This is a genomic window from Humibacter ginsengisoli (assembly GCF_054780095.1).
Genome location: NZ_BAAGWZ010000007.1, coordinates 115,344 through 173,014, shown reverse-complemented (window position 1 = coordinate 173,014; position 57,671 = coordinate 115,344). Strand labels below are relative to the sequence as shown.

General features: G+C 67.2%; 45 protein-coding genes (2 of these 45 cut by a window edge). 25 read left to right on the top strand and 20 right to left on the bottom strand.

The window, feature by feature from the left end; genetic code table 11:
• The 3 genes from ACYVI5_RS13845 to ACYVI5_RS13835 form a co-directional block, all read right to left on the bottom strand.
• Positions 1-67, bottom strand: partial view of a carbohydrate ABC transporter permease gene (locus ACYVI5_RS13845; protein ID WP_460534303.1) — the 5' end (the start) only. It extends 767 nt beyond the left edge of the window; the window shows 67 of its 834 coding nt (coding positions 1-67); its start codon is at positions 65-67; the stop codon falls past the left edge of the window.
• A gap of 1 nt (position 68) precedes the next feature.
• Positions 69-1,025, bottom strand: coding sequence for a carbohydrate ABC transporter permease (locus tag ACYVI5_RS13840; protein WP_460580715.1), 957 nt, complete (start codon positions 1,023-1,025; stop codon positions 69-71).
• A gap of 96 nt (positions 1,026-1,121) precedes the next feature.
• On the bottom strand, positions 1,122-2,471 hold the full coding sequence (locus ACYVI5_RS13835; protein WP_460580714.1) for an ABC transporter substrate-binding protein: 1,350 nt from the start codon (positions 2,469-2,471) through the stop codon (positions 1,122-1,124).
• Positions 2,472-2,893: 422 nt separating this feature from the next.
• Between ACYVI5_RS13835 and ACYVI5_RS13830 the strand changes: the two genes are divergently transcribed.
• Complete coding sequence (locus tag ACYVI5_RS13830) at positions 2,894-3,676, top strand: SDR family NAD(P)-dependent oxidoreductase (protein WP_460580713.1); 783 nt, start codon at positions 2,894-2,896, stop codon at positions 3,674-3,676.
• Between the two features lie 125 nt (positions 3,677-3,801).
• Here the strand turns inward: ACYVI5_RS13830 and ACYVI5_RS13825 are convergent, their stop codons facing one another.
• From ACYVI5_RS13825 to ACYVI5_RS13805, 5 genes are read right to left on the bottom strand one after another with little or no spacing between them, the layout of a single operon-like run.
• Positions 3,802-4,821, bottom strand: coding sequence for a LacI family DNA-binding transcriptional regulator (locus ACYVI5_RS13825; RefSeq protein ID WP_460580712.1), 1,020 nt, complete (start codon positions 4,819-4,821; stop codon positions 3,802-3,804).
• An 8-nt stretch (positions 4,822-4,829) separates the two neighbouring features.
• On the bottom strand, positions 4,830-5,102 hold the full coding sequence (locus ACYVI5_RS13820; RefSeq protein ID WP_460580711.1) for a hypothetical protein: 273 nt from the start codon (positions 5,100-5,102) through the stop codon (positions 4,830-4,832).
• Positions 5,103-5,106: 4 nt separating this feature from the next.
• Positions 5,107-6,030 carry a carbohydrate ABC transporter permease gene (locus ACYVI5_RS13815; protein ID WP_460580710.1) on the bottom strand — a complete coding sequence of 308 codons (924 nt, stop codon included), beginning with the start codon at positions 6,028-6,030 and terminating at the stop codon, positions 5,107-5,109.
• On the bottom strand, positions 6,027-7,037 hold the full coding sequence (locus ACYVI5_RS13810) for a carbohydrate ABC transporter permease (protein ID WP_460580709.1): 1,011 nt from the start codon (positions 7,035-7,037) through the stop codon (positions 6,027-6,029). The genes ACYVI5_RS13815 and ACYVI5_RS13810 overlap by 4 nt, the downstream gene beginning before the upstream one ends.
• A 2-nt stretch (positions 7,038-7,039) precedes the next feature.
• The gene (locus tag ACYVI5_RS13805) at positions 7,040-8,338 is read right to left on the bottom strand and encodes an ABC transporter substrate-binding protein (RefSeq protein ID WP_460580708.1); all 1,299 of its coding nucleotides are present in this window, start codon (positions 8,336-8,338) and stop codon (positions 7,040-7,042) included.
• A 243-nt stretch (positions 8,339-8,581) separates the two neighbouring features.
• Here ACYVI5_RS13805 and ACYVI5_RS13800 point away from each other — a divergent pair, with 243 nt between their 5' ends.
• Entirely contained in the window at positions 8,582-9,556 is a 975-nt protein-coding gene (locus tag ACYVI5_RS13800; protein ID WP_460580707.1) for an aldo/keto reductase, read from the top strand.
• 34 nt (positions 9,557-9,590) lie between these two features.
• On the opposite strand, the gene ACYVI5_RS13795 is transcribed toward ACYVI5_RS13800, so the two are convergent.
• Positions 9,591-10,472, bottom strand: coding sequence for a LysR family transcriptional regulator (locus ACYVI5_RS13795; RefSeq protein WP_460580706.1), 882 nt, complete (start codon positions 10,470-10,472; stop codon positions 9,591-9,593).
• Positions 10,473-10,497: 25 nt separating this feature from the next.
• Entirely contained in the window at positions 10,498-11,175 is a 678-nt protein-coding gene (locus ACYVI5_RS13790; protein WP_460580705.1) for a GntR family transcriptional regulator, read from the bottom strand.
• 172 nt (positions 11,176-11,347) lie between these two features.
• Between ACYVI5_RS13790 and ACYVI5_RS13785 the strand changes: the two genes are divergently transcribed.
• Complete coding sequence (locus ACYVI5_RS13785) at positions 11,348-12,586, top strand: MFS transporter (RefSeq protein WP_460580704.1); 1,239 nt, start codon at positions 11,348-11,350, stop codon at positions 12,584-12,586.
• 103 nt (positions 12,587-12,689) lie between these two features.
• On the opposite strand, the gene ACYVI5_RS13780 is transcribed toward ACYVI5_RS13785, so the two are convergent.
• Positions 12,690-13,361 (bottom strand): metal-dependent transcriptional regulator, encoded by a 672-nt coding sequence (locus tag ACYVI5_RS13780; protein ID WP_460580703.1) that lies wholly within the window; start codon positions 13,359-13,361, stop codon positions 12,690-12,692.
• Positions 13,362-13,554: 193 nt separating this feature from the next.
• Between ACYVI5_RS13780 and ACYVI5_RS13775 the strand changes: the two genes are divergently transcribed.
• The 3 genes from ACYVI5_RS13775 (at position 13,555) to ACYVI5_RS13765 (ending at position 16,890) form a co-directional block, all read left to right on the top strand.
• Entirely contained in the window at positions 13,555-14,919 is a 1,365-nt protein-coding gene (locus ACYVI5_RS13775) for a cystathionine beta-synthase (protein ID WP_460580752.1), read from the top strand.
• Between the two features lie 180 nt (positions 14,920-15,099).
• Entirely contained in the window at positions 15,100-16,272 is a 1,173-nt protein-coding gene (locus ACYVI5_RS13770) for a cystathionine gamma-synthase (protein ID WP_460580702.1), read from the top strand.
• 108 nt (positions 16,273-16,380) lie between these two features.
• Complete coding sequence (locus tag ACYVI5_RS13765; protein ID WP_460580701.1) at positions 16,381-16,890, top strand: DinB family protein; 510 nt, start codon at positions 16,381-16,383, stop codon at positions 16,888-16,890.
• A 3-nt stretch (positions 16,891-16,893) separates the two neighbouring features.
• On the opposite strand, the gene ACYVI5_RS13760 is transcribed toward ACYVI5_RS13765, so the two are convergent.
• From ACYVI5_RS13760 to ACYVI5_RS13745, 4 genes are all read right to left on the bottom strand, one after another.
• Positions 16,894-18,000 (bottom strand): dienelactone hydrolase family protein, encoded by a 1,107-nt coding sequence (locus tag ACYVI5_RS13760; protein ID WP_460580700.1) that lies wholly within the window; start codon positions 17,998-18,000, stop codon positions 16,894-16,896.
• A 94-nt stretch (positions 18,001-18,094) separates the two neighbouring features.
• Positions 18,095-19,438: an ABC transporter substrate-binding protein gene (locus ACYVI5_RS13755; protein ID WP_460580699.1), complete on the bottom strand. Its 1,344-nt coding sequence runs from the start codon at positions 19,436-19,438 to the stop codon at positions 18,095-18,097.
• A 253-nt stretch (positions 19,439-19,691) separates the two neighbouring features.
• Positions 19,692-23,075, bottom strand: coding sequence for a carboxypeptidase regulatory-like domain-containing protein (locus ACYVI5_RS13750; RefSeq protein WP_460580698.1), 3,384 nt, complete (start codon positions 23,073-23,075; stop codon positions 19,692-19,694).
• Positions 23,076-23,134: 59 nt separating this feature from the next.
• On the bottom strand, positions 23,135-24,163 hold the full coding sequence (locus tag ACYVI5_RS13745; protein WP_460580697.1) for a LacI family DNA-binding transcriptional regulator: 1,029 nt from the start codon (positions 24,161-24,163) through the stop codon (positions 23,135-23,137).
• 142 nt (positions 24,164-24,305) lie between these two features.
• On the opposite strand from ACYVI5_RS13745, the gene ACYVI5_RS13740 reads away from it, so the two are divergent.
• The 8 genes from ACYVI5_RS13740 (at position 24,306) to ACYVI5_RS13705 (ending at position 33,094) form a co-directional block, all read left to right on the top strand.
• Positions 24,306-25,646: an ABC transporter substrate-binding protein gene (locus ACYVI5_RS13740; RefSeq protein ID WP_460580696.1), complete on the top strand. Its 1,341-nt coding sequence runs from the start codon at positions 24,306-24,308 to the stop codon at positions 25,644-25,646.
• 11 nt (positions 25,647-25,657) lie between these two features.
• On the top strand, positions 25,658-26,980 hold the full coding sequence (locus ACYVI5_RS13735) for a BNR-4 repeat-containing protein (protein ID WP_460580695.1): 1,323 nt from the start codon (positions 25,658-25,660) through the stop codon (positions 26,978-26,980).
• Positions 26,977-27,981 carry a DUF6807 domain-containing protein gene (locus ACYVI5_RS13730; RefSeq protein ID WP_460580694.1) on the top strand — a complete coding sequence of 335 codons (1,005 nt, stop codon included), beginning with the start codon at positions 26,977-26,979 and terminating at the stop codon, positions 27,979-27,981. The genes ACYVI5_RS13735 and ACYVI5_RS13730 overlap by 4 nt, the downstream gene beginning before the upstream one ends.
• Entirely contained in the window at positions 27,978-29,159 is a 1,182-nt protein-coding gene (locus ACYVI5_RS13725; protein ID WP_460580693.1) for a Gfo/Idh/MocA family protein, read from the top strand. Before ACYVI5_RS13730 ends, ACYVI5_RS13725 begins: the two co-directional genes overlap by 4 nt.
• Positions 29,156-29,917 (top strand): cupin domain-containing protein, encoded by a 762-nt coding sequence (locus ACYVI5_RS13720; protein ID WP_460580692.1) that lies wholly within the window; start codon positions 29,156-29,158, stop codon positions 29,915-29,917. Before ACYVI5_RS13725 ends, ACYVI5_RS13720 begins: the two co-directional genes overlap by 4 nt.
• Before the next feature lie 247 nt (positions 29,918-30,164).
• Positions 30,165-31,088 carry a carbohydrate ABC transporter permease gene (locus ACYVI5_RS13715; protein ID WP_460580691.1) on the top strand — a complete coding sequence of 308 codons (924 nt, stop codon included), beginning with the start codon at positions 30,165-30,167 and terminating at the stop codon, positions 31,086-31,088.
• The gene (locus ACYVI5_RS13710; RefSeq protein WP_460534252.1) at positions 31,078-31,980 is read left to right on the top strand and encodes a carbohydrate ABC transporter permease; all 903 of its coding nucleotides are present in this window, start codon (positions 31,078-31,080) and stop codon (positions 31,978-31,980) included. Before ACYVI5_RS13715 ends, ACYVI5_RS13710 begins: the two co-directional genes overlap by 11 nt.
• A 58-nt stretch (positions 31,981-32,038) precedes the next feature.
• Positions 32,039-33,094 carry a LacI family DNA-binding transcriptional regulator gene (locus tag ACYVI5_RS13705; protein ID WP_460580690.1) on the top strand — a complete coding sequence of 352 codons (1,056 nt, stop codon included), beginning with the start codon at positions 32,039-32,041 and terminating at the stop codon, positions 33,092-33,094.
• A gap of 210 nt (positions 33,095-33,304) precedes the next feature.
• Here the strand turns inward: ACYVI5_RS13705 and ACYVI5_RS13700 are convergent, their stop codons facing one another.
• From ACYVI5_RS13700 to ACYVI5_RS13690, 3 genes are read right to left on the bottom strand one after another with little or no spacing between them, the layout of a single operon-like run.
• Positions 33,305-35,395 carry a DUF2264 domain-containing protein gene (locus tag ACYVI5_RS13700; RefSeq protein WP_460580689.1) on the bottom strand — a complete coding sequence of 697 codons (2,091 nt, stop codon included), beginning with the start codon at positions 35,393-35,395 and terminating at the stop codon, positions 33,305-33,307.
• Positions 35,392-36,582 (bottom strand): LacI family DNA-binding transcriptional regulator, encoded by a 1,191-nt coding sequence (locus ACYVI5_RS13695; RefSeq protein WP_460580688.1) that lies wholly within the window; start codon positions 36,580-36,582, stop codon positions 35,392-35,394. The genes ACYVI5_RS13700 and ACYVI5_RS13695 overlap by 4 nt, the downstream gene beginning before the upstream one ends.
• Complete coding sequence (locus ACYVI5_RS13690; RefSeq protein ID WP_460580687.1) at positions 36,579-38,603, bottom strand: heparinase II/III family protein; 2,025 nt, start codon at positions 38,601-38,603, stop codon at positions 36,579-36,581. Before ACYVI5_RS13690 ends, ACYVI5_RS13695 begins: the two co-directional genes overlap by 4 nt.
• Before the next feature lie 178 nt (positions 38,604-38,781).
• Between ACYVI5_RS13690 and ACYVI5_RS13685 the strand changes: the two genes are divergently transcribed.
• The 5 genes from ACYVI5_RS13685 to ACYVI5_RS13665 all read left to right on the top strand — a co-directional run bounded on the left by ACYVI5_RS13685 (position 38,782) and on the right by ACYVI5_RS13665 (position 43,846).
• Positions 38,782-39,801: a hydroxyacid dehydrogenase gene (locus ACYVI5_RS13685; RefSeq protein WP_460580686.1), complete on the top strand. Its 1,020-nt coding sequence runs from the start codon at positions 38,782-38,784 to the stop codon at positions 39,799-39,801.
• A gap of 61 nt (positions 39,802-39,862) precedes the next feature.
• The gene (locus tag ACYVI5_RS13680; protein WP_460580685.1) at positions 39,863-41,149 is read left to right on the top strand and encodes an ABC transporter substrate-binding protein; all 1,287 of its coding nucleotides are present in this window, start codon (positions 39,863-39,865) and stop codon (positions 41,147-41,149) included.
• 110 nt (positions 41,150-41,259) lie between these two features.
• The gene (locus ACYVI5_RS13675; protein WP_460534238.1) at positions 41,260-42,210 is read left to right on the top strand and encodes a carbohydrate ABC transporter permease; all 951 of its coding nucleotides are present in this window, start codon (positions 41,260-41,262) and stop codon (positions 42,208-42,210) included.
• On the top strand, positions 42,210-43,121 hold the full coding sequence (locus ACYVI5_RS13670) for a carbohydrate ABC transporter permease (RefSeq protein ID WP_460580684.1): 912 nt from the start codon (positions 42,210-42,212) through the stop codon (positions 43,119-43,121). Before ACYVI5_RS13675 ends, ACYVI5_RS13670 begins: the two co-directional genes overlap by 1 nt.
• Positions 43,118-43,846: a YesL family protein gene (locus ACYVI5_RS13665; protein ID WP_460580683.1), complete on the top strand. Its 729-nt coding sequence runs from the start codon at positions 43,118-43,120 to the stop codon at positions 43,844-43,846. Before ACYVI5_RS13670 ends, ACYVI5_RS13665 begins: the two co-directional genes overlap by 4 nt.
• Positions 43,847-44,014: 168 nt before the next feature.
• On the opposite strand, the gene ACYVI5_RS13660 is transcribed toward ACYVI5_RS13665, so the two are convergent.
• On the bottom strand, positions 44,015-44,743 hold the full coding sequence (locus ACYVI5_RS13660) for a TetR/AcrR family transcriptional regulator (RefSeq protein ID WP_460580682.1): 729 nt from the start codon (positions 44,741-44,743) through the stop codon (positions 44,015-44,017).
• Positions 44,744-44,826: 83 nt separating this feature from the next.
• Between ACYVI5_RS13660 and ACYVI5_RS13655 the strand changes: the two genes are divergently transcribed.
• Together ACYVI5_RS13655 and ACYVI5_RS13650 are read left to right on the top strand one after the other, a co-directional pair.
• On the top strand, positions 44,827-45,693 hold the full coding sequence (locus ACYVI5_RS13655) for an SDR family oxidoreductase (protein ID WP_460580681.1): 867 nt from the start codon (positions 44,827-44,829) through the stop codon (positions 45,691-45,693).
• A 193-nt stretch (positions 45,694-45,886) separates the two neighbouring features.
• A complete protein-coding gene (locus tag ACYVI5_RS13650) occupies positions 45,887-50,959 on the top strand; it encodes an Ig-like domain-containing protein (protein WP_460580680.1) in 5,073 nt (1,690 codons plus the stop codon).
• Positions 50,960-51,132: 173 nt separating this feature from the next.
• Here the strand turns inward: ACYVI5_RS13650 and ACYVI5_RS13645 are convergent, their stop codons facing one another.
• Positions 51,133-51,846: a ThuA domain-containing protein gene (locus ACYVI5_RS13645; RefSeq protein ID WP_460580679.1), complete on the bottom strand. Its 714-nt coding sequence runs from the start codon at positions 51,844-51,846 to the stop codon at positions 51,133-51,135.
• 333 nt (positions 51,847-52,179) lie between these two features.
• Here ACYVI5_RS13645 and ACYVI5_RS13640 point away from each other — a divergent pair, with 333 nt between their 5' ends.
• From ACYVI5_RS13640 to ACYVI5_RS13625, 4 genes are all read left to right on the top strand, one after another.
• Positions 52,180-53,475, top strand: a complete 1,296-nt coding sequence (locus ACYVI5_RS13640; RefSeq protein ID WP_460580678.1) for an MFS transporter — start codon at positions 52,180-52,182, stop codon at positions 53,473-53,475.
• Between the two features lie 84 nt (positions 53,476-53,559).
• Complete coding sequence (locus ACYVI5_RS13635) at positions 53,560-56,058, top strand: ATP-binding cassette domain-containing protein (RefSeq protein WP_460580677.1); 2,499 nt, start codon at positions 53,560-53,562, stop codon at positions 56,056-56,058.
• A gap of 302 nt (positions 56,059-56,360) precedes the next feature.
• Entirely contained in the window at positions 56,361-57,518 is a 1,158-nt protein-coding gene (locus tag ACYVI5_RS13630; RefSeq protein WP_460580751.1) for a Gfo/Idh/MocA family protein, read from the top strand.
• Positions 57,515-57,671: the 5' end (the start) of a dihydrodipicolinate synthase family protein gene (locus tag ACYVI5_RS13625; protein ID WP_460580676.1), read on the top strand. 1,175 nt of this gene lie beyond the right edge of the window; only the first 157 of its 1,332 coding nucleotides appear in the window; its start codon is at positions 57,515-57,517; its stop codon lies off the right edge, out of view. Before ACYVI5_RS13630 ends, ACYVI5_RS13625 begins: the two co-directional genes overlap by 4 nt.

The following is a 57,671-nucleotide window of genomic DNA, read 5'->3' as shown; positions in this document are numbered from 1 at the left end:
CGAAGAGGACGATGATGGCGGAGCTGATGGCCAGGCCCCAGCGGGCGCCGAGCGAACGTTTGCGCATGTCAGTCTCCCTCGTTCTCGCTGACCTGTGATCGGAACACCTTGAGGAAGACGAGACAGCCGATCACCACCAGTGCCGCCGTCGTCACGGCGACGGCGGCGCCAGGACCGAACTTCAGGTCGGTGAACATCACCTGGTAGCCGAGCATGGCCAGCGAGGTCGTCGAGTTCTGCGGGCCGCCTCCGGTGAGCACGAACGGAAGATCGAACACCCCGAACGCCTGAAGGATGCGGAACAGCACCGCCAGCGCGATCGTCGGTCGCAGAAGCGGCAGCGTCACGCGCCAGAACGTCTTCCACCCGTTCGAGCCATCCATCTCGGCGGCCTCGAACACGTCTTTCGGCAGCATCACGAGGCCGGCGAGCACGATGATCGCCACGAACGGGGTGGTCTTCCAGATATCGGCGATCATCATCGCGATGATCGCGGAGGCCGGCGAGCCGAGGATGACGGGCGAGCCGAGCCCGAGAGCGTGGAAGATGGCATCCGCCGCACCGTAGGTGGGGTCGTAGATGTAGTCCCACAACGTCGCGGAGATGACGGTGATCAGCGACCACGGCACCAGAAGCATGGCCATCATCCAGCCTCGCGCCGCGCCCAGCTTCTCGAGGACGAGCGCGATGAGCGTGCCGAGCACGAGCTCCACGATCACGGTGACGATGGTGTAACCGACCGTGAAGAGCAGTGCGTACTGCCACAACGGGCTGGTGAAGACGATGCCGTAGTTCGACAGCGTGAAGCCGTCGATCTGGAAGCCGCTGCCCAGAACATTGACATTGCCGAGGCTCATCACGACCGAGAACACGACAGGGAAGAGCGTGACAGCGGCGATGAGGATCAGCGCCGGAGCGGAGAAGCCCCAGCCGATGCGCGCCATGAGGCGCCGGTATGCGCCCTTGTGGCGCAACTCGGGCGGCAGCGCAGTGCGTAGCGGTGCGTCCGTACTCGTGGTTGACATGGTCGAGTCCTCCTTGGCTCGCCGGTGCCGCTCGTCAGGCTTCGTGCTCTGTGGCCGCCGCGCTCAGCACGGCGGCCACAGGTGCGCACGTCGCGCCTAGAGGCCGCCGCCCAGTGCGCTGTTGATAGACGTATTCGCCGTCTTGATCGCGTCCGCCGGTTGCGCCGAACCGGACAGCACGCCGTTGACCGCCGTGTAGATCGCCTTGCTGACCTGCGGGTAGTTCGGCGTCTGCGCCGGACGGGGCACCAGCTTGGTCTTCGACACGATCGCCAGCACCGGGTTGGCGTTCTTCACCGCGGAGGAGGAGCGCACCGCCGCGTTCGTCGGGATCTCGCTGAACTGCGTGGCGAGCGTGGTCTGCGCATCCTTGCCGGTCATCCACTTGATGAACGTCAGGTCGGCCGCCACGTTCTTGCTGTGCGGGTTCACGTACAGGTTCCAGCCGCCGATGTTGGAGTACCCCGGGGTCGGCTGGCCCTGGAAGGTCGGCATCGGGGCGACGCCGACCTTGCCGACGACCGCGGAACCGGATGCCTGCGAGTTCGAGTACGCGTAGTCCCAGTTGCGCAGGAAGAGCGAGTCGCCGGCAGCGAACGAGTTCATCGACTGGGTCTCCTGGAACGTCGACTCGGCCTGCGGGCTGATGCCGTCTTTCACCAGGCTCTGCATGAACGTCAGCGCCTTCGTCGCGGCCGGGCTGTCGAGCGTGGACTTCGTCTGGTTCTTGTTCAGCACCGTGCCGCCGGCATCCGACAGGAACTCCATGAAGTTGCAGGTCGCGCCTTCGTAGTTGTCGCCCTGGAAGACGTAGCCGTACTTCACCTCACCCTTGCTCTGCACGGTCTTCGAGTCCTGCACCAGCTCCTCCCAGGTGGTCGGAACCTTCAGGTTGTTCTCCTGCAGAAGGTCTTTGCGGTAGTAGAGGAATCCCTGATCCTCGAAGAACGGTGCGCCGTACACCTGTCCCTTGTAGGTAGCACCGTCGACCAGTCCGCTGGCGAAGGAGTTCCAGTAGCTCTTGGGCAGGTACTTGGACAGTGGAAGGGCGAGCTGGTGAGCGCCGAACTGTGCGGGCCAGATGACGTCGCCCATGTAGACGTCGGGTCCTCCGCCGCCCGAGATCTGGGTGGTCAGGGTGGCGCGGTTCGTGTCGGTGTTGTTGGGCGCCGATTGAAGCTTGACCGAGATGTTCGGATACGCCTTCTCGAAGGCGCTGATCAGCACGGTGCGCGGATCGGTGCCGCTCGTGGTGATGGGACTCGCCCACCAGGTGATGGAGCCCTTCGTCGCGTTGCCCGAAGCGGAGCTCGTCGACGTTGACGTCGACCCGCCTCCTCCCGAGCTGCACGCGCTGAGCACGCCCACCGTGGCGATCGCGGTGGCTATCGCCGCGACCTTCATGATGCGCCTGTGCCCGAAGGCTCGCGTGATGTTCTTCGACATGATCTCCTCGTCTTCGTACCGACGTAGTCGCGCGGCTCGGGCACTCCGGTGTGCGGGCACGCCGAAGTGCGCGTTCACCAACGCGACTTGGATGGCACACCGATCAACCGCGGGGCGAAGAGCCTGGGCCGCTGCGGGGCGTCGGCCGGCTGCTGGCGCTGCATTGCGTAGGGTTCAGCGGGTCGCCCCCGGTTGAACGGTGTCGGCCGGGACGAGCCGCCCGGCACATTTGCGAAACTATGCCCGCTGCCGAACCACTGCAAGCGCTTGCGGGGAGCGCTTCAGTAACGAATCCCGGAGTGTTCTCTCAGGTTCACGTGAAGTGTCGTTTCCCCGTCCAGCTCAAGGGCGTCACTGACACTGCGGACGCGGGGGACCGCCTGTTGCGGAGCTCGGGTCGCCAGCGCCGTATCGTGCTGACCATGGCTACTGCTCTCATCACAGGCGGCACATCCGGCATAGGTGCGGCCTTCGCGCGCACTCTCGCGGATCGCGGAAACGACATCGTGCTCGTCGCCCGTTCGAGGGATCGGCTCGAGGCCATGGCCACCGAACTAGGAATGGCCGGACGCACCGTGGAGATCATTCAAGCGGACCTCGGTTCGCGGGACGACGTCGCCCGAGTGCTGGCTCGCCTGGCGGATGACTCGCGACCGATCGAGATCCTCATCAACAACGCCGGATTCGGCATATCCACGGATCTCACCGATCAGGACTCGACGCTCCACGACCAGGCGCTGGAGGTCATGTGCCGTAGCGTGCTGGTGCTCTCCGCTGCGGCGGCACGTTCGATGCGCCGCCGTGGTGCGGGAACCATCGTCAACGTTTCGAGCACCGCGGGCTTCCTCGCCATGGGGAGCTATTCCGCGATCAAAGCGTGGGTGACCACCTTCACCGAGAGCCTCGCAGTCGAACTGAAGGGCACCGGCGTACGAGTGACGGCACTGTGCCCCGGATGGGTGCGTACCGAGCTTCACGAGCGCGCTGGCATACCGTCGAGTTCGATTCCCAATGGAATGTGGCTGAACTCGGAAGACCTTGTCGAAGCGTGTTTACGCGACGTGGACAAAGGCAAGGTGATCTCCATACCTACCCTGCGGTATCGGCTGATCATCTGGATGATTCGTCACTCGCCGCGCAGCGCCGTGCGCGCCCTCTCCGGCGCGATCTCGGAACAACGCCGGCGGCATCCAGTGGCACCGTGACACCGCCGGTCGCTTCACGTCACGATCGCCGGTCCCACATTCGTGAAACCACGCCCGCCGAACGGGCCACTGCAAGCGCTCGCGCGGAGCGCTTCAGCAACGAATCCGGGAGTGTTGTCTCAGGTTCATGGCGCTGTCGAAGGAGGCGGCGCGGTGCTTCCCCGGTCGACGAATCGCACCGGATGCCGCAGCGAACGCGGTCGCGCGGGGTCTCCGGCAAGCTCGGCGAGCAGCATCCTTACTGCGGTGGCTCCCTGCTCGCCCGGGTCCTGTTCGAACGTGCTCAGCGAGAACACGCGGGAGAGCGGATGCCCGTCGATTCCGATCACCGAGACATCCTGCGGCACCCGCAGCCCCTGCGCCCACAGCGACAGCAGTGCGCCGAGCGCCATCTCGTCGCTGCCGGCGAAGATCGCTGTCGGATGCCGGCGCCCGGCATGCAGCATCGCGTCCACCACCCTGCGGCTGGTCGCCGTGTCGAACCCGCCGTGCAGCACGAGATCAGGCCGCACCGGCAGGCCCGCGGCGGCCATCGCCCGCTCCCAGCCCGCCCGCCTGGCCTGCGGCACCACGTGGTTCAGCCCCTCCTCGTCGTCACCGCCGAGGAACGCGATCTCGCGGTGCCCGAGCTCGATGAGGTGCTGGGTGGCGGCGCACGCGATACCGAGATCGTCGATGCCGATGTGCCGGATGCCCCGCACGGGCCCGCCCACCACGATCGCTGGATGCCCGGTGGAGGCGAGCTGCCTGCGCTCCTCCGCGCTGAAATCGAGGCACAGTGCAACCAGCGCATCCGTGCGCTTGCGCAGGATCGAGCGGTGGAACACCCGCGACCGGTCACCACCACGGCCGCCCAGGTTGAACAGGATGAGGTCGTAGCTCGCGCTCCGTAGCTCCCGGTCGATGCCCTCCAGCACGGCCGTGTAGAACCACCGGCTTACCGAGGGCACCACGGCGCCCATCGCCATGGTGCGCCCGGTGGCCAGGCCCGCGGCGCTCGACGACGGCACGTATCCGAGCGCGTCCGCGGCTCGCCGCACCGTCTCCCGGGTCTCCGCGGCCACGTTCGGCAGGCCGCGCAACGCCCGCGACACCGTTGCCGTGGACACGCCACTCGCCCGCGCGACGTCGTCGATGCCCGTCATGACCTTCGTCAGCCGCGAACGGTGCTCTGGGAGGCGGGGCTCTGCCGGGCGGCGAGCATCCGTCTCGTCATGCGACGCCGCCCGAGAAGGAGCAGGGCGAGCAGCACGACGAACGCGAGCAGTGCGAGCGCCCAGCCCAGGGCATCCTGACCGGTGAGCTCGCACCCCAGCGTGATGACGAAGAACGCGGCCGTGAACAACCCGACTGCGCCGACGAACACGTCGAGCGTCTCGCGCGGGTCACGCCGCGAGCCGCTGTTCATCACCCGGATGCCGCGCATCGCGCTACCCCTTCACACCGCCGGCCGTGAGGCCGGCCACAATGCGACGCTGGAAGATCAGCACCAGGATCACGAGCGGGATCGTCACCACGACCCCCGCGGCCATCACCGCGGTGTACGGCTCCTGGTGCGGCTGGCTGCCCGTGAACCCCGCGATCGCGACCGTCACCGTCTGGGTCGCATCCGTCGTCAGCTGGCTGGCGATGAGGTACTCGTTCCAGCTGGCGATGAACGCCAGGATCGCGGTGGTGAACACGGCGGGAGCGGCCAGCGGCAGGATGATCTTGCGGAACGCCTGCGCCGACGTGCAACCGTCGATGCGTGCCGCCTCTTCGAGGTCCCACGGCATCTCGCGGAAGAACGACGTGAGCGTGTAGACGGTCAGCGGCAGCGCGAACGAGATGTCAGGCAGGATCAGCGCCTGGTAGGTGCCGATCCAGCCCCACGACGTGAACAGCTGGAACAGCGGTGTCAGGAGCGCGACACCGGGGAACATCGACGCGCCGAGGATGACGCCCATCACGATGCCCTTGAACCGGAAGTCCAGCCGCGCGAGGGCGTACGCCGCGAAGACTCCGAACAGCAGGCAGACGATGGTGGTGATGCCGCCGATGATGAGGCTGTTCAGCAGCGCGAGGCCGAGGTGGTTGCCGAGGTTCGTCGACAGCGCCGTGACGTAGTTGTCCCACGTGAAGTGCGTGATCCACGGCGTGTTGTCGAAGGTGTAGCCCACGTCGCGGAACGAGGTGACGATCATCCAGTAGAACGGGGCGATGCACCACACGACGATGACGATGGCGCTGAGTCCGGTGCGGATGCTCTGGGCTCGGCGCCTGCGCCGGGCGGCGGTGTTGACCGTGGTCGCGCCCGCTCGGCGGAGTTCGCGCCCCTCGGTGGAGGCGGCAGCAGGACCTGCGATGGCGCTCATAGCGTGCCCTTCTGCTGGGACTCCTGTGTGCGCACCACGTTCGCGCCGAGGAACCGCACGAAGATGAACGCGACCAGGAAGATGATGATGAACGTGATGGTCGACAGTGCAGAGGCGCTGTTCGGGCCCTGCCTGATCTGATCGACGACGAGGATCGAGAGCGTGGTCGTGGCGTTGCCGCTTCCGCCGCCTCCTCCGGTGAGGATGGCGGGCAGGTCGTAGATGCGCAGGGCATCCAGAATGCGGAACAGCACCGCCACCATCAGCGCGGGCTTCAGCAGCGGCATCGTCACTCGCCAGAACCGCTGAAGCGTCGTGGCGCCGTCCACCTTCGCCGCCTCGTACAGCTCTTCCGGGATCAGCTGCAGCCCGGCGAGGATGAGCAGCGCCATGAACGGCGTGGTCTTCCACGTGTCGGCGATGATGATGGCCCACCGTGCCGACCACTCGCCGCTCACCCAGAGCACGCGCTGTCCGATCAGGACGTTGGCGATGCCCGCGGCCGAGAAGATGAAGTACCAGAGCTTCGCCGTGACGGCGGTCGGGATGGCCCACGGCACCAGGATGGCGGCGCGCACGATTCCGCGGCCGTGGAAGGCGCGGTTCATGATGATGGCCATCCACAGCCCGAACAGGGTCTCGAGCACCACGGTGACGACCGTGAAGAAGAACGTGATGCCGACCGCGTTCCAGAACTGAGCACCCAGGCTGCCCGGAGGGCACGCGATCGCCCCAGTCGCCGACGAGCACTGCTGCAGGAGCCAGTGCGTGTAGTTCGCGAAGCCCGCGAAGCCGCCTTGAACGAACATGCCGGTGGCGGAGTCCAGGCCGGCATCCTTCTGGAACGACATCACGACGGCGCTGACGATCGGGTACCCGATCACCACCGCCAGCAGGACCATGGTGGGCAACAGGAGCCAGATCGCCCACCTGGTCTGCCCGCGTTTGTGCTCGCGCTGGGGGCGCGGCGCGCGCACGGCGCCCCCAGCGACCGTCTGGGTCGACATGGCTAGCTGCCGGAGCCGGCCGTCTTGATGGCGGCTGACATGTCGCTCACCGCCTGGTCGACCGACTTGTCACCCTTCAACGCCGCATAGGAGTTGTCCTGGATGGCCTTGGTCACGGCCGGATAGAACGGCGTCACCGGGCGCGGGACCGCGCTCTCGATCGACTTCTTCAACGTGCTGAGGTAGGGGAACTGCTGGTTCAGCTCGTCGCTGTCGTACAGCGAGGAGAGCACCGGTGCCAGCGAGCCCTGCGTCATGAAGAACTTCTGGGTCTCCTCGCTCTGCAGGAACTCGATGAAGTCGTGCGCCGTCTGCTTGTGCTTCGAATACACGCTGATCGCCGCGTTGTGACCGCCGAGGCTGGATGCGCCGGGCTTGCCGTCGCCGTTGCCCGGCAGCGGTGCGACGGCGAACTTGTCCTTCACAACGCTGGATCCGTCGGTCTTGGCCAGGTTGTAGACGTAGGGCCAGTTGCGCAGGAACAGGAGCTTGCCGGACTCGAATGCCTGCCGGCCCTGCTCCTCCTGGTACGTGATCGCCTCTGCCGGGATGTTCCCGTTCTTGAAGGCGTCGACCAGCTGCTGCAGGCCCTTCTTGGCTTCCGCTGAATCAACGGTCGGCGTCTTGCCGTCCTTGCCGACGATGGTGCCGCCTGCGGTGTTGATGGCCTCGGCCGAGTTCACGGTGAGGCCCTCGTACTGAGCGAACTGGCCGGCGTAGCATCCGATGCCGGCCTGCTTCGCGATGTCGCAGTCCTTCATCATGTCGTCCCACGAGGTGGGGGGAGTCTTCACCAGGTCGCTGCGGTAGTACAGCAGGCCGCCATCGCTGGTCTGCGGTGCCGCGTACAGGGTGTTGTTGTAGGTGCCCGTCGCGACCGTCGGCTTGAAGAGCTTCGACGTGTCGATGGCCATCTTGCCGGTCAGCGGCTGCAACCATCCCTTGGCGGCGAACTCGGCCGTCCAGACGACGTCGACGTCGACGACGTCGTAGTTCGCGTTCTTGGCCTGGAAGTTCTGCACGAGGTCGTCGTGCTGCTGGTCGGCCTTGTCGGACTGCTCCTTGAAGGTGACCTTCTCGTCGGGGTGCGCCTTGTTCCACTTGTCGAGCAGGGGGCGGATGACGTTGCTGTTGTCTTTGCCCTGCACGTACGTGATAGGACCCTTGCCGTCGAGGTTCTCCTGCGCGGGGCCCGAGCCGCTGCCGTCGCCTCCCCCCGAGCATCCGGCAAGGACCATGCCGAGTACTGCGACGCCGGCGACCCCCGCCAGACGCAGGGACGTTTTACGCGCTCTTGTCATGTCCACTCCTCTTCGAGCGAGCTGGTGTGCTGTGGTGTGTGCTGCGACGGCCGGCGCCGATGGCGATGTGACCGTGTCTTAGGAACCTTAGACCTGTGAGAACGCAAATGTAAGCGTTTGCGTCAAACGCTTACACGCTGTAAGAGGCGATCGCTCTGCAACGGGATTGAGAACGCGGAGCGAATGAATCGATCGAATTCTCCCGTTGGACGGCACAATGACCCGAGCGGAAGAGTGGATGCCATGGAATACACGCACCTCGGCCGCACAGGCCTCACGGTCTCCCGCATCGTGCTCGGCACGATGAACTTCGGGCCCCGCACCGACGAGCGGACGGCTCACGAGATCATGGACACCGCCCTCGACGAGGGCATCAACTTCTTCGACACCGCCAACGGTTACGGCGGTCCCGACCACCCCGGCCACACGGAGGAGATCATCGGCAACTGGTTCGCCAAGGGCGGTGAGCGGCGCGAGAAGACCGTGCTGGCCACCAAGCTCTACGGCGACATGGGAAACTCCTGGCCGAACAGCGGACGGCTGTCGGCGCTGAACATCCGCAACTCCATCGACGCGAGCCTGCGCCGCCTTCAGACCGACCATGTCGAACTGATCCAGTTCCACCACGTGGATCGCGACACCCCGTGGGACGAGATCTGGCAGGCCATCGAGGTCGCCGTGCAGCAGGGCAAGGTGATCTACGCCGGGAGCAGCAACTTCGCGGGCTGGCACATCGCGCAGGCGCAAGAAGCGGCGGCGTCCCGCCACTTCCTCGGGCTGGTCAGCGAGCAGTCGCTGTACAACCTGATCGTTCGTGACATCGAACGGGAGGTCATCCCCGCGGCCGAGCGTTACGGCCTCGGCGTCATCCCCTGGTCGCCGCTTCAGGGTGGCCTGCTCGGCGGCATCATCAAGAAGCAGGCGGATGCGTCACGCCGCAACGAGGGACGCTCGGCCGAGTCTTTGGAGACGCATAGAGCGCAGCTCGAGGCGTATGAATCCTTCGCCGACGAACTGGGCGTCGAGCCCGCGCAACTCGGCTTGGCCTGGCTGCTGCACCAGCCTGCGGTGACCGGCCCGATCACCGGACCGCGCACGCCCGGGCAGCTCACGAGCATCCTCGGTGCGGTCGATGTGAAGCTCGACGCAGCTGCGCTGGCGCGTCTCGACGAGATCTTCCCCGGCCACAAGCCGGCACCGGAGGACTACGCCTGGTAGAGGTCTCCCGGAGCCCTGGCCGCCGCAGCACGCACTAGGCGGCCAGGGCGGATCCCTCCAACTGCGCCAGGAACGCACGTGCGGCGGGGCCCGCGACCTCGGGGGTGGCCACGCCCACCGACCATTCCAGGCCGGGAGCATCCAACGGCACGGAGGTGAGGCTGTGTGGCCGCTTCATCGCGAAATGCGCGGGCACGACGGCCACCCCGAGATCGTGTTGCACGAGATCCAGCAGCGAGTGCACGTCGTTCGTCTCCAGGTCGGCCGAGCGCTGCGCACCGATGGACGCCAGCGCCCGCCCGACCAGGAGCTGAGCGCCCCAGTCGCTCTGAAAGCCGACGAGGGTCTCACGCGCGATGTCCTGCATCGTCACCGAGCTCCGATTCGCCCACCTGTGGCGTGTGCTGCAGAGTACGGTGAACGGCTCGCTGGAAACCCGGCGAACGTGCACGCCGAGGGGGTTCAGGCCGCACTCGGCGATCAACGCGACGTCGAGACGACCGGATGCCACGTCATCGAGAAGCCGCGCGGAACCGGCGAACCCTAGTCGCACGCCCACCGCGGGGTGATTCGACCGGAACTCCGCGAGTTCCGCAGCGAGATCGCCGAGCCCGAGGCACTGCTCCGAGCCCACTGAGAGGGTTCCGGTGAGCACTTCGCGCACGGCGACTACCGCCTCCTTCGCCGCCGCAGCGCTGGCCACGGTGCGCACCGACTCGACGAACAGCGCGTGTCCCGCCTGGGTGAGCTCGACCCTGCGAGTGCTGCGAAGGAAGAGCTCGGTGCCGAGCTCGGTCTCCAGCGACCGGATGGATGCCGACAGGCCGGACTGCGAGATGTTCAGCGAACGGGCAGCCCTGGTGAAGTGCTTCGCTTCGGCGACCGCGATGAAGTGTTCCAGCTGGCGTAGTTCCACGCCGCGACGCTACGCCACGTGCCTGTTACTCGCCGACGATGCGCAGGCCCCGGGCGCCGAAGGCACGGCGATCGGAGCGGATGGATGCCAGCAGGCGGTCGAGGTTCGCCTGCGTGTGGTGCGCGATCGCGGAGGCGGCAGCATCCGCGTCACGGTGTGCGATGGCATCCACGATGGCCGCGTGCTCCTCCCACGCGGCGGCGCGCCCTTCCTCGGTTCGCATCTCGAGCCACCGCGCGCGTGCCATGCGCGTGACGGTGTCCGCGACCGCTTGTGCGATGAACGCGTTCCCGCTGAGTGCGGCGAGCCCCTCGTGAAAGTCCGATCCGCGCCGCATGCCCGCGTGCTCGTCGTCTGGCTCCGTGCTCTGCGCCGTCACCGACTCGGCGAATCGTGCGAGTTCGGCGTCGGATGCCCGTTCGCACGCCAGGCGCGCACCGGCGCACTCGACGGCCTCCCGGTATTCGGAGAGCGCGGTCACCTCGTCGAGATCGATGGGCGTCGCATTCCACGCGCGGCCGTCGCGTGCGACGAGGCCCTCGTTCTGCAGTCGCATCAGGGCGGCGCGCACGGGGGTGCGGGATGCCCCGAACTCCGCCTCGAGGCCCCGCTCGCTCAGTCGCGCTCCCGGCACGATGTCGAGGGACAGGATCGCCTGCCGGACTTGGTCGTAGACCTGATCGGTCTGGGAGGCCCCTTGCATCCCTCCAGTATGGGCAACCCGAGACAGAGTCGGCACCGCTTGCGAGTGAATTGGTATACCACTATGGTATCCCGTAACGAGCACGAGTCACGGTCGAACGAGCCCGAGGCCGCGCCTTCCGGAGACCGGCATGGTGTCCGGGGGCGCGGCCGGACGGTAAGGAGAAAGCCTCATGGCGCCGAGACGACCAGCACACCCCGCTTCGACGCCCCGAACGGGATCGCTTCGGCCGTGGCTCATGCTCGCAACGGCTGTGCTCGCTCAGGCCGCAGGCACCGTGTTCCAGTCGGCGCCGGCCTTCCTCATCCCGTTGCTGCACACTCAGCGCGGTGTTCCGCTCGCGCAAGCCGGACTGCTGGCCTCCGCGCCGACGCTGGGCCTCGTGATCACGCTCGTCGCGTGGGGCGCACTCACCGATCGGGTCGGAGAGCGGTGGGTGATCGCAGGCGGCATGGCGCTGACGGCGCTGGCCGCGATCGGTGCTGTCACCGCCTCGGGATATCTCGGACTGGGCGGATTCCTGTTGCTCGGCGGGGCGGCATCCGGCAGCACGAACGCGGCGAGCGGCCGCGTCGTCGTCGGGTGGTTCCGCAAGGAGCGACGCGGGCTCGCAATGGGCATCCGCCAGATGTGCCAGCCGCTGGGCGTCGCGGTTGCCGCTATCGCGGTGCCGCCATTGGCGGCATCCGGCGGAGTTGCCGCGGCGATGATGCTGCCGCTCGTGCTGACGGCCGCGCTCGCCGTGCTCAGCGCCGCGGTGATCGTCGACCCGCCACGCCCCAAGCGATCGGGAGCGGATGCCGGTTCCCGTCCGGAGAACCCGTACCGGGGGACGGCGACGTTGGTGCGCATCCATCTCGCGTCGGCGCTGCTCGTGATTCCGCAGTTCACGGTGTCGATCTTCGGGCTCGTATGGCTCACCGCGGATCGGGGGATGAGTACGACTGCGGCCGGCATCGTCGTCGGTGTGTCGCAGTTCGTCGGGGCCTTGGGGCGCGTGGCGATCGGCGTGCTGTCCGACCGTGTGGGCAGCCGGTTGCGTCCATTGCGTTGGGTCGCGTGGACGGCGGCCGCGGTGATGATCGTGCTGGCACTGAGCGAACTGGCTCCGTGGTGGGCGGGCGTCGCGGCACTCATCGTGGCGGCCACCGTCACCGTCGCCGACAATGGTCTGGCCTACACGTCCGTGGCGGAACTCGCCGGGCCGTTCTGGTCGGGGCGTGCGCTCGGCACCCAGAACGCCGGGCAGTATCTCGCGGCCTCGATCGTGGGCCCGGCCGTGGGCGGCCTCATCACGCTGGTCGGCTACCCGCTCGCGTTCGCACTCGTGGCGCTGGCGCCTGTCGCCGCGGTGCCGCTCGTGCCGCGAGAGCCCGCGGAGGTGGAGACGGCTGAGGCAGTCGTCGGCTAGCTGATGCGGCATCCTCCGACTTCAGGTCGCACTTTTTGTCGCCTGCGGCGCGATGAGGCGACAGAAAGTGCGACCCGAATGTGGGAGATCGTGCTTCCCGCCGTCAGGCCGGCGTCACCCAGATGGCACGGGCGGCGACGTCGCCCACCGTGATCGGGCCGCCGCCTTCGACCGAGACGACCACGTCGCCGGCGAACGGGCGGGTCTCGAGCAGGGTGGCGCGGGCATCCAACCGGATGCCTCGCTCGGCCAGGTAGCGCAGCACCGCCGGATCGGAGTCCGAGATGCGCACCACGCACAGCGTCGCGTTCGGCTCCGCCTCCAGCAGCGGCAGCGCGTGCGGAGTGCGCGGGTCGCCGTCTGCCGTGGGGATCGGGTCCCCGTGCGGGTCGCGCACCGGATGCCCGAGTGCGGCGTCGATGCGCTCGATGAGCGTGTCCGAGACGGCGTGCTCGAGCACCTCGGCCTCGTCGTGCACCTCGTCCCAGGGGTAGCCGAGCGTCTCCACCAGGAACGTCTCGATCAGCCGGTGCCTGCGCACCATCGCGAGTGCGTGCATCCGTCCGGCCTCGGTCAGCGCGACCGCCCCGTACGGCTCGTGCACCACGAGCCCCTGCTCGGTGAGGCGCCGGATGCCGTCGCTCACTGTTGCGGCCCGCACCCCGATGCGCGCCGCAAGCGCGGTCACGGTCACGGGAGTCTGCTCCCACTCGTTCGCTGCCCAGATCACCTTGAGGTAGTCCTGCGCCGTGTTCGTGAGGGACGAGACCGACATGGCGTTCAGTCTAGGGATGCCCGGTTGCCGGTCGAATGCGACCGGGCGCGATCGTGTCGTAGGCTGGTGCGCGTGTTCCTGAACTGTTGTAGCCGCTGAGGCGCGCCGCCCCAGCCGTGCTTTCACAGCGGGCGTGCGCGAGGCATCCGCCGTCGACCACCCACTCAGCATGAAGAACAACGACAGGACCAGCATGAAGTTCGCCGCATCCGTCACCGACCTCATCGGCAACACGCCCCTCGTTCGCCTCAATCGGGTCACCGAAGGCATTCGCGCCACGGTGCTCGTCAAGGTGGAGTACCTCAACCCCGGCGGGTCCAGCAAGGACCGCATCGCCGAGCGGATCATCGACGCGGCCGAGCGCGACGGTCTCCTCAAGCCAGGCGGCACCATCGTCGAGCCCACCAGCGGCAACACCGGCGTCGGCCTCGCCCTTGTGGCGCAGCAGCGCGGCTACCGCTGCGTGTTCGTGCTGCCCGACAAGGTCGGCGAGGACAAGCGCAACGTGCTCACCGCTTACGGTGCGGAGATCGTGGTCACCCCGACCGCGGTGGCGCCGGACGATCCGGACTCGTACTACAGCGTCTCGGACCGGCTGGTGCGAGAGATTCCCGGCGCGTACAAGCCGAACCAGTACGCCAACCCGAACGGGCCGCGCAGCCACTACGAGACCACCGGCCCGGAGATCTGGCGCGACACCGAGGGTCAGGTGACGCACTTCGTCGCGGGCGTGGGCACCGGCGGCACCATCACCGGAACCGGCCTATACCTCAAGGAGATATCCGAAGGTCGTGTGCGGATCGTCGGCGCCGATCCCGAGGGTTCGGTGTACTCCGGCGGCAGCGGACGCCCGTATCTGGTCGAGGGCGTCGGCGAGGACTTCTGGCCGGATTCCTACGATCCGTCTGTGCCCGACGAGATCATCGCGGTCTCCGACGCCGACTCGTTCGCCATGACCCGCAGGCTCGCGCGGGAGGAGGGTCTGCTCGTCGGCGGTTCCAGCGGGATGGCCGTGGTCGCCGCCCTGCGCGCTGCGCGCGATCTCGGTCCCGACGACGTCGTCGTCGTGCTCCTGCCCGACGGCGGCCGCGGGTATCTCGGCAAGATCTTCAACGACGGCTGGATGCGTTCATACGGCTTCAGCGACGACTCCGGGGAGGCGACGGTGCGGGAGGTGATCGCCTCGAAGTCGGGAGCGCTGCCGGATCTGGTGCACGCGCATCCGTCCGACACGGTGCACGACGCGATCGCGATCATGACGGAATACGGCGTGAGCCAGCTGCCCATCTTGAGCGCCGAGCCCCCCGTCGTGATCGGCGAGGTCGTCGGATCGCTCGACGAGCGCACGCTGCTCGACCGCGTGTTCGCGGGCGAGGCGAGCATGGCAGACAGCGTCGGATCGGTTGTCGCGCCACCGCTGCCGCTGATCGGAGTGAACGAGACGGTGGCCGCCGCGCGTGCCGCTCTCGGCGAGGCGAACGCGCTGCTCGTGACGGATGAGGGCAAGCCGCTCTCGGTGATCACCCGCGCCGACCTGCTCGCGTTCCTGAGCCGCTGATCGTGCTCCGCAAGTCCGGCTCACCGCCCTTCCCCGTTCATAACTCCTGCAACTTGCTCGCATGAACCGACGCGCAGTACAGGACGGCGCGGAGGCGTCCCGCCAGGCCGGCCAGATTGCAGGAGTTACGAACCCGGGGGCGGGCGTGACACGCATCCACGCAAACCAAGAACGAAGGAGATGACTGTGACCGAGACACACGCCGAGACCGGATTCGCCACCCGCGCCATCCACGCCGGGCAGGAGTTCGACCCGACGACCGGGGCTGTCGTGCCGCCCATCTACCAGTCGTCCACGTTCGTGCAGGACGGCGTCGGCGGACTGCGCGGGGGCTATGAGTACGGCCGCTCCGGCAACCCCACGCGCACCTCGCTCGAGGTCGTGCTCGCCGCGCTCGAGGGCGGCGACCGCGCGCTCGCGTTCGCCTCGGGACTCGCCGCCGAGGACGCCCTGCTGCGCTCCGCCCTTCGCCCCGGCGACCACGTGGTGCTCGGAAACGACGTGTACGGCGGTACTCACAGGCTGATCGATCGCATCCACGGCGAGTGGGACATCCGCCATAGCGCTGTCGACCTCACCGACCTCGATGCGGTGCGGAATGCGCTCGCCGCCGACCGCACGCGGCTGCTCTGGATCGAGACGCCGAGCAACCCGCTGATGAAGATCAGCGACATCGCCGCGCTCGCCGAGCTCGGCCACGCGGTGGGTGCGCAGGTCGTCGTCGACAACACGTTCGCCTCGCCCGCGCTGCAGCAGCCGTTGTCGCTCGGCGCCGACATCGTCGTGCACTCGACGACGAAGTACCTCGGCGGCCATTCCGACGTGATCGGCGGCGCCGTCATCCTCCGCGAGGGCGACCTCGCGGAGAAGCTGGCGTTCCAGCAGTTCGCTGCAGGCGCCATCGCGGCGCCGATGGAGGCGTGGCTGACCGTGCGCGGCATCAAGACGCTCGACGTGCGCATGCAGCGGCACTCCGAGAACGCGCAGGCGATCGCCGAGCGGATGTCCGGGCATCCGTCGATCGAGCACGTCTACTACCCGGGTCTGCCTTCACACCCGGGTCACGGCCTGGCCGCCCGTCAGATGTCGCGCTTCGGCGGCATGCTCTCGGTCGCGGTGCGCGGGGGAGCGGATGCCGCCCGCCGGCTCGCGGAGTCCACGCGCGTGTTCCAGCTGGCCGAGTCGCTCGGCGGCGTCGAGTCGCTGATCGGGTACCCGAGCGAGATGACGCACGCCTCGGTGCGCGGCACGGCGCTGGAGGTGCCGGAGAACATTGTGCGGCTGTCGGTGGGCATCGAGTCGGTGGACGACCTCGTGGCCGATGTGGAGCAAGCGCTCGACCGGATCGCGTAGGCCGACGAGCACCTCACCAAGCTCGGTGCGCAGCTTGCACCGCGGGTAACGTGGCGAAACGGATGCCCGGGCATCCGTTTCGCCACGAAGACCAAGGGAGCCAGCCGAATGGACACCAGAGAGCTACTGTCGGATGCCGTCGAGCGCGTCGGCCAGGGCGTGCATCGCCTGCTCGAGGGCGTCGGAGAGCATGAGCTGACGTTCCGTGCCGACCCGGACGCGAACACCGTCGCGTGGCTGGTCTGGCATCTGACCCGTGGACAGGATGCGCAGATCGCCGATGTCTACGGGCTGGATCAGGTGTGGACATCCGAGGGCTGGGTAGACCGATTCGCTCTGCCGTTCTCCCGCAACGCGAGCGGCTACGGACAGTCGAGCGACGAGGTGGCGGCGGTCCGCGTCTCGCCGGAGCTCCTGCTCGGCTACTACGACTCGACTCAGCGTGTCACGCTCGCGCGAATCGCCGCGACCAGCGACGCCGACCTCGATCGCGTCGTCGACACGCGCTGGAATCCGCCCGTCACGCTCGGCGTGCGGCTGATCAGCATCATCGACGACGACGTGAAGCACCTCGGCCAGGCGGAATACGTGAAGGGTCTGGCGCAGCGCGCCAAGTGAGTGCTATCGGTCGGATGCCCGCCACGCCACGAAGAACTCCGTCGCCGCGTCGAGCATCTCGGCCGTGAACTCGTGTCCGACGTCGAAGAACCGGCCGTCGTATCCCGGGTATGAGTCGAGTGCATCGTGCGCAGCGCGCATCCCCTCTAATGGGAACAGCGGGTCGCGCTCGCCGTAGAGCACGAGCAGTTCGCGGGCCTTGCCGATCCGTGCCAGTTCCGGCCAATCGCACACCTGCGGAAGCCCGGGGCTGTTCAGCAGCCAGGAGTGTGTCTCGACGTAGTCGGGGACGAGCGAGCCGAACGTCGCCATCATGCACGCGACGACCACGGCACCGATCCGGTCGTCCAGCGCGCCGAGCAGATGCGCGCGACCGCCTCCACCGGAGAACCCGATCGCGCCGAGGCGATCGGAATCCACTCCCGGCAGCCCGGCGAGTACGTCGGCCGCGACGAGGTCGTCCGTGACGACCATCCCGGCGAACGTCTGCCCGAGCAGGCCGGCTGTCTTCGCGATGAGGTCTTCGTGTGCCGACGAGACGGCATCGAAGAGCTCGTCATCGCTCGGTCGGTATCCCTCGGCCGCCCAGAGCGCCAGCAGGGCATCCCGTGTTCGAGCCAGCTTGAGCGGCGGCGCGGACAGGTCGAACCGCCTGCTCGCCCACGAGAACGTGTCGTGCGCCAGCACCACGAAGCCGGCCTTCGCCAACCGGTTCGCGACGGCATCCGGATTGTCGCCGTCGAAGTCGATCAGCTGGGCCGCGCCGGTCGAACGTCGTCCGCCGTGCGGATGCAACGCAAGGATGCCCGGCAGCAACCCCCTGTCGCCCCCATGCGCACTCGTCTCGCTCCCGAGCGGGGCCGACTCGGCCGGCCGCAGTTCCCACGCCTGCGTCTGCGGCCCGTACGGCATCCGCCAGTGCAGGGGCGTGATCGCGACACCGTCACGCACGGCCGACTCGCCGCGGCACACGGGCGGCGGTTCGGGCTTACGGCGCAGGCCGAGCACGTCCGCCAGTGCCTGTGTCGGGGCATCCGTTGCCGCGAGAGGCGGAGTGGCGGCCGCGTGCCGGGGCCAGTCCGCATAGCCGGGTATTGCCGACGAACTCATGGCGAACGCTCCTTCGTGCGGGCTGCGCCGCAGACAGATCGGTGCCCGCCCCGGCCGTGCGGCCAGAACGGGCACCGACGATGGTGAAACCGGATCACGATGCGGAGTTGATCAGCCCCTGCACCTCGGTCGTGAACGCCTGTGCCGCTGCCGACGGAGTGGCGCGACCGAAGATCACGTCTTGCGTGTGGCGCTGTGCGACCGCGGCGACGGTGCTCGTGCCCTTCGGCGGCACCGGCGGCACCCACTTGATCTCGCTCTTGATGTCTTCGAGGTACTGCACCGCGAGCTGGTCGGTCTTCGAGAGGAGCGGCTTGACCACGGCCAGCACCTTGGCGTTCGCCGGAACGCCGCGCTCAGCAAGCTGCAACTTGGCTGCGTCCGTGCTGTTCAAGAAGTAGTTGATCAGTCCACCGGCCTGGGCGGGGTTCTTCGTCTGCGAGCCGATCGACCAGTACATCGACGGCTTGTAGTACAGGCCGTTCTTGCTGGCTGAACCGGCAACGCTCGGCGGGCGAAGCAGCACGATGTCGCCGCCGCTCGACTGCTGGTAAGCAGTGATCTGGTTGCTCCAGGTCCAACCGAGCGCGGCCTTGTTCGTGCCGAAGAGGGTCTGCTGCAGCGACGCGGCGATGTCGTTCGTGAACTGGTCGGGCGTCGGGGCGTCACCCGCATCGAACAGCTTCTTGATCATGGTGAACCAGTCCGCGAGCGTGTTCACCTTGAAGCCGAGCTTGCCTTTGTCGGTGTACAGCTGCTCGTTGTGCTGGTGCAGCCAGATCTTGATGTCCTGATCGCCGCTCTGCCAGGTGGTGCCGGTGAACGCACCGTTGGAGCCGCTCTTGAGCTTGCTGCAGATGTCGAGGTAGTCGTCCCACGTCCACGTCTTGTCGTCGGGCACCTTGACGCCCGCCTTCTCGAACAGCGTCTTGTTCGCGGCGATGCCGTACGCGTTGTTGCCGGTGGGGATGCCGTACAGCTTGCCGTTCAGAGTGCCCGCGGAGAGGGATGCCTTCAGCGGGGTGAAGTCGATGCTCGCCACCTTCGACATGTCCAGCAGGGCGCCACGGCCGCCGTACTCGGCGATGTACGCCTGGTCCATCTGGATGATGTCGGGCTCGGTCTGCCCCGCGACCTGCGTCGACAGCTTCGTCCAGTACGTCGCCCACTGTCCGGGCGCCTGGTTCACGGTGATCTTCGGATGCGCGGCGGTGTAGTTCTGGATGATCTTTGCCGTGTACGCGGACCGCACCGGGTTGGTCCACCACTCGAAGTTGAGCGTCGCCTTCTTGAACGCATCTCCGGCCGCTGCGGTCGAAGTTGCGCCGCCACCGGCGGGGGTGGCGGACGTTCCGCACCCGGCGAGCAGGAGCGTCGTTCCGATACCGGTCAGGGCGAGTGCCCCGAACTGGCGCCGGGAGATCTGCTGCTGTGACATGTGGCCTCCTTGCCATGCTGTGGTCACGACGGGCAAACGCTTTCCCGCGTCGTCTGCCACATTATGGTGACCTCGTTCGAATGGTGTCAAGCGATCCAGGGCAGTTATCAGAAATCGCTTTCTGACGCCCAGTGTATCGGCGCCGGTGACCTCATTCCTCCGCAGTGCGTAAACGATTCCGACAAGGGGCGGGGAGGTCGCGCCGCCTGCGACACGGTTCTGACCGTGGCGGCGCAGCCCTGTTCAGCCGACCTCAGCTCGTCACGTCGAGGGTGAGCGGACGGCTCGAGGTGAAGCCGAATTGATTGGTCAGGACCGCGATCACCTGGTGGGTGCCGGGCGAGAGACCGGTGAGAGCGGTCGTCACCTTCTGCGCCGACGGGGTCGCGGCTGTCAGTTGCTGTTGGTCCACGGCGGCTCCGTCTACGTAGAGGGTGTAGCTCGTAGCGTTCGTGCCCCACCACATGTTCGTCGTCACCGTCGTGTTCGACGCGCCGCGATACCCGTCATCGCTGAGCACGGGGACGCCGGGGTCGGCATCGGTCACCTTCACCGTCACCGTGCTGGTCGCGGTGTCGCCCGCGCTGTTGCTCAGCACACCCGTGTATTCGTACGTGCCGTTCGGCAGTCCACCGATGGTGACCGTGGATGCCTGTGCGTCGTCGCCATCTGCCAGAAGCGGCTCCGTGTAGATGAGCGCCCCGTTCTGGTAGAGCGAGTAGCTTGTCGCGTTGCTGCCCCACCAGTTGTTCATGTGCACATCGAAGTAGCCGTCGTGCAGGCCGTCCGCCCAACCCTGAGTAGTGGAGAGGTCAGCCTTCGCCGGCACGGAGGACTGCTGAACGGGCAGCCCGTATCCGACGCGCACGTTGTCGATGGTCTGCGTTCCGTAGTTCGAACTGGTCGCCTGGTAAACGATGCGCTGGATGCCTGGCATCGATCCCCGGAAGGCCGCGTCCGCGACGACCTCCTTGCCATCCACGTAGAAGTCGTAGCGCTGATTGACCGTGTCTACGACGAGGGCGAGGTGATACCAGGTGCCCGGCGTGTACGGGACCAGGTTCTTCAGCGAGGTGCCTTCGTATGCCGCGATCTCTCCCTTTGTCGTGGCGACGGCGACACCGGGTGTCGAGCTGGAGCCGTACAGGTATGGTGCGCTGAAGTAGTCGCTCTTGTAGGCATCCGCGGAGTCGGTGCGCTGCACGTCGGCTTCGACGGTGATCAGGCCCTCGAGAGGCGTCCCGAAGTCCAGTTCCGCCCCGGTGATGCCGCTGTTGCTGGAGCGGGTCTCCTGCAGCGACCGGTTGGTCCCCGGTGTGTCTGCGACGACACCGACGCTTCCGCCGGAGGCGGACGTGGTCCAGTCATCCGTTCCCGTCGCCAGCGTTCCGATGGGTAGTGAGTCGAAGTCGTGCGTCTGGATCGCCGTGCCGTCCGTCGTCGGCATCAGGAGGGTTGGCGCTGTCGTGGTGGTGGCGATCACCACCTGCACTCCGGACTCGACTGCGCTGCGGTAGCCGCTCTTCGTCGCCGTGAGCACGTAGCCGGATCCCGCGGTGACGGTCGGGAAGGAGTAGCCGCCCTTTGCATCTGTCTTCGTCGCTCCGACCGTCGTGCCCGCCTTGCTCAGGGTCACGGTCGCGCCTGCCAGGGGCTGCGCGTGGTCGTCGTCGATGGTGCCCTGGAGGGTTCCCGTGGTGATGGTCGGCGTCAGCGTCAGGTCGAGCCGTGTGCTGTCGCCGTCGGCCACGGCGGCATGCGTCGTCGCCGTGGCGTAGTTCTTCGCGGATGCCGAGACAGCGACATCCGTGCTGAACGGAACTCCTGGCACCACGTAGAAGCCGGTGGAGTCTGTCGTTGCCGTGAAGGTTCGGCCGTCGGCGGTGGCGGTGATCGTCGCACCGCTCAGCGGTCCGCCGACGCTGGAGGTGACCAATCCGTCGATGGCCTCGCCCGGCGCTCCGGCGGGCGTGCGGTACTCGAAGGCGCCGACGTCGGGGGCGTTGTTGTAGAGGGCGTTCCCGGCGAAGTCCACTCCGCCGTTGCCGGAGATGGCCGTGCCTTGATCGATGAGGGTGGATCCGGAGAGCGGTGCGTAGGCGCTCGCCGTGGCCAGAGCCGGGCCGGTTGAGGTGCCGCCGTATGGCCCGGTCACCGACGGATCGGTGAATCGGGCATCGCCGGTGACGGGATGCGTCTCGACACTCGGAATCGTCGGCGCAGGACCGCCGTAGTAGTTGTTCTCGTAGGTGACGCCCGAGCCGGAGGGCATGGCCGGCGAGCCGGTCGTCGAATAGAACGCGTTGTTCGAGAAGGCGTAGTCGCTCTGCGTCATGAGCCACGCCATCGAAGAGGTGACGTTGTAGAAGGTGTTGTTGTAGATCTGAGCGGTCGCGCTGGATGCCGATCCGAGCTGCATCGAGTATTCGGAGTTGTTCGCGATGACGTTGTATCGCCAGATGCTGTCGCCGAAGTGGATCTGGAAGATCAGGAAGCCGACGTTGTTGTCGTGCATGTAGTTGTCCTGCACGATCATGTTCGTCGTGCCCATGTCGGTGTCGATCGCGTTCGAATCGCCGCCGCCTGCCTTGACAGACGTGCCCATGACCTCGTTGTGCTGGGTGGTGGCGTCATCCGAGTAGTCGTATTCGATACCGCACGTACCCACCCGGTCCACGACGTTGTTCTGCACGAGCGCGCCGCGCACGCTATTGAGGAGCATCCCGTTGGCGCCGTAAGCGGTGCCGGCCTGGGTGATGTAGTTGTTCTGCACCGTGAGGTTCGTGAACGGGTGATAGTTCGGATCGGTTGCGGAAGTGCGCATGCCCCAACCGGTCGCAACCGCCCCTGCGTTCGTCCCCGCGTACTGCTTGGTGATGATTCCGCCGAACGACGTGTTCTCGATTCTCGAGTTCTCCACGGTCATGTCGTTCAGGATCGTCGGATTGCCCGGGTTCGCCGGGTCGGCCACGGTCGTCTCGAAGACGATGCCGCCGGTGTTCTTCATGCCGTCCCAGCCGGTGGCGAACGTGATGCCGGGCTTGTTGTTCGCGGTGCTGCCACCCATCCAGTGCACTTCGCCGGTGACGTCGTGAACGTAGACCGAGTCGACCGTGAGTCCTGAGAGAGTCTGCCCGTCGTCTCCGCCGATGTAGATGCCCCGGAAGTCGCCGAGGTTCGCTCCTGGCGTGCTTGTCGACGGTGCCTGGTTGGTGACCTCGATGTTCTGGATCGTCCAGTACTGCTGGTTGAAGAGCTCGACCGCGTTCGGCACCTTTCCGGCACCATCGATGCGGGGAAGCGATCCCGAACCGTAGTCGCTGATCGTGATGCCGGCGGTGGCGTCGCCTGAGCCTTTGGGCCGCAGCGTGACGCCGCTCCACTCGGAGCCGTCCGCCAGCAGGATGCGATCGCCCGGCTGGAACGTCGTCGCATCCACTTTGGTCAGCGACTGCCACGGTGACGTGGCGCTCGTTCCCGGGTTCGCATCGCTTCCGATTGCGGAGTCGACGTAGTACGTCGTACCTGTGGTGTCTGCGTGCGCCGGCGGTGCACCTGCAACAGAGAGCGTTGCGCCGGTCAGTGCTGCGATGCACGTGGCGGCGGCAAGGGTGATCGTTCTGACGAGTCGGGGCATGGGGCTGAGATTAGTGATCGTTCACTTTCGATGTCAACGATTTTCTACGAAGCTTCGCATCAGAGCGGTGCCGGCCCGCTGGATGCCCGCGCGATGAGCCTGCCCATCACCTGCGGTTCGAAGCGGGGCGGCTCGCGATCCTCGACCCTGGCGATCAGCTCCTGCATGGCCTGCCGCCCGATGAGCTCCAAGTTGAGCTCCACTGTTGTGAGCGTCGGCGAGAGGAAGCGCCCGATCTCCTCGTTGTCCCAGCCGACGACGCTGATCTCGTCGGGAACCCGGATGCCGCGGTCCTGAAGCCCGCGGATCACGCCGAATGCGACGAAGTCGTTGGCCGCGACGACCGCCGTCACGCCCGAGTTGGCCGGGATGTTGCGTGCTGCTTCGTAGCCGGACTGCACCGACCAGTCGCCACCGACCACGCCGTAGGACTCGAGCCCCAGGCGTTCGACGGTTTCCAGATAGACGGCTCGACGGTTGCGGGCGGACGCCCAGTCCTGGTTCCCAGCGACGTGCAGAAAGCGACGATGCCCCAGGTTCGCGAGATGCTCTACGACTTCCGCCGTGTACGCGCCGTCGGCGAATGCGCCCGTCGAGCGCATCTTGTCGTCGTACTCCCCCATCACCAGCAGGGGAGCGGATGGCTCGGCATTCGCCGCGAGCACGTCGCCGAGCGGCGTGAACGACAGGATGCCTTCCGCGCGTTCGCTGTCCATCAAGGTGAGTACTCGCTCGCGGCGGCGAACCTCATCCCCTTCGAGGCTGACAACGTCGACCTGGTAGCCGGCCTCGTGCGCGGCGGCCGCGGCGCCGCGGAACGGCGAAGGGACGAAGTAGGTCAACTCGGGCAGAATGATCGCGATGCGGTTCGTGCGTCGAGTTCGCATGGACCTCGCGATCAGGTCCGGCCGGTAATCGAGGTCGCGGATCGCTCTCTCGACGCGCTCGACCGTGGCGGGCTTGAGGCCCCCGTTGAATCTGAGGTAGCGCGAGACCGTCTGGTGCGATACGCCGGCATGCTGGGCGACCTGCATGATCGTCACGCGTTTGCGCCGGGAACTGCCGAGCGGCGCATCTTTACCTTGCATGTCGCAAGTTTTGCACACACGTAGTGAACGATCACTATTTGTGCTACCGTGACCGCACATTGGGAAAGCGGTTGCCCGCTCGGCCGTAGCACCGATGTGCAGCCCGAATCGAGAGACACCACCCCTGGCAAGGAGGCCACACATGTCACAGCAGCTCTCCCGGCGTCAGTTCGGCGCCCTCGCGCTGACCGGGATCGGAACCACGCTTCTGCTCGCCGGATGCGGAACATCGGCGACGCCGAGCGGCGGCGGCGCCACATCGACCGCGGCAGCCGGCGACGCGTTCAAGAAGGCGACGCTCAACTTCTCGTGGTGGACCAACCCCGTGCGCTCGGCGAACACCGACAAGATGGTGCAGGCGTACACCAAGGCGCATCCGGCGATCACCGTGAACCAGCAGCCGGGTCAGTGGGCGACGTACTGGACCAAGCTGTCGACGCAGGTCGCGGGGCAGACCGAGCCCGACGTCATCCAGATGGATCAGGCGTACATCGCCGAGTACGGCGGACGGGGTGCACTGCTCGACCTGTCGGGCGTCGCCTCGATCGACACGAAGCCCGTCAAGTCGTCGCTCGCCGACGGAACCCTGAACGGCAAGCTCTACGGCATCCCGATCGGTGAGACCGCGTACAGCATCTGCGCGAACAAGACGCTGTTCCAGAAGGCAGGTGTCGAGGTTCCGGATGACAAGACGTGGACCTGGGATGACTATCTCGACACCTGCAAGAAGCTCGCGGCCGGTTCGGGTGGCGCGTTCACCGGTACGAACTGGTACGGAGGCGATCAGGATCTGCAGATCTGGCTGCACCAGCACGGTCAGCAGCTGTACACCGACAAGGGGAAGCTCGGCTTCAGCGCCAGCACGGTGACGAGCTGGCTGACGATGGTGCAGAAGCTCTTCTCGTCCGGCGGTGCGCTCACGCCGGATCAGTACACGAACGACATCGTCGCCTCGACGCAGCAGACCCTGTTCGGCACGAACAAGGCCGCGCTGGGGTGGCTCTGGAACACGCAGATCACGTCGTACCAGGCCGCCAACGGCGGCGACTGCGTTCTGCTGCGTCCGCCGAGCGTCGCGGGATCGGCCACGAAGAACGGCCTGTACCTCAAGCCGTCCATGTACTGGTCGATCGGGTCGCAGACGAAGTACCCGGCGCAGGCGGGAGGTCTGATCAACTACCTTCTCAACGACATCTCGGCCAACAAGGTCCAGCTCACCGAGCGTGGCGTGCCGGTGGGTGCCGCGGTCGTCGCCGCAATCAAGCCGCTCCTGTCGCAGTACGACCAGAACGCGGTCGACTACCTGGAGAACGTCACGAAAGAGATCAAGTGGGTTCCCCCGGTTCCGCCGAAGGGCACGAGCACGGTGGCATCCGTCTCGCAGCGCCACACCGAAGACGTGATCTTCGGGCGGGCGACGCCCGCTGCCGCGGCCGCGGCGTTCCGCACCGAGGTCCAGTCCTTGCTGGCCAGCAATTCATGACGCGGGGATCCATGACCGAGTACGTCGTCAACGACAACGGTGCCTGGTGCTGGTTCCAGGACGAGCGGGCTCTCGTCGACCCCGAGACGCAGACGCTCGTCGTCGGATCGATCGCGGTCGCCGAAGGCCCGGGAGGCGAGGGCCGGGCGGGCAACGTCGAGCTGACCGTCGTCGACCTTCGCACGGGCACGTCACAGGTGGTCGTTCTGCACGAGGCGTTCGAGGCGGACGACCACGACGTGCCCGCGTTGTGGCGGCGAGCGGATGGCCGCTGGCTCGCGGTCTACACGAAGCACAAGACCGATGACCTGCTGCGCTGGCGAGTCAGCGATCCCGGCGACCCCACTCGCTGGGGTTCCGAGCAGGTGTTCGACTGGGCGTCGTACACCGGCGGCCGTGGTGTCACGTATGCGAACCTGCGCTCGCTCGACGGCCGGCTGTACTGCTTCAGCCGGGCGGTGAACGACGACCCGTGTGCGCTCGTCTCGGACGACGACGGCGACACCTGGCGCTACGCGGGCAAGATCTTCACCCGCCCGAAGATCGGCTACGTCAACGGCTACACGAGATACGCCGGCGACGGCGAGCGGATCGACCTGATCACGACCGACCACCACCCACGCGACTACGACAACTCGATCTACCACGGCTATTTCGAAGACGGCGCCCTTCACCGCTCCGACGACTCCCGGGTGCATGACCATCTGTTCGACCCGGCAGTGGATGCCCCGTCGCAGGTGCAACTCACGACCGTGCTTGCCGCGGGGGAGGAGCTCGACGGGGTGAGGCTGACGCACGCCTGGACATCCGACATCCGCCGCTCGGCGAACGGCACGATCGCTGCGACCTTGACGGCGCGCGGGGACGACGACCCTGACGGCCCGGACGAGGAGTTCGCTCGTCTGCGCCCGGTTCTCGACCACCGTTTCGTCTACGCACGCAAGGAACCGGGGCAGGAGTGGTCGCGGCACCTGCTCGGCAAGGCCGGGGCCGGCCTTCTTCCGCACGAACAGGACTACACGGGCCTCGCGACGATCGACCCGTACGACCTCGACTCCGTCTATGTCTCCACGCCGTTCGATCCGCGCTCCGGAGCTGCCACGGCGCATCACGAGATCTACTCGGGCCGCACGGAAGATGGCGGGGCGAGCTGGTCGTGGACGCCTGTCACCGAGAACTCGGACGTCGACAACCTGCGCCCGATCGTGGCGCCCGGCGACCCCGATCGCGTGGCGCTGCTCTGGTTCCGCGGCGAGATGACCGCGTCGCAGCACTACCGCTGCCAGGTCGTGCTTCGCGATACACCCCGACCTGGAGAGGAATCTCAGCGATGACCGATCGAACCCCGCTCGTGCTCCGGCACGAAATCGACCGCAACGTCGACGTCGCGGTGTCAACGGATGCCCGCGCCGACGTCACGCTCATGCGGTACGTCTACCGTCCGGACGAGGTTCAGTACGAGTCACCGCGACCGTACGTGCATCCGATTCGCACGCTGTCGGGCCGGCTCGTGACCGTCTTCCGGCCATGGGACCACGTGTGGCACAAGGGCATCACCCTGGCGCTGCCCGTCGTCGGACGCGACAACTTCTGGGGCGGACCGACGTACACGCGGGATGCCGGTGGTTACGTCGCGCTGCCGAACAACGGCTCGCAGGACCACGAGCGGGTCACCACGATCGGGCGGTATGGCGAGGTCGCCGTCTTCGCGCACGACCTCACCTGGCACCGCGAGCCGGCCGACGGCAGCGCCACGGGCGACATCGTGTTCTCAGAGAGTCGGCGTCTCACGGTCTCGCTCGCCGACGATGAGGATGCCTGGGTGCTCGGCTGGCGCACCCGCCTCACTAACGCATCCGGAGCGTCGATCGCTATGGGGTCGCCCACCACGGAGGGCCGCGAGAACGCCGGTTACGGCGGCCTCTTCTGGCGCGGGCCTCGTTCGTTCGCCGGCGGGGCGATCATCGCCTCGAACGGGACGACCGGAGAGGATGTCCGCGGAACCCGTGGCGAATGGGCCGGCTTCTGCGGTCGTCACGACGGCGAGGACGGCTCATCGACCGTCGTGTTCGCCGACCTGACCCCCGCGCAGAATCTCGACACGAAATGGTTCGCGCGATCGGAGCCGTTCGCCTGCCTCAACCCCGCGCCGTTCTTCGACCGGGTGCGCGTCATCGAGGCAGGCGAGACCGTGGAACTCCGCTACGCCGTCACGGTCGCCGACGGCGCAGCGGACGCCGATCGGATGTCTGCGCTCGCCGACAGCGGGCGCTCTGCCGTCGAGCGCGCAGAAGCCAGCGTTTCACCTAGTGCAGAGGAAGGGTCACTGACGTGACGAACAGCGAGACCACAACGATGCGGCGCGACGCGGCATTCGCGCAGGACGGGCGACGCCGCGTCTTCACCGCGGAGAAGCCGCTGCGGGTGGGCATCGTCGGCACGGGCGGCATCGCTTCCGCGCACGCGAAGGCCATCGGAGGGCTGGATGGTCGTGCCCGGATCGTCGGTGCGTGTGACATCGATGCGGGCCGGGTTCGTGAGTTCCAGCATTCGTGGGATGTGCAGGTCGGCACGACCTCGCTCGAGGAACTGCTGGAAGTGGTCGACCTCGACATCGTGCACCTGTGCTCGCCGCCGGGTCTGCACAAACAGCAGGCCGTGACCGCGCTGCGGCGAGGCATCCACGTGCTCAGCGAGAAGCCGCCTGCGCTGTCGCTGGCCGAACTCGACGAGATCGCGGAGGCCGAGCGCGAGGGCGGCGCGCAGTTCGCCACCGTGTCTCAGCACAGGTTCGGGTCGCGTGCCCTCTGGTTGCGTGACCGGGTCGCCGACGGTGCGTTGGGTCGTCCGCTGACGGCCGTGTGCAACACGCTCTGGTACCGGCCGGACTCCTACTTCGACGTGCCCTGGCGGGGACGATGGGACACCGAGGGAGGCGGTCCGACGATGGGTCACGGCATCCATCAAATGGACACCATGCTCTCCATCCTCGGTCCGTGGGCGCAGGTGGTCGCCGTCGCTACCCGGCAAGCGCGTCCCGTGGTGACCGAGGACGTCTCGCACGCGATCGTCACGCTGGAGAACGGTGCGGTGGTGAGCGTGGTGAACAGTCTGTTGTCACCGCGAGAGACGAGCTATCTTCGTTTCGACTTCGAGTACGCCACGGTCGAACTCGAGCACCTGTACGGATACACCGATGCATCCTGGACGATCACCCCGGCACCCGGCCACGAAGAATCGGTGACGGATGCCTGGGCCCAGGGCCCGGCGAGCACGCCCAGCAGCCACGCGGCGCAGTTCGCCGCGATCCTGCGGGCCATCGAGAACGGTGACCGGCTTCCCGTCTCGCTGACCGATGCCCGTTCCACGCTCGAACTCATCGCGGGCATCTATGCGTCCGCCTTCACTGGACGCCGCATCGACTCCGGTGAGATCGATGCCGGATCGCCGTTCTACCGCAGCATGGCCGGAAGCGGCGCCCCGTGGGACCCGCCGGCCGCCGGTGAGCGATGAACGACGCGGTTCCCCTGAGCAGGATGCCGGGCGGTGAACTCCTGGATGCCGGCCTGCCCGGCGGTGTCGCGGTCTCACGTCTGCGGGTGTACGACTGGCCGACCGCCGACGGCCTGAGTGGCGGCTCGCCGCACCTTCACACGGCGTCGTCCGAGGCGTACGTCGTGCTCGGCGGCCACGGCAGAGTGCAGACCCTGAGCTCGCACGGCTTCGCCACCACGGAGCTTCGACCGGGAACGATCGCGTGGTTCACGCCGGGCACGGTGCACCGCCTCATCAACGATGACGGTGCCCTCGACATCCTCACGCTGATGTCGAACGCCGGGTTGCCCGAAGCCGGGGATGCAGTGCTGACCTTCCCGCCCGAGATCCTCGCCGACGCGCGGAGCTACGCGCGGCAGGCTGCTCTCCCGCGATCCGCAGCCGAGGAGGACCTCGCGGATGCCGCCCGCCGGCGCCGAGACCTCGCACTCGACGATTTCGCCCGGCTCTGTGCTCGGGCCGAGACCGATCTCGAGGGCTCGCTCCGCGAGCTTCACGATGCCGCGGCTGCGCTCGTCGCCGATCGCATCCCGGGATGGGAAGCCATCGTCGATGCCGGCCCCTCGGTCCAGGTCTCGACCACGCTGCGACAACTCGAGCATCTCGCAAACATGAGCGCCGGGATCATGGGCGAGTCGGGCATCCGTGTCGCTTCCGACAGCGCGGAGCGATTCGGCATGTGCGGCAGGCTCACGGTGTGGAGCAGCGAGTCGTGAACGGCCGAGCCGCGCTCCTGGGACCGCGAACGAGGATCCTGAACCCGTGGACGAGGATGCTACCCTTGCTGAGAAATCGCTTTCTGGCCCGGCTTGACGGATCGCGTGGGTCGCAGGTAACGTTGCTCCAACAGTTCCGGGGAAGCGCTTTCCAAGACTGTTCAACCCGATCTCGGGCATGGTTTGCTCGAGAGGATCGCACCGCGGTCCACACCATGTACTCAGCGTCGACTACCAGGGGGCTCGCGTGAGCGTCTTCGAAGAACTGCGATCGGTCAGATCGTCCAAGACGACGGGCAAACGCGATAACAAGGCGGCATTCTTCTTCCTGCTGCCGTGGCTGCTCGGCTTCATCTGCATCACCGCCGGCCCGATGATCGCGTCGCTGTGGATCTCGGTGACGAACTACAACCTGATCCAGGCGCCGTCGTTCGTCGGCGCGCAGAACTACATCCGGATGTTCCAGGATCCCCGGCTTCTGAACTCGTTGCGGGTCACGTTCGAGTACGTGTTCGTCTCGGTGCCGATCCAGCTGATTCTGGCGCTGGCCCTCGCGTTGCTGCTCGACCGTGGAATGCGGGCGCTGCCGTTCTACCGGTCGGTGTTCTACCTGCCATCGCTGCTGGGCAGCTCGGTGGCCGTGGCCATCCTGTGGCGTCAGATCTTCGGCCAGGGCGGCCTGGTGAACCAGGTGCTCGGACTGATCGGGCTGCACAACATGCCGGGCTGGATCTCGGATCCGCAGTGGGCGCTGGGCACGATCATCCTGCTGAACGTGTGGACGTTCGGTGCGCCGATGATCATCTTCCTGGCCGGGCTGCGGCAGATCCCGGACATGTACTACGAGGCGGCGTCGATCGACGGTGCGGGCAGGTGGCGCCGGTTCTTCAGCATCACGCTTCCGATGCTGTCGCCGATCATCTTCTTCAACATCATTCTTCAGCTGATCGGCGCGTTCCAGTCGTTCACGCAGGCGTTCGTGGTCTCCGGTGGAACCGGTGGTCCGTCTGACTCGACGATGTTCTATTCCCTCTACCTGTACCAGCAGGGCTTCAACCAGTTCGACATGGGTTATGCCTCCGCGATGGCGTGGCTGCTGTTCATCATCATCGCCATCATCACGGCCGTGACGTTCGTCACCTCGAAGTATTGGGTGTTCTATGACAACTGAGACCGCAACCAGGGCTCTGCTGGTCCCGTCGGGCCGCAAGGATCGCGAGCGATCGCGTGGTGTGCGTGCCACCGTGCGCAGTTCGATCAAGCACGTGATCATGATCGCGGCAGCGATCCTGATGATCTATCCGCTTTTGTGGATGGTCGTCAGCTCGCTTCGCCCGAACAACGAGATCTTCACGAACCCGTCCATCATCCCGAACCACTTCGACTGGCAGAACTACACGGCCGGTTGGAACGCGTTGTCGTCGCCGTTCGGGCTCTACCTCGGCAACTCGCTGATCATCGTGCTCGGTGCCGTGCTCGGCAACCTGTTCGCCTGCTCGCTGGCGGCATACGCGTTCGCCCGGCTCGAGTTCCGGTTCAAGAGGGTCGCGTTCACGATCATGCTGCTGACGATCATGCTGCCGTTCCAGGTGACCCTGGTGCCGCAGTACATCATGTTCTCGTTCGTGCACATGCTGAACACGTTCTGGCCGCTGATCCTGCCGAAGATCCTGGGCACCGACTCGTTCTTCATCTTCCTGATGGTGCAGTTCATCCGCGGCATTCCGCGGGAGCTCGACGAGGCAGCCCGGATCGACGGGTGCGGGCATCCGCGGATCTTCTTCCGCGTCATCTTGCCGCTGATGACCCCGGCGCTGGCCACGACGACGATCTTCACATTCATCTGGATGTGGAACGAGTTCTTCGGCCCGATCGTCTATCTGACGCAGCCGCACACGTGGACGGTGCAGGTCGCCCTCGGCCAGTTCATCGACAACCAGACCGGCGGCAACTGGGGAGAACTGTTCGCCATGTCGGTCGTGTCGCTGATACCCGTATTCGTCGCCTTCCTCATCGGCCAGCGCTTCCTCATCCGAGGCATCGCCACCACCGGCATCAAGTAACTGCACGGCGGCGCTTCGGCCGTGCGGCACAATCGGAAGTGGCAGCAGGGGAGCAGGAGTGGCAGCAGACATCCGTGGCGCATCGCATGAGCCGGGCGGGAACGGCTCCGTCCCCACGCTCGCCGACGTCGCCAAGCACGCGGGCGTGTCCCTGGCGACGGCATCGCGTGCACTGAACGGCAGCACGCGCACGGTCAACCCGCAGCTCAAGGCGAGGGTGGAGGCATCCGCTCGACAGCTGCACTACACGGCGAACGTGCAGGCGCAGGCCGTCGCACGCGGCACGAGCCGCACCGTCGCGCTCGTGCTCGGCGACATCGCCGACCCGTACTTCTCCGCCATAGCGGCAGGGGTCGCGCATGCCGCGGCGAGGCAGCGACTCATCGTGACGATGTCAACGGCGGGGACCGAGCCTGAGACCGTGGTCGAGACCATCGCCGCATTGCGAGGCCAGCGCCCGCGAGCCGTGATCGTGGTGGGCAGCCGGTACGTGGACGACGAGACGGAGGCCGCGATCGCGGACGAGCTCCGGGCCGTGGAGGCCCAGGGCGGGCGCGTCGCCATGATCGGCGCTCAGGCGAACGGGTTCCGCGCCGTTCCCGTGCTCAACGCGGACGGGGCTTCCGCGCTCGCGGACGCTCTCGTTGGGCACGGGTACCGCGACTTCGCCGTGCTGGCGGGGCCGACGAGCCTCACCACGTCGGCCGACCGCACCCGCGGCTTCCTCGCCGGACTGGCCGAGCACGGCATCCAGCCGGATGAGGCATCCGTGCTCACCGGCGGGTTCTCCCGTCAAGGCGGATACCGAGACATGCTCCGGATGCTGGATGCCGGCATCCGCCCGCAGTGCGTCTTCGCCGTCACCGACGTGATGGCGGTCGGCGCGATGACCGCGATGCGCGAGCGAGGACTGACACCCGGGGTGGACATCGCCGTCGCCGGATTCGACGACATCGAGATGTTGCAAGACGTCGTGCCGTCGCTGACCACGGTGTCGCTTCCGTTGCGGGAGCTCGGTGAGCGGTCGCTGGAACTCGCGCTGGCGGAGGCGCCGCCCGAGCAGCAGCCGATCCGCGGCGAGGTCACGCTGCGCGACAGCACCCCTCGGCGCTGAGCCACCTTGCGCGACAGCACACCGTCGCGCCACGGCCCGGCGCCCTTCCTCTGCGCTACACAGATCGGCATCCGCCACACGTTTTTCGTGTGGCGGATGCCGATTGGTGTAGCGCTTCGTGTGCGCGATATAGCGGATGCCGATTGGTGTAGCGCGAACTCAGGTCGTTTCGCTGACGCTCGGCGCCGTCGCGCCCGTCACGGCCGGATGTCAGGGAAGGGCGACGGCGGTCAGGGCGCCGTCCGGCCAGGTGACCTGCAACTCGACGACTTCGCCCGTGTGGACTGCTCGCGCTGTCGGCGCATCGCCGACGCTGCCCCACCCGAGGTAGGAAGCCGCGATCACTGTCTCGCCGGGCCGCACTGCGTCGAACACCAGCCAAGGAACGGCGACGCGGGCGCCGATCGGAGAAGTGCCCTCCTCGACGTGCACGCTCGCCCTTGCGCCGGGTGTCAGCGCGACGAGTTCGGCCACGAGCCCGTCCGATTCGGCACGGGCAGAAGCGCGGCCCGCTGAGGGGCCGCCGTCTCCGCCGCGCTGCGCCACGACACCATCGGTCGCGCCGCCGGCCACGCCTGCATCCGTCCTCCCTGCCGGTTCGTCGCCGCTGATCGGCCAGCCGCTGATCCGCACCGCCACCGGAGCGGATGCCTGACCCGCGTCATCCGCCGTGCACACCGGAGCGGATGCCTGACCCTCGTCATCCGCCACCCGCACCGCGCGCACCTCCCACGCTCCGCGCACCACCGAGGCGGTCTGCAGCGTCGGGCCGTCGGTGGTCACGCCCTCGCGACCCGACCCGTGATCGGGTGCTGCGTCGCCGCTGGAGTCGACCCAGTGCGAGCGGGTGACAGACGTGGCGTACGACGCGACGCCGTCGTCTCCGATCGGGCCGCGCTCGAAGCCGGTGCGGTGCGTTGACCGCCCGTGCTCGTCGAGCGCGCCGGCCGAGTTGTCGACCGGGTCGTCGATCGTGGCACCGGTGAGCGGCGGAACCGTTGCGTTCGAGTAGCCGTACCGCGCGTAGATCGGCGAGTCGCCCACCGGTTCATTCTTCGCGGCGTGGTCCGCGCCATGATTGAACAGGCGCACGAGTCCGTCGGATGCCGTCCCGCTGACGATCCAGCCCGCCGGCCGGATGACGCGGCGCGCGTCGGAGACCTCCACCGGCAGTGGCTCCTCGACCGCCTGCCAAACCGGATGCTCGGCAGGTAGCAGCAGCCCGAGCGTCCCCTTGGAGGCCCAGTACGGCGACCCTGGGCCGGAGTAGGTCTGCGCCATTCCCGGCCACTCGCCGAAGTACCCCATGGTGAGCAGTCCGTCGTCCGAGACGGCGCCGCGCTCGATGAAGGCCTTGAGCACGCCGGATGCCGCCCGCCGGATCGTGCCGAGCGACAAGTTCGTCGCCCCAGTGAAGGCACCCATCCACAGTGGTGCCGCGGTCGCGAACCGGTAGATGAGGCTGCGGCCCTGGAAGACGGGCAGCCCGTCGGCGCCGATCAGGTGCACGTAGTCGTCGAGGAACTCGGTGAGACGGCCGCGGAAGACCGGCTCGAGAACGCGGGCGCCGAGCTCGGCGGAGCCCTCGGATGCCGCCCACAGCAGCGGGTACACGTGCATGGCCCAGCCGCAGTAGTAGTCGAAAGCACGCAGGCGGCCGTCGGCGTACCATCCGTCGGCGCGATAGTACGACTCGATCGTTGCCAGGTCGCCGGTGACCCGCTCGAGGTCATGGGGGCCGCCGACGGATGCGAGGAACGTTTCGACGGTGAGGCGGAACCACAGCCAGTTGTTGTCGGGGTACCAGCCCTCTGGTGCCTGAGCGAGCCAGTCCACCAGCTGCTGCTTCTCGGCGGGTGAGAACGTGTCCCAGAGCCACGGCCTCGTCAGCTGCAGGGCGAGCGCGACGGATGCCGCCTCCACCTTCGCCTGGTCCTTCTCCCGCGGAGTCGGCCAGCGTTCCGCATTCGCGGGGTCGGTTCCGGCGATGAGCCCGCGTCGGTACCACGACGTGAAGTCGAACGGATCGGCGCCGTTCTCGCCCGCGGTGCGGAACGCGTAGAGCAGAAGCGACCGTGCGAATCCTTCGAAGCCATCGCTTTCCGGGCCGCTTGCGCTCGCCCGGCCCGGCAGCGCCACCCGACTGCCGGTTGCCGAGAAGTACGGTCGCAGCGCCAGCAGCAGATGATCGGCGACCGCCGCCCAGTGGTCGCGCGTCCAGCCGGTGTATGGCGAGAGCTCGCGGTTCTCTGGTGGCAGGACGAGCGCAGCGGACAAGAGTGCGGGCGCGTCGGATGTCACGCGGTTGCCTCCTCGGGCACAGGGGTCGATGGTGGTTCGGTCGGTTGCTCGTGAGCCGCAGAAGCGGTGGCGTCGTGCTCGTCGGCGCTGAACCGCTGTGACGAGTCGCGCACGTGCAACTCCGCGCTGAGCTTCACGCGGTGCGCGGGCCGGCTGGCTCCGCCCTCGAGGCGCGCGATCAGCAGGTTCACCGCCTCGCGGCCGACGAACTGTTTGGGCGGCCGCACCGCGGTGATGGCCGGGTCGCCGTACCGCGCGACGTCGTCGTCGTAGGCGACGAGGGCCAGGTCCTGAGGCACCCGGATCCCGCGGTCCAGGCAGTGCTGTTCGAGTGCCAGCGCCTGCGGATCCGGAAGCACGATGAGCGCCGTCGTGCCGGTCTTCTCGCAGCGGTCGAGCACGTCGTCCATCTCGCGTTCGCGTCCGGGCGTGTCGAACCGGATGCCGTTCAACTGCACGACATCCGTCGGCAGGCCCAGCGACTTCAGCGCTGAACGCCAACCGCGACGCACATAACGACCGGTGGGGTAGTCGGACTGGGTGAGCAACCCGATGCGCTCGTGCCCGGATTCGTGCAGGTGCCGCACCGCCTCCGCCGCTCCCGTGGCGTGATCGGTCACGACCGATTCGAGCCGGTGCACTCCGGCGGCGGAACGGATGCGCCGCTCGGCGAGCACCACGGGCACCGGCAGCGAGTCGAGCCAGCGCAGCATCTCCAGGCCCTCGTCGCCCGACTGGTCCGCGGCGACGATGAGCCCGTGCATGCCCGGCGTGTTCAGCAGAGCCTCGACCTGCTTGCGGTTGTCCCGAACGTCGTAGGTGGATGCCCGCAGCATCAGCCGCGCACGCAGCTGCAGCGCCTGCGCCCTCGCGCCGTTCACGATGGGTGGCCAGTAGTAGTCGAGCGACGGGACGACCATGCCGATCGTGTACTTCGTGACGCTCGGATCGTGGCCTGCCAGCCCCGGCGCCAGCGCGGGTTCGATCGAACTGCGCAGCGTCGCGCCGCCGTGCACTCTCGTGACGAGTCCCTGCTGCGCCAGCGCGTTGATGTCGCGCCGGATCGTCAGCTCGCTCACGCCGAGCCGCACGGCGACGTCGCTCACGCTCACCGAGCCGTGCTCGCGGATCTCGTCCATGATGCGTTCGCGCCTCTGCAGCGCGAACAGCTGGTCCCCGCCGCTCATGGCCGCACCTCCTCGACGATGGTGGTCAGAGACCCGGCGGATGCGTCGAGTCGGTACGTCAGCCGTGTCAGGTGCGAGCCCCACGCATCCACGAGTTCAGGGTCGTCCAGCTCCCACACCTCCGCGGCCGGCGCTATGCCCTCGGCCGTCGTGACGCGGATGCTGTGACCGTCGGCGGTCACCAGGGCCGCCGCGCCCTGCACCTCGACCGAACCGGCGGCGATGAGGTGTACATCGCCTGGCGTCGTTTCGTTCAGCTGCCACGTGTCGACGATCTCGGTCCGGTGGGCCGAGACCAGCCGGAACGAGCGCGTCCAGCGCTCGCCGTCCGTCAGTGGATACGCCCTGGTGAGATCGAGCTCCAGCTCTGGCCGGCCTTCCTCTGGGGCGCGCACGACGACGGCCCCGAAAGCAGGCCCCTCACCCTGCTCGAGCCCGTGCGGGGCGGGTGCGTTATGCCATCCGCTCTGCATAGCGCGGATGCCGTACCGCTCTGCACTGAACGTCTGCGCCGTGTACGTCGGCTTGCCGATGTCGATCAGCAGCGGCCGTCCGCCGCAGGCGAGGATGAACGATCCCACGTCTTTGTGGTTGTGGTTCTCGTCGTTCGTGCCGCCCTTCGCGGCGAGCGTGAGGCCGGCCGTGTCGCCTTCCACTGCACGGGAGACCCACACCTGCACCGACGGCAGCCACACACTGGCCGGCAGCGGCGGAGCGGCGGGAACCGCGTCGCGCCACGCGTTGTCGCTCAGCGCTCGCATCAGGCGGGGCAGCCCGCGATCGGCGTATGCAACAGGCCGGCCCGGCCTTCGTCCGCCGCTCGCCCACGCGACCACCTGCTGGTCACCGAGCCGAGACCCCCAGCGGAACGGCACCTGCCACGGCTCGTGCTCGCCGATGCGCGCTCGTCCGTCCGCGACGTTCACGTACCAGTCGCCGCCGAGCTGCATCCGCATCGGGAACCGCAACGACTCGCCGATCACGGGGAGGGCGAGGGCATCCAGTGCGCCGCCCGTGATGCGCACGACGACGTCGAGCACTTCGAGCATGCGTGCGGCACCCTGCCACCAGTAGCTGACGCCCTCGTCGATCGCGCCATCCTCGGGCAGGCTCGCCACGTAACGGTCGAGCGACTCGAGGGCGCGGCCCACGATACGAGCGAGGCGTTCCACGTCATCGATCAGGAGCACTGCGGCGAAAACGATGTTGCCGAGAATCCACGGGTTCCAGTTGTTCACCTCGCGCCAGTAGCCGAGCCACCAGAGATCGTCTCGCGTCTCGAACGGCCTGAACACGCGGTGCTCCGCCTCGTGCCGGATGCGTTCCCGGATGCCCGGCCACGCCGCATCCCACCGCTCGCCGAGCACGTGGTCGGCGACGGCGAGCTGGGCGACCACCTCGCCGGCCCAGAGGTCGACGTAGGGCGAGGCGGCATCCGAGATCACGAACCCTCGTCGCGCGTGCGCGTCGTCGTGCGCGGGAAGAGACCAGGTGCTGAGCTCGCACATCAGCACGACGCCGTCGGCCGCCTCGTCGAGCCAGGCCGGATCATCCGTGACAGCCGCGGTCACGACGGCCCTGGTGAGGCGGTACATCCGCTCGTCGATCGCCTTCTCGTACTGGCGGCGATCGCCGTCTCGCACGTAGCGGGCGAAGACGGATGCCAGTGCCTGCGGCCAGGGGAGCCCCTGTTCCGCTCGTGCCTGCTCGGTGATCGCTCCGATCGTCGCGCGGTCCATCGCCGTCCACGCCGACCGGTCTGCCGCCGCGGGGATGCCCAGGCGCATGCGCAGCTCATCGGCGCCCGCACGATGGAAGGCTTCGGTGAGCGCCGTCGTTCGCATGGCCTCGCCCCACCGCGCGAACAGTGGACCGCGGAACTCGCGGTACTCGATTTCGACCCCTTCGGGAGGAGCGGCATGTGAATTGACGCGCGACGTCGACTCGCCGCCCTTGCCGTTCGCCGTTGGCGCGGCCGGTGTCGTCGAGTCTGTGGGGAGCGTCGTCGGTCGTTCCAGCATCGTCGCTGATCCCTGCTATCTTCCGAGGCTGTTCGTTCGTGTTTGTATGTTGCTGTTCGAGTCTGATCGTCGTGTTTGTTGTCGATCGGGATTGAGTATCTACTGTTGATCGCGACGATGCAATGCGAATCCGTCGCACGCCTCACATCCCGATGAATTCGCTGGAGCCCGTACGAGAATGACCCCAACCCGCAAGCCGGAAGCCCTCGTGGTGATGGCGCGTGACGTGTTCGAGAACCAGTTCGATCTCGAACGCCTGAACAGGCTCCACCTGCTCGCCGAGGTTCCCGATCCGGTCTTCACCGCCGACCTCGACGACCCGGCGCTGAACGAGCGGCTCGCTCAGGTCGAAGTCCTTCTCACCGGGTGGGGGGCTCCTCGGCTGACCGCCGAGCGGCTCGACCGCATGCCGAACCTGAAAGCGATGCTGCACTGCGCAGGCACCATCCGCCCGCAGGTCAGCGACGAGTTCTGGCGCCGGGGCATCCGTGCCTCCACTGTCGCCGAGGCGAACTCGGTTCCGGTCGCGGAGTTCACGCTCGCCGCCGTGATCTTCGCGGGCAAGAAGGCACCGTTCATCGCGGCAGATGCCGATGCGCGCCGCGGCAACGGCCTGCGCATCGAGCGCTACGGCGAACTCAGCAACCTCGGTCGCACGATCGGCGTCGTCGGCTTCAGTCGCGTCGGTCGCCGTGTCGTCGATCTGTTGCAGCAGCTCGAGGACGTCACCTGCCTGGTCAGCGATCCCTACGCCGATCCGCTCGAGGTGCAGGCCGCAGGCGCCGAACTCGTCAGCCTCGACGAGCTGCTGCCGCGGGTCGACGTGCTCTCGCTGCACGCGCCCGCGCTGCCCTCGACCCAGAACATGATCGGAGCCGCGGAGCTGGCCGCCCTGCGCGACCACGCGACGCTGGTCAACACCGCTCGAGGCAGCCTCGTCGACACGGTCGCCCTCGAAGCGGCCTGTGCGAGCGGCCGCATCAACGCCATCATCGACGTCACAGAGCCGGAGCCGCTGCCGGCGGATTCGGTGCTGTTCACGCTGCCGAACGTCATGATCACGCCGCACATCGCGGGCTCGCTCGGCAGCGAACTGCACCGCATGACAGATGCCGCGCTCGACGAGCTCGAGCGCTATGCAGCGGGCGATCCGCTCGTCGACGAGATCACCAGCGAGGACCTCCAACTGAGCGCGTGACACCCCAGACGTTCCCTTCACCCCAACACCAGCAATCCCGATAGACAAAGGAGTTCATCTCATGAAACGCTCTCTGATCGTGGTGGGCGCGATCACCGCCGCGCTCGCGCTCGGACTCACCGGATGCGCGGGCACGTCGTCGTCCGCTTCGTCCGCAGGTTCCACAGGCGGCGCGAAGACCACGCTGCGCGTCTCGGTCTGGAACTACGCCCAGACGCCGGAGTTCAAGGCACTGTTCGACGCCTTCGAGAAGGCGAACCCGAACATCACGATCCAGCCGGTCGACATCCTCGCTGCGAACTACGAGGACAAGATCACCACGATGCTCGCCGGTGGCGACACCACCGACATCATCACCGTGAAGAACCTGACCGACTATTCGGGCTACGCGCAGAAGCAGCAGTTCGTCGATGTCAGCAGCATCGCGAAGTCGCTTCCGGCAGACAAGATCCCGGCGCTGTCGAACTATGACTACAACGGGAAGACCTACGCCATCCCGTACCGCCAGGACTTCAACGTTCTCTACTACAACAAGACGATGTTCAAGGATGCCGGGCTGCCCGACCCCTCGAACCTCACCTGGGACCAGTTCGCCGCCGACGCCAAGAAGCTCACCAAGGGCGACGGTGCGTCGAAGGTCTACGGCGCCTACATCCACACCTGGAACTCCATGGTGCAGGGCATCGCTGCCGCACAGACCGGCAACAACCCGAACAAGCCGAGCTACGGCTGGATGAAGGACCAGTACAACCTGACGCTGGGCATGCAGAACGCCGGCACGATCATGAACTGGGCCACGGCGAACAGCCAGCAGGTGCAGTACAAGGACGTCTTCGAGAAGCAGCAGGCGGCCATGGTTCCGATGGGGACCTGGTTGATCGCCCCGCTGCTGGCTGACAAGAAGGCCGGGACGACGAACGTCGACTGGGGAATCGCGCCGCTGCCGCAGATCAAGGCGAACGGCAAGATCACCACAGATGGCGGCCCAACGGGCTTCGGCATCAACAAGAACTCGAAGAACATCGCGGCCGCGAAGAAGTTCCTGCAGTTCGCCGTGAGCCCGGCCGGTGCGAAGGCCGTGGTCTCGGTGGGAATCGTTCCCGCGTACCACAGCGCCGACATCACCAAGGCGTACTTCAGCCTCGAAGGCATGCCGCAGGACGCGACCTCGAAGAAGGCGTTCAACCCCGACGTCATCAAGCTGGACGCCCCGGTCGCGGCGAACACCGCAGCGATCAGCACCATCCTGGGCCAGGAGCACCAGCTCATCATGACCGGCAGCAAGTCCGTCGACGACGGCATCGCCGAGATGGAGAGCCGCGTCAAGTCCGAGGTGCTGAACCAGTAGCGCCGACGGCCCCTCGTGCGGCCGCCGCCGGGCAGGATGCCTCCCCGCGGCGGCCGCACCACAGGTCTCGCAGACAGAACGGAGCGGTTCGTTACGAGCCGAACGACACCATGACGACCATCACCGAACGCCCCGAGGCAGCGACGCCTCGCACACCGCGCGGCGGCGCCTCGCGGAAGACGGCGAGCCGCAGGATGCGCCGCCGCAGCATCCTGATCGGCTGGAGCTTCATCCTGCCGAACTTCGTCGGCTTCGCGCTGTTCACCCTCATTCCCGTGATCGCAGCCTTCGTGCTGGCATTCATGAACTGGGATGCCTACAATCCGCCGACCTTCGCCGGCTTCCACAACTTCGTGCGGCTCTTCGGCGACGACAGCTTCCATGTGGCGCTGGGCAACACGCTGCTCTACGCGCTCGGGCATGTGCCCCTGACCCTGGCTATCTCGCTCGGGCTGGCCATCCTGCTGAACCAGAAGCTGCGCGGCATCGCGTTCTTCCGCGTCGCGATCTTCTTCCCCTACATCACCTCGCTCGTCGCGATCGCGATCGTGTGGAACATGCTGTTCGACCCCACGAGCGGCCCGATCAACCAGTTCCTGCACGCGATCGGCATCGCGAACGCGCCGGGCTGGACGTCGAGCACCGCATGGGCGCTGCCAGCGGTGATCATCACCAGCGTCTGGCGGGACATGGGCTACTACATGGTGCTGTTCCTCGCCGGACTCCAGGCCATTCCGAACGAGTACTACGAGGCCGCGGAGGTGGACGGCGCCGGCCGGTGGCGCAAGTTCTGGAGCATCACGCTTCCGTCGCTGCGGCCCACGACGTTCCTCGTGCTCGTGCTGCTCAGCGTGTCGAGCTTCAAGGTCTTCGACCTCATCTTCGTGATGACGCAGGGCGGGCCGGGCCGCGCGACTCTCGTGCTCTCCCAGCTCATCTACCAGGACGGCATCATCAACGGTCAATTCGGATACTCGTCCGCGATCTCGCTCGTGCTGTTCCTCATCGTGCTGATCGTGACCGTATTCCAGTTCCGCATCCAGCAGATCAGGGAGCGATGATGTCCACTCTCACCTCAGACCTCGCGCAGGAGCTCGAGACCGGGCGCACGCATCCGTCGGCGCGACCGCAGCGCGGCGGGAGGCGGAGCATCCGCTCCCGTCTCGGCAAGGTCGCGATGTACGTGCTGCTGGTCGTGCTGCTCGCGGTGGTGCTGCTGCCGTTCATCTGGATGCTCTCCTCGTCGTTCAAGCACGACAATGAGGTGCTCACGGTACCGATCCGCTGGATTCCGGAGACGTTCGTGTGGAGCAACTACGCACACATCTGGACGCAGATCCCGATGGCCGGCTACCTGATGAACTCGGCCATTCTCGCCGTCGTGATCACGTTCTTGCAGGTGCTCACCGGCAGCTTCGCCGCGTACGGGTTCTCGCGCATCCGCTTCCCGGGCCGTGACGCCCTGTTCCTCGCGTACATCGCAACCATCGCCGTGCCATGGCAGGCGTACATGATCCCGCAGTACGTCATGATGCAGAAGGCGGGGCTCACGAACACGTTCACGGCGCTCATCCTGCTGCAGGCCTTCGGCGCGTTCGGCGTGTTCCTGATGCGGCAGTACTACACGACGATCCCGGAGGAACTGAACGAGGCCGCGCGCATCGACGGTCTCAACGACTACGGAATCTGGGCGCGGATCATCCTTCCGCTCTCGAAACCCGCGCTCGCGTCGCTCGCGCTGCTCACGTTCGTGAACACGTGGAACGACTACATGGGCCCGTTCATCTACCTCTCGAGCAACCAGCTGTGGACGGTGCAGATCGGGCTGAGATCGTTCATCGGCCAGTACTCCGCGCAGTACGCCATGATCATGACCGGATCGGTGATCTCGATCATCCCGATCCTGGTCATCTTCCTGGCCGGTCAGCGGTACTTCATCAGCGGCATCGCGACGAGCGGAATGAAAGGATGACCGCCACTTCTCCCGGCGCTTCGCGTGTCGGCGACTCCTCGCATGCGCGCCGCCGGTTCTTCCAGCTCCGTCAGGAGACGATGGAGACGATCTTCGGGTACGCGTACGCGCTGCTCATGGTCGACGTGCTGCTCGTGGTGTTCAACCTGCCGCTTGCGGTCATGCTGTTCGTCACGGTGGACTCGCTGCAGTCGTGGCCGTTCTTCCTGCTGCTCTCGTTGTCTCTCGCGCCGTCTCTGGTCGGCGCATTCGAGGTGTTCCGTGCGATGAAGGACGAGGGGCGTCCGCGCCCGTTCGCAGCGTTCTGGCAGGGGTATCGGCGCCGCGGTGGGGCGGCGTTCTTCGTGGGGCTCGGCACTGCGGTGGTCGTCGCGATCGCGCTGTTCGACGGGACGGCGCTCGCCGGCACAGTGTGGGCGCCGCTGCTCGGGCCGCTGCTGGCCGTGCTCGGCATCGGGTCGGTCGCCGTTGCGCTTTTCGCACTGTCGGGACTGGTGGTCTATCCGTCGGCGTCGCTTCGCGCGCTGGCGAAGGCCTCGCTGTACCTGGCGGTGCGCCGCTGGTACTTCAGCGTCGTCGCGCTCGTGATGGTCGCGCTGATCGGCGCGGCGGTGCTTCTGCAACCGGTGCTGGGGGCGGCACTCGTGCCGGGCATCCTGCTGTACGCCGTGTTCGCGAACGCGCAGTACTCCTTCCACCGCGCCGTGGAGGCCGAGCGCGGCTGAGGCTCGCGCCGTGCCGTGCCGCTTCAGCCGCGAGCCACCCTCAAATACGCGGCAATCCGCGGGTGGCTGGGCAGCTTGAGGGTGGCTCGTCGAGGGACGACCCTGCCCTGTGCACAACAGCAATGCCCGGATCGTCTGCCCAACGGCCGCTCTCTCACCGAGCCACCCTCAGAATGCCGAGCCACCCCCATAGTTGCGGCTGGATGCGGGTGGCTCGGTGATATGGGGGTGGCTCGGCAGATCTGGGCGAGGGCGCGGACGCTGGGCAACCTGGGCGACCACGACCTGCGGCGGGGCGAGTAGCGACCACAGCGCGTCAATAGCGGCAGTGGACGTGGCGGCGCGCGTAGGCATGGGCTCGGCCGCCGTCAGGGCCCAGCGGTCGATCGTGGTGAGGGATGCGATCGCCCACTCGGACAGCAGGTCGGGCGGCAGATCGGAGCGGACGACGCCCACCGCGCGGCCTCTTTCCAGTGCTGCGCTGATCCACTTCATCACGCCGGAGCGCACCTCGGCGATGGCGCGCTGAGGCGACACGTCGACCGAGTTGTGGAACATCAGGCCGAGGTTCATCAGCTCGGGTTGGGCCGCTGCCAGCGCCTGGAAGCGGCTGAGCAGCGCGGTCAGCTCGGGGCGGAACGATGCCGCCGACAACGTCCCGAGCGCGGGCACGCGGATCTCGGTGAGAATGGCATTCGCCATCGTGCGCGTGACCCAGTCGTGCAGCGCCGCCTTGTCGGCGAACCGGTGGTAGAACGAGCTCTTCCCCATGCCGGCGCGGCTCAGGATGTCGTTGAGCGAGGCGCCCTCGAAGCCGTCGGCGGCGAACGCCTCGCCGGCGACGACGAGTAGCCGCTGTGATCGGGCGGGCTCGAGAGGGCGGGATGGACGAGGCATCCATTTCATCCTAAGATATTCGTGTACCAAGTGGTACACGAATACTGCAGGCGCTGGCGAAGCGCCGGAAGTGCGGGTGATGCATGGGCCAAACGGTGGTGGTGGCCGGAGCGACCGGATACGTCGGGAGGTACGTGGCGCAGGCGCTCGCGGCGCGCGGGCATCGGGTGCGCGCGCTCGTGCGATCCCGGGAGCGAGCTGAGCGACCGGGCGCGTTCGGCGCGCCATCCCTGGCGGGACACGTCGACGAGTGGCGTGTCGTCGACTACAGGCATCCGTCGAGCCTCGTCGATGTGACCGATGGCGCGGATCGCCTCGTCTCGGCACTCGGAGTCACGAGGCAGAAGGCGAGTCCGTGGGATGTCGACTACCTCGGCAATCTGCGCCTCCTGGAGGATGCCGAGCGGCACGGGCTGAAGTCGTTCGCCTACGTCAACGTGCTGCACAGCGACTCCGGCACGTCGCTCACGATGCGCTCGAAGTACGCGTTCTCGCAGGCGCTGATTCGCAGTGCGGTCGCGCCGCAGATCGTCAACCCGTCCGGATACTTCTCCGACGTCTCCGACTTCCTCCGGATGGCCCAGCGCGGCATCGGCTTCACCCTCGGCGCCGGCACCTCGAAGATCAATCCGATCCACGGCGCAGACCTCGCCGCGTTCATCGTCGAGAAGCTGACCGGCGAGGCCGGGATGTGGGATGTCGGTGGTCCAGACATCCTCAGCTACCGCCAGCTCGAGGAGCTCGTGTTCCGCATCGTGGGACGTAAGCCCCGCATCCTGCGGGTGGGCGATGGTGCGGCTCGCAGCCTCGAGTGGGCGGCGGATCGCGGCTCCCCGCGACTGGGAAACCTCACGCGGTTCTTCCTCGAGTCGCTCGCCGTCGACGCGGTGGGCGAGCCGTTCGGGGAACACCGCCTGGAGCCGTACCTGAGGTCGCTTGCCGCGGGTTGAACTCGTCGAAACCGGCGGTCCATGGGCATGACATCCGGCCCGAGACGGTTCGGATGCGTTCACCGGCGTTCGGTTCGGTGTGTGCCCGTTCGGGTGTGATCGGTCGCTTGCCGGTGGATGTTCGATCGGCTGAGACTTCGAGACGTTGCGGCGTCGGGGTCCGCAGCCTTCGTCAACGTCGATCGGAGTCACCATGCGCGGGCAGCGTTGGTCACGCATTCTCACTTCAGCCGGAGCGGCCGCCGTGATCGCGGTCGTCGCCGCCACCCTGTCGCCGGCGCAAAGGGCGGCTGCGGACACGCCATCCACGCCGCTGTCGTACACGATCGACGGAAGCCTCGCCGACACCAACCCCGGCGACGCGTGGAAGGGCTTCGGGGCCGTGACCGCGAACAACACGTCGCGGTACCTGCTCGACTACAAGGACGAGCATCCGAAGCAGTACTGGCAGATCATGAACGAGCTGTTCAACCCGGTCACCGGCATGGGGCTCACCCAGGTGAAGGTCGAGCTGGGAAGCGACGGCGACACCTCGTCGGGAACAGAGCCTGCCACGATGCGCACCGCCGACGACGTCGCCAACGTGCTGCGGGGTGCCGGTTTCCACTTCGCCGCCGACGCGAAGTCCATCAACCCGGCAGTGCAGGTGAGCCTGCTCAACTGGTCGCGCGCAGCGTGGATCACCACGAACGCCCAGCGCTTCCAGTGGTACAAGGACACGATCGACTCGGCGTACAAGACCTATGGTCTGGTCGTCAACTGGATCGACCCGAACACGAACGAGACCAGCGCCGACGTGCCCTGGATCACCTACTTCGCTCAGCAGCTGAAGGCGCAGACCGGCACCCCCTACGACTACTCCAAGATCAAGATCGCGATGGACGACTCGACCGGATCGTCGTCCACCACGATGGCGAACAATCTGCTCACCTTGATCGACCCGGGCACTCTCAGCGCAGCGCAGAAGGCGGCCGCGGCGACGCCTTCAGCCGACCCGCAGAAGGCCCTCGCACAGGCGCTCGACCCGGCGAACGCGAACACGCTGTGGACGACGAGCTACCCGAACGACGCGGACGGCGTCAAGGCGTACTACTACCGGGTCGCGAACCAGACCCTTCTGAGCCTGGTCAGCGCGCTCGCGCACCACTACGACATCTACACAGGCCCGGCCATGGCCATCCTCAACCGCACCTACGGCATGCAGATCTGGTACGCCGAAGGAGTCACCGGAATCGGCAACAGCGAGAGCGTTCAGCACCTCGGCCTGCAGGCGACCGGGCAGACGGCGATCGATGTGGCGAACCTGTTCATCAACAGCTACGCGGGCGAGGGCAACTCAACGCTGTCGGGCGGCTACCCGACCGATGTGAAGGATGCCCACCACACGCTCTACATGACGCAACCGGCTGTCGAGGCGTTCCCGCAGGGCACCACGTACAGCTCGAAGTCCGACATCACGGCGGATTCCCCGTGGTCCGGCACCTATACGAACCAGATCGGCTACTACATCACCCGGCAGCTGACCGCCTTCGCCAGCACCGGAACGGTCTCGAAGGCCCAGGTGAACCAGCCCGACGCCGTGCCGTCCGGAGCGTGGCAGTACGTCGATGGCGACGCTTCCCGCGGCACAGGACACGAGTCGAGCAACGCCATGTCGGGCAGCACAGCCGACCGCCTGACACTGGAGAACCGGCAGCACACGCAATTCTCGACCATCGTGACGAACAACAGCGACCAGCCGGCCACCTACACGGTCACGGTGAAGAATGTGAAGCTCGACACGAGCCGCCTGGCCGTCTACGAGACGGACTTCGCGAGCGGCGCCAAGACCGATTCGCACTGGTTCCAGCGCGATGACGACATCGCGTTGCCGGGCTCCGGCACGTTCACGTTCGCGATGGCGCCGTACTCGGTGAAGACCATCACGTCGCTGCCCGACAGCAAGCTGCCCGCCGCACACAAGCCGGGCAGCCACACGGGGCCGGAGGACGCGGGCGTGCTCGACTACCGGCACAGTCCGGCGCAGAAGATCGTGTACCAGGATGACTTCGAGTACGCCAAGGGATCGGCAGGCTACTCGTCCGCCTACGCGCCGCAGAGCACCTCGTGGGACTACACGCGGTGCGAGGCGACGAACACCGACACCTCGGCCAACGCGTGCTCGCCGACCGGACCGAAGCTCTCCTACCTCGATCGCCGCGGCAACACCCCGCGGTACAGCAACGACATGAACGGTGCCTTCGAGGTGAACAACGCCGGGCGCGGTCACGCGCTCGTGCAACAGCTCACCTACGACCAGATTCCGGGCGCGTGGAACCCGGGGCCGCCGGAAACCCTCATCGGCGACGACAAGTGGGCGAACTACACCGCCAGCGCCGACGTGCAGTTCGACACCACGACACCGGCAAGCGCGTCGTACAAGAACTACGTCGGCATCGGGGGTCGCTCCAATCGGGCGGGCAACGGTTTTCTCCTGTTGCTGCAGGCCGACGGCGACTGGGGCATCATGCAGGATGCCGGGAACGCAGGCAGCATCGGCAACGGCGTGATCACCGCCTCCAACTCCCTGGCCCACGGGTTCATCACCGGCTTCGACCCGGCGAAGAAGCACACCGTTGGCCTGACGATGAAGGGCCAGACGGTCGTCGCATCCGTGGACGGCAAGACGCTCGCGCAGTGGACGGCGACCGGGGCGAACGTGCCGATGTCGGGCCGGGTTCACCTCGTGAGCGGCTGGTACCGCAACGCGTTCGACGACCTCACGGTGTCGGCCGTGCGCGGCTATACGGCGACGCTGACGAAGTACATCGACGACGGCGACAACGCGACGACGTACTCCGGAACGTGGCAGCACAGCCTAGGGAGCTCGAGCATCCTCGACCGCACGCAGTCCGTCGCCTCCGCCGGCGCCAGCGTCACAGTGCCGTTCACCGGTACCGGCTTCGTGCTCGACGCCGGCAGTGCGCAGAGCGACCACATCGACGTGAAGGTCGACGGGCACGCGGTCGCCACCGATGTGGCGGAGTCCACGAAGTCGCCCCGCGAGTCCGGATACCGTCTGACGGGTCTGCGGAACGGCCGGCACACGGTCACCATCACCTCGGTCGACGGCGGGTTCGGGCTCGATGCCGTGGGTGTCTACGGTGCGGTTACGCCGGGCGTCGACCGCGGGAATCTGGCCGCGCTGATCGCGAAGTATGACCGCCAGCACCTGACGGCATCCGACTACTCGGCAGACAGCTGGGGGGCGTACTCGGCGGCGCTGGCCACCGCGAAAACGGTGCTCCACGACTCCGCCGCGGATCAGGATGCCATCGACACGGCGGCGAGCGCGCTGCAGTCCGCGCACGAAGGACTCCAGGCGCTGGCGTTGCAGTCGATCAAGGACAGCTACGTCACCTCTCAGGTCGGCATAGCGCCCACGCTGCCGGCAACCGTCACACCGGTGTACGGAACGGGACCAGGAACCGCCGTGCCGGTCACCTGGGACCTCGACGGCATCGACTGGAACTCCGCGGGAACCCACACCGTCTTCGGCCACGGAACAGACGGCGACGGGCAGCCGTTCGCCACAGCGAAGGCCGTCGTCACGGTCGACGCGGTTACGGCGGTCGACCCGTCGTCGGTGACCGTGCCGGCCGGCACCTCCGTCTCCGCCGTCGTCGGCGATCTTCCGGCGACCGTGAAGGGTCAACTCGGCATGACATCCGATCGTCTGTCACTGCCGGTCACCTGGAACCCGCAGGCGATCACGGCCACGCAGCTTGCGGCATCCGGCAGCTTCACGGTCGACGGCACGGCGAAGGTCGCCGGCGGCGCGAGCCTTCCTGCGGCGCTGACTGTGATCGTGGTGGGTCAAAGCGAACAAGACGTTTGCACGCTCGACAAGGGCGTCACCGTCTCCGCTACGTACACCGAACCCGGGTACTCGGCGGCCGCGACCTGCGACGGCGACACGTCCAGCAGCAAGCGCTGGTCCGACTGGGTCTCCGGCGACCGCTCGTCCGACTCGCTGACATACGGCTTCACCCACGACTACACGATCAGCAGCATCACCGTGTACTCGTCGGAGAAGGCGGCGACGTCGTTTACTGTGCAGTACCAGGATGCCGGCGGCGCCTGGGTCGACACCGACGCGGGAACGACAACCGGTCTCAGTGCTGCCGCACCGTCGACGGCGACGTTCTCACCCGTGACGACGGACGGCATCCGGGTGGTCTTCGCCTTCTCGCCCGCCGGCTACACCAAGATCAACGAGGTGCAGATCTTCGGCCTCGCCACCCAACCGTCGTCGGTCGACACACTCGGTGAGCTCGAGGTGAACAATGCGGGCATCGCCGGTTTCGCGGCAGGCACCAACGGCTACACCGTGCAGGTCGACTCGCTCGCTGCGCTCCCGACGGTTTCGGCGCTGCCGACCGACCAGAACGCCGCCGTCGCGATCTCGCAGGCAAGCCTCGCGTCCCCCGTCGCCACCGTGACGGTCACGGCCGCGGACGGGTCGACGAACACCTACACGGTGGCGTTCACGTCGAAGCAGTCGCCGGACTACGTGTACTACATCGACAGCGGCGCCACCCGATCGGATGCCTACGACGCGATCGCGGCGCAGAGTCACCTGCTCAACGCGGTGCCCGACCAGGCGTACGTGCCGGGATCCTCGACCTGGGGATACGACACGGCTGATCCTGCGGCGGTGACCGGATCGCCCAGCGATCCGCAGAGCTCGTATCGGTCGACGAACGACTATTACTTGACGCTGCCCGCAGGCACGTATCAGGTCAGCGTCGGATACGCCTCCGATCACGCGGTCACCGCCCTGAGCACGGTGTACGACGACTCAGGAACGGCACTCGCGCCGACGGTGTCGACGCAGATCGCCGCAGACAGCACGCCCACAGCGACCAGCACGATCACGCTCGACCGGTCCGCCACCGTGGCGCTGAACACCGCACCGGCGAGCGGCAGCACACTGCCGCGCATCGCGTGGGTCTCCGTCGTCGTGGCTCCGCCGGCACCGGCGCTGAAGTCGATCACGGTCACCCCGCCCGCGACCGACCACTTCACCCAGGGACAGCCGGTGCTGCTCACCGGAACGAAGGTGACCGCGCGGTTCGCGGACGGATCGACATCCGACGTCACAGCGGATGCGGTGTACGCACCGTTGCACGATCTCTCGAGCCCGGGCGTGAAGACCGGCACGGTGAGCTACTCGAGCGGCGGCACCACCGTGCACGCCACGTTGCGGGTGCGCATCGACCGCTGACGGGAGGGCCGGCGCGCGGGGCCGGTCGAGGCATCCGCCGAGCTGCCGGGCCCTTCCGGCGATCCAGGACGCCCTGCCGCCCGTCCACCCGCATAGTGCCGAGCCACCCGCGTAGTTGCGGCAGGATGCGGGTGGCTCGACAACATGCGGGTGGCTCGCGGAGAAGGGAGGTGCTAGCCGAGCAGCCAGGCCGCAGCGTTGCGCAGGATCGCTCGGTGCTCGGGGGAGTCGTACGATGCGGCGTCGTGCCCGAGCGCGTCGTAGACGACGCGCGCATCCCCATGGCGGTGCGCCCACAGCACCGGATGCCTGCTGCCCTCGAACTCGTGCCAGGCGAGTTGCCGCGAACGCGGCGAGATCCGCAGCTTCGAGTAGCGCTCATCGTGCAGTTCGAAGTCGCGGATGCCGGCGGTGATCGGGAGGGCATCCGTCGCCACCTCGATGTGAGCGAGCGAGTAGGGCGGATGCATGCTGGTGCCGCGCACCCAGATGCCGCCGAGAATGGATTCCCACTCCGGCATATAACCGAAACTGGTGCTCGACACGTGGAGTGCGAGCACCGGACGACCCCTGCCCACGTGCGCGAGCAGGCCGTCGCGGGTGGCGGCATCCGCATTCGAGAGCGGTTGCGGCTCGCGCTCATCCGAGGCCTCCACCACCGCGCGCTCCTCCGGGGTGCGGCCGGCGCCCACGTTGAGCACGAGAAGGTCGAGGTCGTTCGCAGGCTCGGCGAGCGAGGCGAGGCGCACATCCACGTCTTCGGCGACAGTCACCGCGTGGCCGGCTTCACGGAACACGTCCGCGACTCGGGCCGAGGTTTCGGCGAACGGATGCCACGGGTCGGCGTATCGATCGCTTCCGCAGACGACGAGAATGTTCGCGCTCATGGAGCCTCCTGCTCTGCACCGACCTGCTCTGCACCGACCTGCTCTGCACCGACCGCTGCTCGACACGAGTCGCTGCGGAACGGCACCGGTGTCTGCGTCCCACTCGCTGCCCATCGGTACCGGTGCGTCCAACCTGCTGCCCGAACCCGCCCGCCGGCGTCAACCGGCTTGCGCGGCTCGCGAGTCAGCCTATGCTAGACCGGCAACCGCTTTCCTGTGCCCTATGCGGGGCTAGACCGACCGGGGGCTGAGTGCACGGGACGCACCCTGCGACCTGACGACGCCAGGCGCGAGACGGGAATCGAGAAGCGGCATCCGACGAAGGGACAGAGCATGACGACGGCGTCCGCAGCCACCAGACGACTCACCTCGGACCAGCGCAGCGCGTTCGCCGCGTCGCTACTCGGCTGGATGATGGATGCCTTCGACTACTTCATCGTCGTGCTCGTGTACGCGGACATCGCCGCCGAGTTCCACGTGACGTTGGAGCAGATCGCGTTCCTCACCACGATCACGCTCGTCATGCGTCCGGTCGGCGCGTACCTCTTCGGGCTCTGGGCCGACCGGGTCGGGCGGCGCATCCCGTTGATCGTCGACGTGTGCTTCTACTCGCTCGTCGGATTCCTCTGCGCGTTCGCACCGAACTTCACGGTGCTGTTCATCCTGCGGCTGCTCTACGGCATCGGCATGGGCGGCGAGTGGGGCCTGGGCGCCGCGCTCACGATGGAGAAGGTGCCGCGCGAGCGTCGCGGATTCTTCTCGGGCATCCTGCAGGCCGGATACTCGGCTGGATACCTGCTGGCCGCTCTCGCCTTCTTGCTGGTGCACTCGGCCCTCGGCCTGAACTGGCGCTGGCTGTTCGTGCTCAGCATCGTTCCCGCGCTGATCAGCCTGATCATCCGCACGCGCGTGAAGGAGTCGGAGGTGTGGGAGACGACCCGCGACCGCATGCAGAAGAAGAACACGTCGATCAAGGCCGTGTTCTTCAACGCCAAGGTGGTCCGCCGCTTCGTGTACCTCGTGCTGCTCATGGCGGCCTTCAACTGGATGTCGCACGGCACGCAAGACATCTACCCGACGTTCCTGAAGTCCACCGGGAACGGCGGCGCGGGCCTCGACGCGGCGACGGCAGGCTGGATCGCCGTGGTCTACAACATCGGCGCCATCGTCGGATGCATCGTGCTCGGCTCGCTCTCGGACCGCTGGGGACGCAAGGCCACGATCATCCTCGGGGCGGTACTCACCCTGCCGATCATCCCGATCTTCGCGTTCTCACACACCGCCGGGCTGCTGTGCCTGGGATCCGCACTCATCCAGTTCACGACGCAGGGCGCATGGGGCGCCATTCCGGCGCACCTCAACGAGATGTCGCCGAACGCGATCCGCGGGTTCTACCCGGGCGTGACGTATCAGCTCGGCAATGTGATCGCGGCGTTCAACCTGCCCATCCAACAGTCGCTGGCCGCGCACATCGGCTACCCGTGGGCGATGACCATCACGGTGGCCGGCGCGGCGATCGCGGTCATCCTGCTCACGGCGTTCGGCACGCACGCGAAGGGTGTCGACTTCAACGCCGAGGAACCGGATGCCGTGGCCGCGGGCGCTGCGGTACGCCCCGCCGAAGCCTGAGCCGCGCTCGCGGCCTGAGCCGCGCTCACAGCCTGAGCACGATCGGAGAAGCATCGGGTGCAGGGCACGCATAGCCTGGGCACCATGAACGCGACCACGTCCACGATCTCGGCGCAGGCATCCGACTCTGCACTGCCGCACGAACCCTCGGTGACCGCCGACACGCACGACACCATCCGGGTGCATGGCGCACGCGAGAACAACCTGAAGAACGTCGACGTCGAGCTGCCCAAGCGCAAGCTCACGGTGTTCACCGGGGTGTCGGGATCCGGCAAGAGCTCCCTGGTGTTCGCGACGATCGCGGCGGAGTCGCAGCGACTCATCAACGAGACCTACAGCGCGTTCGTGCAGGGCTTCATGCCGTCGCTCGCGCGCCCCGACGTCGACGTGCTCGAGGGGCTCACCACCGCCATCACCGTCGACCAGGAGCGCATCGGATCGGACCCGCGCTCCACGGTCGGCACCGCGACAGACGCCAACGCGATGCTGCGCATCTTGTTCAGCCGGCTCGGGGAGCCGCACATCGGATCGCCGCAGGCGTACTCGTTCAACGTGGCCTCCGTGAGCGGCAGCGGCGCCGTCACGATCGACCGCGCACAGGGCGGTCAGACCAAGGAGCGCCGCAGCTTCAGCATCACCGGCGGTATGTGTCCGCGGTGCGAGGGCCGCGGCACCGTGCAGGACTTCGACCTCACCCGGCTCTACGACGCCGGCAAGTCGCTCGACGACGGCGCGCTGCTCGTGCCGAACCACACGCGGGACAGCTGGTACGTGCGCATCTACCGCGAATCCGGCTTTCTCGACCCGGCCAAGCCGATCGCGAAATACAGCAAGCGCGAGCTGAACGACCTGCTCTACAGGGATCCGACGCGTATCAAGGTCAACGGCATCAACGTCTGGTACATGGGGCTGATCCAGCGCATCCAGCAGTCGTTCCTCTCCAAGGATCTCGACGCGATGCAGCCGCACATCCGCGCGTTCGTCGAGCGCGCGATCACGTTCGGCACGTGCCCGGAGTGCGGTGGGACGCGCCTGAACGAGGGCGCTCGGTCGTCCAAGATCGACGGGGTCAGCATCGCGGATGCCTGCGGCATGCAGATCACGGACCTCACGGAGTGGGTGCGCGGCCTCGTCACCCGCGCGACCGGATCCACCGGCTCCGGCGCTGGTGACGCCGCCACCGCAGCCCCCGCCGACCCGGAAGACGACACCCGGTTCCGCCCGATGGCACCTCTGCTCAAATCCCTCTTGCACCTGCTCGAGTCGTTCGTCGAGATAGGACTCGGGTACCTGTCGCTCGACCGCTCATCCGGCACGCTCTCCGGCGGCGAGGCGCAGCGCACCAAGATGATCCGCCACCTCGGCTCTGCGCTCACCGACGTGACCTACGTGTTCGACGAGCCGAGCATCGGCCTGCACCCGCACGACGTGCAGCGCATGAACCGGCTGCTCTTGCGGCTGCGCGACAAGGGCAACACGGTGCTCGTCGTCGAGCACAAGCCGGAGCTGATCGAGATCGCCGACCATGCGGTCGACCTCGGGCCCGGAGCCGGAGCGGCAGGCGGATCCATCTGCTTCGAGGGAACGGTCGACGGTCTTCGGGCCAGCGACACGGTCACCGGCCGCCATCTCGGCGACCGGGCGCGGCTCAAGGAGTCGGTGAGGCGGGCATCCGGTGCTCTCGAGGTGCGCGGAGCGAACACGCACAACCTGCAGAACGTCGACGTCGACATCCCGCTCGGCGTGCTCGTGGTCGTCACGGGCGTGGCGGGTTCGGGAAAGAGCTCGCTCATCACGGGTTCCGTGTCGCCGCGCGAGGGCGTCGTGACGGTGGATCAGACCCCGATCAAGGGTTCGCGGCGCAGCAATCCGGCGACGTACACCGGGCTGCTCGACCCCATCCGCAAGGCATTCGCGAAGGCGAATGGGGTGAAGCCGGCGCTGTTCAGCTCGAACTCGGAGGGCGCTTGCCCGGTCTGCAACGGCGCTGGCGTGATCTATACCGACCTCGGCATCATGGCGACGGTGCAGACCACGTGCGAGGAGTGCGGCGGCAAGCGCTTCAGTGCCGAGGTACTCGAGTACACGCTGGGTGGCAAGAACATCAGTGAAGTGCTCGGGATGTCGGTGCTCGAGGCGCGCGAGTTCTTCTCCGCGGGGCCGGCGCGAACCCCGGCGGCAGCGGCCATCCTCGACCGGCTCGCGGATGTCGGCCTCGGCTACCTCACGATCGGCCAGCCGCTCACGACCCTCTCCGGCGGAGAGCGGCAGCGGCTCAAGCTCGCCACGCACATGGGGGAGAAGGGCGGCGTGCTCATCCTCGACGAGCCCACGACCGGACTGCACCTCGCGGATGTCGAACAGCTCCTCGCCCTGCTCGACCGGCTCGTCGACAGCGGCAAGTCGGTGATCGTCGTCGAGCATCACCAGGCCGTGATGGCCCATGCAGACTGGATCATCGACCTCGGACCGGGCGCCGGCCACGACGGCGGCCGCATCGTGTTCGAGGGTTCGCCGGCGGACCTCGTCGCCGGCCGCTCTACGCTGACCGGCGAGTACCTCGCGGAATATGTAGCCGGCTGAGTCGATGTAGGGCGCATCCCTCCGCCGACGGGGGGCACGAAGTCGACGAGCGAGCACGTTGCGGGCGTCCGTTGTGTGGTCGCTCGACGGCCGCGTGCTCGCTCGACCGCCGCGTGCTCGGTCGATGACATCGGCCCGACGCGCCGGTTCGTCCGGCGTGACCGCCAAGAACCGTGACCCCTAACAACGTTGTCGTGCGCGGCGCAAGCTGGTATCGTCTCGGTAAGCGCTTTCCAAGGCGAAATCCGTAGACGGTACGACGAAAGAGAACCACGGTGTCAGAGTCGACAATCGGCATCATCATGAACGGCGTCTCCGGGCGCATGGGCTATCGGCAGCACCTTGTGCGCTCGATCCTCGCCATCCGTGAGCAGGGCGGCGTCGAGCTGTCCGACGGGAGCCGCGTGCAGGTCGAGCCGCTGCTGGTCGGCCGCAACGAGGCGAAGCTCGCCGAGCTCGCCCAGTGCCACGGGCTGGAGCACTACACGACCGACCTCGATGCGGCACTCGCGGATGACCGGTGGCAGGTGTACTCGGACTTCCTCGTGACGAAGGCACGGGCATCCGCTCTGCGTAAGGCGATCGCCGCTGGGAAGGCCATCTACACCGAGAAGCCCACGGCCGAGACGTTCGAGGAGGCGCTCGAGCTCGCCCGTCTGGCCGACGAGGCCGGCGTGAAGAACGGCGTCGTGCACGACAAGCTCTACCTGCCCGGTCTGCGCAAGCTGCGCCGGCTGATCGACTCCGGCTTCTTCGGACGCATCCTCTCGGTGCGCGGAGAGTTCGGCTACTGGGTCTTCGAGGGCGACTGGATGCCTGCCCAGCGGCCGAGCTGGAACTACCGCACCGAAGACGGCGGCGGCATCATCGTCGACATGTTCCCGCATTGGAACTACGTGCTGGAGTATCTTTTCGGCCGCGTGGAGTCCGTGTACGCGCGGGCGGTCACGGAGATCCCGGAGCGCGTCGACGAGCAGGGGCACCGGTACAAGGCGACTGCGGATGACGCGGCCTACGCGGTCTTCGACCTCGCCGGCGGCATCACGGCCCAGCTCAACTCGAGCTGGACGACGCGCGTGAATCGTGACGAGCTGGTCGAGTTCCAGGTGGACGGCACGCTGGGCAGCGCCGTCGTCGGGCTGTTCGGCTGCAAGATCCAGCCGCGGAACGCGACGCCGCGGCCCACGTGGAACCCGGACATCCCCGACACCCACGACTACGCGAGCGACTGGCACCAGGTGCCAGACACCGAGGTGTTCGAGAACGGCTTCAAGGTGCAGTGGGAGGAGTTCATCCGCCACATCGCCGAGGACGCGCCGTTCCCGTACGACCTGCTCTCCGGAGCGCGCGGCGTGCTCATGGCGGAGAAGGGACTGGAGAGCTCCGCGACCGGTGCGCGTGTGGACATTCCGGCCGTCACCCCGGAGAGCCTGCGCGAACTGGCAGGAGTCGTGCGATGACCGACCTGCTGCTCGTCGCATCCGACGGGACGCTGCGCACCGAGCCGCTCGTGGAGCACGAGGCGACGCTGCCGCCCGCCACGCCGCTCAAGTCGCGAGTCGCGTATGCCGCGGCCCACGTCATCCCGAAGCCAAATGCCGAGAACGTGCCAG

Coding starts and splice junctions, on each gene's coding strand:
- ACYVI5_RS13840 (WP_460580715.1), bottom strand. CDS start 1,025: ATGTCAACCACGAGTACGGACGCACCGCTACGCACTGCGCTGCCGCCC.
- ACYVI5_RS13835 (WP_460580714.1), bottom strand. CDS start 2,471: ATGTCGAAGAACATCACGCGAGCCTTCGGGCACAGGCGCATCATGAAG.
- ACYVI5_RS13830 (WP_460580713.1), top strand. CDS start 2,894: ATGGCTACTGCTCTCATCACAGGCGGCACATCCGGCATAGGTGCGGCC.
- ACYVI5_RS13825 (WP_460580712.1), bottom strand. CDS start 4,821: ATGACGGGCATCGACGACGTCGCGCGGGCGAGTGGCGTGTCCACGGCA.
- ACYVI5_RS13820 (WP_460580711.1), bottom strand. CDS start 5,102: ATGCGCGGCATCCGGGTGATGAACAGCGGCTCGCGGCGTGACCCGCGC.
- ACYVI5_RS13815 (WP_460580710.1), bottom strand. CDS start 6,030: ATGAGCGCCATCGCAGGTCCTGCTGCCGCCTCCACCGAGGGGCGCGAA.
- ACYVI5_RS13810 (WP_460580709.1), bottom strand. CDS start 7,037: ATGTCGACCCAGACGGTCGCTGGGGGCGCCGTGCGCGCGCCGCGCCCC.
- ACYVI5_RS13805 (WP_460580708.1), bottom strand. CDS start 8,338: ATGACAAGAGCGCGTAAAACGTCCCTGCGTCTGGCGGGGGTCGCCGGC.
- ACYVI5_RS13800 (WP_460580707.1), top strand. CDS start 8,582: ATGGAATACACGCACCTCGGCCGCACAGGCCTCACGGTCTCCCGCATC.
- ACYVI5_RS13790 (WP_460580705.1), bottom strand. CDS start 11,175: ATGCAAGGGGCCTCCCAGACCGATCAGGTCTACGACCAAGTCCGGCAG.
- ACYVI5_RS13785 (WP_460580704.1), top strand. CDS start 11,348: ATGGCGCCGAGACGACCAGCACACCCCGCTTCGACGCCCCGAACGGGA.
- ACYVI5_RS13780 (WP_460580703.1), bottom strand. CDS start 13,361: ATGTCGGTCTCGTCCCTCACGAACACGGCGCAGGACTACCTCAAGGTG.
- ACYVI5_RS13775 (WP_460580752.1), top strand. CDS start 13,555: ATGAAGTTCGCCGCATCCGTCACCGACCTCATCGGCAACACGCCCCTC.
- ACYVI5_RS13770 (WP_460580702.1), top strand. CDS start 15,100: ATGACTGTGACCGAGACACACGCCGAGACCGGATTCGCCACCCGCGCC.
- ACYVI5_RS13765 (WP_460580701.1), top strand. CDS start 16,381: ATGGACACCAGAGAGCTACTGTCGGATGCCGTCGAGCGCGTCGGCCAG.
- ACYVI5_RS13760 (WP_460580700.1), bottom strand. CDS start 18,000: ATGAGTTCGTCGGCAATACCCGGCTATGCGGACTGGCCCCGGCACGCG.
- ACYVI5_RS13755 (WP_460580699.1), bottom strand. CDS start 19,438: ATGTCACAGCAGCAGATCTCCCGGCGCCAGTTCGGGGCACTCGCCCTG.
- ACYVI5_RS13750 (WP_460580698.1), bottom strand. CDS start 23,075: ATGCCCCGACTCGTCAGAACGATCACCCTTGCCGCCGCCACGTGCATC.
- ACYVI5_RS13745 (WP_460580697.1), bottom strand. CDS start 24,163: ATGCAAGGTAAAGATGCGCCGCTCGGCAGTTCCCGGCGCAAACGCGTG.
- ACYVI5_RS13740 (WP_460580696.1), top strand. CDS start 24,306: ATGTCACAGCAGCTCTCCCGGCGTCAGTTCGGCGCCCTCGCGCTGACC.
- ACYVI5_RS13735 (WP_460580695.1), top strand. CDS start 25,658: ATGACCGAGTACGTCGTCAACGACAACGGTGCCTGGTGCTGGTTCCAG.
- ACYVI5_RS13730 (WP_460580694.1), top strand. CDS start 26,977: ATGACCGATCGAACCCCGCTCGTGCTCCGGCACGAAATCGACCGCAAC.
- ACYVI5_RS13720 (WP_460580692.1), top strand. CDS start 29,156: ATGAACGACGCGGTTCCCCTGAGCAGGATGCCGGGCGGTGAACTCCTG.
- ACYVI5_RS13710 (WP_460534252.1), top strand. CDS start 31,078: ATGACAACTGAGACCGCAACCAGGGCTCTGCTGGTCCCGTCGGGCCGC.
- ACYVI5_RS13695 (WP_460580688.1), bottom strand. CDS start 36,582: ATGAGCGGCGGGGACCAGCTGTTCGCGCTGCAGAGGCGCGAACGCATC.
- ACYVI5_RS13690 (WP_460580687.1), bottom strand. CDS start 38,603: ATGCTGGAACGACCGACGACGCTCCCCACAGACTCGACGACACCGGCC.
- ACYVI5_RS13685 (WP_460580686.1), top strand. CDS start 38,782: ATGACCCCAACCCGCAAGCCGGAAGCCCTCGTGGTGATGGCGCGTGAC.
- ACYVI5_RS13680 (WP_460580685.1), top strand. CDS start 39,863: ATGAAACGCTCTCTGATCGTGGTGGGCGCGATCACCGCCGCGCTCGCG.
- ACYVI5_RS13675 (WP_460534238.1), top strand. CDS start 41,260: ATGACGACCATCACCGAACGCCCCGAGGCAGCGACGCCTCGCACACCG.
- ACYVI5_RS13670 (WP_460580684.1), top strand. CDS start 42,210: ATGTCCACTCTCACCTCAGACCTCGCGCAGGAGCTCGAGACCGGGCGC.
- ACYVI5_RS13665 (WP_460580683.1), top strand. CDS start 43,118: ATGACCGCCACTTCTCCCGGCGCTTCGCGTGTCGGCGACTCCTCGCAT.
- ACYVI5_RS13660 (WP_460580682.1), bottom strand. CDS start 44,743: ATGCCTCGTCCATCCCGCCCTCTCGAGCCCGCCCGATCACAGCGGCTA.
- ACYVI5_RS13655 (WP_460580681.1), top strand. CDS start 44,827: ATGGGCCAAACGGTGGTGGTGGCCGGAGCGACCGGATACGTCGGGAGG.
- ACYVI5_RS13650 (WP_460580680.1), top strand. CDS start 45,887: ATGCGCGGGCAGCGTTGGTCACGCATTCTCACTTCAGCCGGAGCGGCC.
- ACYVI5_RS13645 (WP_460580679.1), bottom strand. CDS start 51,846: ATGAGCGCGAACATTCTCGTCGTCTGCGGAAGCGATCGATACGCCGAC.
- ACYVI5_RS13640 (WP_460580678.1), top strand. CDS start 52,180: ATGACGACGGCGTCCGCAGCCACCAGACGACTCACCTCGGACCAGCGC.
- ACYVI5_RS13635 (WP_460580677.1), top strand. CDS start 53,560: ATGAACGCGACCACGTCCACGATCTCGGCGCAGGCATCCGACTCTGCA.
- ACYVI5_RS13630 (WP_460580751.1), top strand. CDS start 56,361: ATGAACGGCGTCTCCGGGCGCATGGGCTATCGGCAGCACCTTGTGCGC.